We start from the raw sequence: 56,830 nt of genomic DNA, 5'->3' as shown, positions 1-56,830 counted from the left end.
GAACGTTTCATCCGCGATGGCGCTCAAAACCGCCAATCTGGCCGGTCCGCTCGTGATGCTGCTCGGCATGCTGATGTTTGCATTGAACGATGCGATGGGAAAATGGCTGGTCTTAAGCTACGGTCTTGGCCAGGTCATCCTGATCCGCAGTCTGGCGGCGCTTCTCATTCTCGTGCCCATGGTCTGGAAGGCGGGTCTAGGCAATCTTCTGACGGTAGAGCGGCCGGGCATGCAGTTTGCCCGGGTGTTCTTTTCCACCGCAGAGGTTTTTTGCTTCTACTACGCAGTGATGTATCTGCCGCTGGCCGACGTGATGACTTACTGGCTGGCCGCCCCGATCTATGTCGCGGCCGCGTCGCCATTCCTGCTTGGCGAGACGGTCGGCTGGCGGCGCTGGACGGCGATCACGGTCGGTTTCGTCGGCGTCATCATCACTCTGGAACCTTCGAGCGCCATGTTCACCATGCCGGCGGTCATCTCGATCATCGGCAGCGGTGCCTTCGCCTTCATGTTGATTTCCGGTCGTTTCCTGCGCGGCACACCGGACAGCGCGCTGGTCTTCTTCCAGGTGGCCGGCGCCGGTCTTGCCGGTCTGGTCGCCGCCCCGTTCGACTGGTCGCCGATTGCCTCAAGCCGGGACCTTGTGCTGCTTGGACTGCTCGGTATCGTCGCCATGGCCGCCCATATGTTGGTCAACCGGGCGCTCAAGATGTCCGATGCAGCGACCGTTGCGCCACTGCAATATACCTTGCTGCTCTGGGCAGTGATCTTTGGTTGGATGTTCTTCGGCGATCTTCCGCGTTTCGGGATGTTGATCGGCGCCGCGTTGATCGTTGCGTCGGGTCTTTTCATCTTCATTCGCGAACAGGCGCTCAAGAAGCGCGAGAAGGTGCTCCCATCCATTCCGGAATGAAAAAGCCTGCGGGGCGAACCGCAGGCTTTCGATTTTTACGAAGTGCTCGGCTTACTTTCCGCGGATTGTCTTAAGTTCCGCGAGAATGCCATCGACAACGTCGGCGCCGATTGTTGCCTTGTGCTTTTCATAAACGATCATGGACTTTTCGCGGATGCGCTGCTGCTCTTCCGGAGAAAGCGTGTTGACCGCAACGCCCGCCGCCTTGATCTTTTCCAGCGATTTCTTGTTGAGATCCTGGATGACCTTTCGCTCTTCGTCGCGACCCACGACAGCGCAATCGCGCAGGGCTTTCTGTTCGTCCGGCGTATAGGTGTTGAAGATCGCCTTGGAGAAGAGGAACAGGAACGGCGTGTAGGCGTGGTTCGTCTCGGTCACGTATTTCTGGACTTCGAAGAACTTCGAGGTGTCGATCGTCACATAGGGATTTTCCTGTGCGTCGATTGCCTTCGTTTCGAGTGCCGAGAACACCTCGCCGAATGCCATTGGCGTAGCGTTGGCGCCAAGGTTCTGGAAGGTGTCGAGGAAGACGTTGTTCTGCATGACGCGAACCTTCATGCCGGACAGGTCTTCCCACTTGTTGACCGGACGAACGGAGTTCGAGAGGTTGCGGAAGCCATTTTCCCAGTAGGCCAGGTTGACGAGGCCAGCGGCATCGAGCTTCTGGTTCATCATCTCGCCGAACTTGCCGTCGAGCACCTTGTAGGCTTCTTCAGGATTGGCAAACAGGAACGGCAGATCGAACACGCCAAGGGCCGGGATGATGCCGACGAGCGGCGAGGACGATGTGACGACAGCTTCCTGAACGCCCGAGCGCAGGGCCTGGGTTGCCTGAAGATCGCCGCCGAGCGCTCCGCCCCAGAACGCGGTCAGCTTGAGCTTGCCGCCCGATTTTTCGTCCAGGCAGGCCTGCATGGCCTTGATGCCGTTGCCGACCGGGTGATCAGCATTGATGCCGTTCGAGACGCGAATATTGCGCGAATTGAATTCGGCGAAAGCAGGTGCCGCGGCGGAAAGACCGAAGGCAATCGCGGTTGTCGCAAGAAGCAGTTTTCTCATTTTGTCCTCCCATTGGACGGTTGAAGGTGGGTTGGGTTTTACATCGGTCAGCGCAGCCAGCGCGCTGGCGCGATGACGATTTCGGGGAAAAGCACCAGAATAAGGAGCACGATGGTCTGAGCGAGCAGGAATGGCCAAACCCCGGCCGTCACTTTTCCAAGCGGAATGCGGGCAACACCGCTGACGACGTTCAAGACGACGCCGACCGGCGGTGTGATGAGCCCGATACAATTATTCATAATGAACAGGACGCCGAAATAGACCGGATCAATCCCGGCCTGCTTGACGATCGGCATCAGCACCGGCGTCAGGATCAGGATGGTCGGCGTCAGATCGAGGGCGGTGCCGACGATCAGGACCAGGATCATGATGGCGAGCATCAAAATCTTCGGCCGATCGATGAGCGGCTCGATATACGCCGTGATTTCGGCGGGGATGTTTGCAGCGGTGATGAGCCATGCCGATACGAGCGCCGCGCAGACCAGGAACATGATGACGGACGTCGTTTTGGCAGCCTGCAGGATGACGCGCGGCAGTTCACGGGGCTTGAGCTCGCGGTAGATCACCATGCCGACAAACAGAGCATAAGCAGCGGCGATGACCGCTGCTTCGGTCGGCGTTACCACGCCGGCCTTGATGCCGCCGAGGATGATGACGGGCATGCCGAGCGCCCAGGCGGCGCGGCCGGTCGCCCGCAAACGTTCGCTCATCGGCGCTTTGGGAAGCGCCTGCACATTGTCCCTGCGAACCACGATCAGCCAGGTGACGATCAGTGAAAGCCCCATCAGGATTCCCGGTACGATCCCGGCCATGAAGAGCTGGGTGATCGAAACGTTTGCCGCGACGCCGAAGACGATGAAGGCCATGGATGGCGGGATCACCGGCGCGATAATACCACCTGCGGCGATCAGGCCGCCGGAGCGGGGAACGTTGTAGCCGGCTTTGGCCATCATCGGAATGAGAATGGCGGCAAGCGCTGCGGTATCGGCAGCGGCGGAACCGGAAATACTTGCCATGATGAGTGCCGCGACGATCGCCACGATGCCGAGCCCGCCGCGGATATGCCCGACGCAGGCGATCGCAAAATCGATGATACGGCGCGACAAACCGCCGGAATTCATCAGTTCACCGGCGAGAATGAAAAACGGAATGGCCAGCAGCGTGAACGTATCGGCGCCGGCGATCATGTTCTGGGCGATGATCTGGGTATTGAACATACCCATATACCACATGAGGACAACGCCGCAGAACATCAGCGAGAAAGCGACGGGGACACCGATCGCCATGGCGCCGAGAAGCGAGCCTACGAAGACGAAAAGGGTCATTAGGTACGCTCCGCCATCTGCTCGAGTGTCAGATTTTCGCCGGCGAAGGCCGAGATTTCATCGTCGGTTACGCGGCCCGTCAACAGACGCACGAGGCGTTCGAGGGCAATGATCGTGCAGCCTGCGCCGGTAAAGAAGCCGATGCCATAGACCCATGCCATGGAAAGGCCGGTGACGGGGGCCATCATGCTGGCATTGATCGGGAGCTGGTTCCATGTGCCCCAGAAGAAGATGGCCGAGCACAGGATGATGATGAGATTGCTGAGGATCATGCAGATGATCCGGCCCGCGCGGCCGAAAAGGGCCACCAGGGTTTCGACACCGAGGTGACCATATTCCCTGAAGGTGACGACTGCCCCGATAAATGTCAGCCAGACGAAGAAATAGCGCGACATTTCATCCGAAATATTCAGCCCGGAATTAAACGCATAGCGAAGCACCACGTTGACGAACACCATCAGCGCCATCCCCGACAGCAGGATGATCAGCAGAAATTCCAGGAATTTGTAAAAAAGATCGATTGCCTTTTGCATCGCTTCTTCCCCTTTCGCTCAGACGAGGCCTCTGCTTGCGAGGTTCTTCATCAGCGCCGCCAGCCCGAATGTCCATTCAGGGCAATTGTTGCTATGCTCAACCCAGTTAACCAGGTGCCCGAGTTTCGGCGTCGATATCTCCACCCGATCACCGATCTCATGGGTAAATCCGAGGCCTGCGCCGCGCCGGTCTTTGACCGGCGCAAACATCGTCCCGAGGAAGAAGAGAACGCCATCCGGATATTGATGATTGCGGTTGAGCAATTGCGACACGAGATTTTCCGGTGTCCGGCTGATCGCTTTCATCGCGCTGACGCCGGTCATCACAAACCCGTCGGGGCCTTCGACAGAGAGCGATATCTCCGCCGACTTGACGTCGTCGATAGTAAAGCTGTCATCAAACAGGCGGATGAAGGGGCCGATTGCGCATGAGGCATTGTTGTCCTTCGCCTTGCTGAGGAGCAGCGCGGAGCGTCCTTCGAAGTCGCGAAGGTTGACGTCGTTGCCAAGCGTTGCGCCGATGATCTTGCCCTTGGACGTGACCGCGAGCACCACTTCCGGCTCCGGATTATTCCAATCGGACTTGGGATGAATGCCGATCAGCGCACCGCATCCGACAGAGGACATGGGCTGCGCCTTCGTGAAGATCTCCGCATCGGGGCCAATTCCGACTTCAAGGTACTGAGACCACAGGCCCATGTCCTGCAGGAGAGACTTCACCTCGGCAGCCTTTTCGGAACCTGCGGCAAGGCCGCGCAGATTGTCGCCCAATACCGGAGCAAGCCTGCCGCGAATGTCTTGAGCGCGCTGAGGGTCGCCTTTGGCCTGTTCCTCTATGACGCGTTCCAGCATGCTGTCTGCGAACGTAACGCCTGCCGCTTTGATCGCCTGCAGGTCCGCTGGAGCCAGCAGTTCGCCTGCCGTCCCATCCAGGAAGGAGGTGAGCGGGCCAAGGTCGGCAAAACGGCTGGTATCGCGCAGCGTAACTGCAAGGTCAGCGATCTCGAGAAGGCCCGATAGGGTCGGCGCCAAGACGGAAAGATCCAACAGACGTCCGGATGCCAAGAGGACCGGGCAAGGCCCCCCCAATTTCTGTGACCAGACGCGCCCGATCAGCAGTGCCGAAGAGGCGTCCTGCGGCAAGATTGTTTCCGGAGCAAGCGTCCGCTTAGCCTCCATCGGGGATCCTCCTCAAACTCATGAACCCAAGCCTCCACCTGGTGGACCTATTGTCAGGATGTCTGACAACAAATGTTTGTCGCTTTTAGTGTGACTCTGCCACCCTGTCCAGCGGGGTGCTATCGATGTGTAAAAAATCTAGATCGATCTAACCTCTTGGTACGGGCTATCTAGAGCATTTCGAGTTTGAGGCCAAGTCGTGAAGCTGCGCCATAGAGGTGCCGGCGCATTGCCTCTTTTGCCTCCGCTGGGTCACGTGTCGCGATCGCATCGCGAATTGCGACGTGCTCGGCAATCGTCACCTCGACGATTTCTTCCAAAACGGCTGCAGCGCGTGCCGCGTTGATCGCCAGATGGGTCCGCTCAGCAATGAAGGTGATGAATTGAAGGAAATATTCATTGCGGGTAGCGGACGCGACAAAGCGGTGAAATGCGAGATCGGCAACGATGCCCTGGTCCGTCCATTTCTCCGCGCCATTCATCTGAGCCAGCGCTTCGTCGAGCTTGGCAAGATCCGGCAGAGTATGATGAACAGCCGCAAGGGCAGCGGCCTCGACTTCCAAGGCCAATCGCAGTTGAAACAGACTGCGAAAGCTGTCGCGATCTGCCAGATCGTCCTGCTCGATCCGCAGTGACTGGCGACGGTCGATCTCCGTTGCAAATGCCCCGACGCCTTGCCTCGTTTCGACCAGGCCCTCGTTTCGGAGCTGTGCGATGGCTTCGCGTATCACCGACCGACTAACGCCGAACGTCTTTGCCAGCAAATGCTCGGTCGGCAGCTTATGTCCCGGCGCTATGCGGCCCTCGCTGATCTCCCGCCCGATCTGTGCCGCGATGCGGGCCGGCAAATGTTCATTGCGTCTGATCTGACTGAAGTCTGCCACTGCCACTATAATCGCCCTCTTTCCGAACTGTCGTCTACGACTCGGCTTGGAAATTCAACTGTGATCCCGGATTCATCAAGAGATCGGGATCGATGGCGCGCTTGATAGCTGTCAGAAGCCTTCTGTGGGTTTCCGGGAGCCGCGCGTCGAAATCGCCTCGTTTGAGGCGGCCGATCCCGTGTTCTGCACTGATACTGCCGTGGTAGCGATCGACCACGGCGTTGAGGACGTTCTTCGATCGGTAGATGCGCGTCGCTCGCTCGTCCGGTGAAAGGCCTTCAGGCGGCAGGACGTTCAGATGGACATTGCCGTCGCCGACATGTCCGTAGGAAACGCAGAGGCAATCGGACAATTCCTGTTCGATCGCCTTTTCGGCGTCGTGGACAAAGGAGGCGAGCTGCGAGAGCGGAACGGAGATATCGCTGCGCATATGAGCGCCCCGTTTGGCCTGCCCCTCGTTCATGCCCTCACGGATCAGCCAGAGGTTTCGGGCCTGGCTCTGCGACGCTGCGATCGTACCGTCCAGCACCATCCCGTCCGACATGACGCCCTCCAAGAAACGCTGCATCAAGTCGTCCACGTCAACGAGGCCGGAGCCGGAGATTTCCATCAATACATAGGCCGGATACTCCTCACTGATGGGAATCGGCAAATCGGGCATGGCTTCCCGAGCCAGGGTGAAGGCCAGCGGCGGCATGAACTCGAACGCCGACATCAGGTCGCAGCATTCGCGCCTTGCGCGCCGATACAAGCCGATTGCGTCTTCTAGCGAGGCAAGGCCGAGCAGGGCGGTGGCCACCTGATCCGGATAGGGCGTCAGCTTGACCGATACGGCCGTGATGATCCCGAGCGTCCCCTCCGCGCCGATAAAAAGCTGCTTGAGATCTATTCCGCGGTTGTCTTTGCGCAGAGTGGACAGTCCGTCAAAAACGGTGCCGTCGGGCAGAACGACTTCAAGCCCGAGAACGAGTTCGCGGGTCATCCCATATCGTAAAACATTGATGCCGCCGGCGTTGGTGGAGACATTGCCTCCGATCCGGCAACTTCCCTGAGCGCCGAGCGCCAGCGGGAAGAACATGCCCTTTTCGGAAATGGCCTCCTTCACGTCCCAGAGAATGCAACCCGCCTCGACAGTTGCGGAAAAATCCTCTGCATCGATCTTGCGGATACGGTTCATGCGTTCAAGGGTGAGGACGACCTGATGATCGGGAGCATCGGGGAGGGCACCCAGGACGAGCCCGGTATTTCCGCCCTGCGGAACGATCGCCAGCCCAAGCTGGCGGCAGGCCCTGACGGCAGCCGCTACGTCTTCGGTAGAGCGGGGCCGCAAGACAGCGACCGCCCCGCTCGTCACGTCCCCGTGCCAGTCGCGACAGTAGCGGATCATTGCATCCATGTCAGTCAGAACAAGATCGTCCCCCAACAGGGATTGCAGTGCCAGGCGGTGCTCTGCCACCAGCTCGATTTCCGCAACTGTCATTCTGTCCTCCTTGGGTCGCCCGTCCCATTTTCCGCCCAACCGGCAATTATCCGGGCAGCGTCGCAACTCTCTTGTTTTCAAATGAAGCATATAAGGTTATCAGACAACCGTACAAGATATTTTTAGAGCTGTCGGCCGCTCTCTGCGGCTGCGGCGGAAATGGGAGGTTTCGTTGCATATCCTGATTATCGGTGCGGCCGGCATGGTAGGACGCAAACTGACGGCGCGCCTGGTCGCTGAAGGCGGCATCAAGGGCCAGCCCCTGGAAAAGCTGACATTGGTCGATGTGATCAAGCCGGAAACACCGCAGGAATTTGCGGGTGTGGTTGTGGCGCGCGAGGCTGACTTGTCGACGCAAGGCGAGGCTGAGCAACTGATCCAATCACGGCCGGATGTGATCTTCCATCTTGCGGCGATCGTCTCGGCAGAAGCCGAACTCGATTTCGACAAGGGCTACCGCGTCAATCTTGATGGCACGCGTTATCTCTTTGATGCAATCCGCATCGCACACGATCAAGATGGCTACCGGCCGCGCGTGGTCTTCACCTCATCGATCGCCGTCGTCGGAGCGCCACTGCCTTATCCCATTCCTGATGATTTTCATCTGACGCCATTGACCAGCTACGGTACCCAGAAGGCCATTTCAGAACTGCTCCTGTCCGATTATACGCGACGCGGGTTCTTCGATGGCATCGGCATCCGCCTCCCGACCGTGTGCATTCGACCGGGAAAACCAAACAAGGCCGCCTCCGGTTTCTTCTCAAATATCTTGCGCGAGCCGTTGATCGGCCAGGAGGCCGTTCTGCCGGTTTCGGAAGATGTCCGCCATTGGCACACCTCCCCGCGATCGGCAGTGGGATATTTGATCCATGCAGCCAACCTCGATCTCGAGACGGTCGGTCCGCGTCGCAATCTTTCGATGCCGGGTGTCAGCGCCACCGTCGGCGAACAGATCGAAGCATTGCGCCGGGTTGCGGGAGATAGAGCAGTGCGGCTCATCCGCCGCGTCCCCGACGAGATGATCATGAAGATGGTCTCAGGCTGGGCTCCGGGCTTTGAGGCGAAGCGTGCCAGGGAACTCGGCTTTACGGCGGAAAAGAACTTTGACGAGATCATCAGGGTCCATATTGAAGACGAGCTTGGAGGTTCCCTATGACGGAAGCTGTCGAGAGGCCGGCAGGCGGCACAAGGATCGCCTTCCTGGGTACCGGCTTGATGGGCGCGCCAATGGCGCGCCGGCTTGCCCGGGCGGGGTACCGTCTCACTGTATGGAACCGTGATCCGGTCAAGGCCAAGGCGCTGGAGCCGGAAGGCGCGCAGATCGCAGCCTCACCGGCAGAAGCCGTAGAGGGAGCAGACATCGTGTTCACCATGCTCACCGACGGGAACGTCGTCGGTGAGGTCCTGTTCGGTTCAGGATGCGCGCAGGTAATGCACAAGGGTGCGGTCGTCGTCGACACGAGTTCGATTGCGCCGCCTGTCGCAAAGGACCATGCCGCACGGCTTGCAGCCTTCGGTATCCATCATATCGATGCACCTGTCTCGGGCGGGGTCGTCGGAGCCGAGGCCGGGACATTGGCGATCATGGCTGGCGGTGAGTCGGAGATCGTTTCGGCTTTGCGGGACGTTTTTGCGGTGCTTGGGCGGGTCACGCATGTCGGGCCAAGCGGAGCCGGTCAGATCTGCAAACTCGCCAACCAGCAGATCGTGGCCGTGACCATCGGCGCGGTGGCTGAAGCCATGATCCTGGTGGAGGCGGGCGGCGCTTCCCGCGAGGCTTTCCGCGACGCCATCCGCGGCGGCTTTGCCGAGAGCAGGATCCTAGAACTCCATGGCGGACGGATGGTGCGCCGCGATTTCGAGCCGGGAGGATCTTCCCGCAATCAACTGAAGGACCTCAACGCCGTGATCGCCATGGCGCAGTCCCTGTCGTTGACGCTGCCGCTGACGGAAAAGGTTCGTGAGGAATTTACGCAGTTCGTTGCCGAAGGCGGCGCCGAACGGGACCACAGCGCACTTCTCCTTCATCTCGAAAAGCTCAATGCAGGAGATAAGGCTCGATAAGCCGGTGTCGGCTTTTGCCTCCGTTGAACTCAACAATCCGCTCGCCGGACGCTGCTGAATCACTGTTCAACCAAGTTCAAGGGTGGTGATCCCAAAGACACCGGCCATCCGGACCGCAGGGACTGGGCCGCGATACATACGGGCCGTGGAAAAACCACGTGTGAAACCAAGGCTCGCGAGTTCGGCGGCGAAACCGGCCTGTGACGCTGGGAGATCGATATGCACGGTCTGCCCGTGTGTTTCGACGGCACAGGCCTCGAGGAGCGACTTTGCGTCGACCTCTGTTTCGGCAAACAGCGGCCCGATTTTATAGCCATCATGGCATTGGCGGCAAACTGCATAACCACGGAGGCCGCCCCCACCGAGAACGGCTTTGGCAAGGCGCGGCGGTTGCAGCCATTCGGTCAGGAATGCAGGACGTTCAGAAGGAAAGAAGCGACGGTCGTAGTCGCGGACCGCCGGCTGAAGGTCAGCGCTGATCGAAACCACGTCTTTGGACAGTCTCCCTTCAATCCTGCCGCTCCATCGGAATGTTTCATAGACTGCTTCGAAACCCATTCCGTGGTAATTCGCCTGTTGCTCCGGCACTCCGTCGAGGCCGATGGTGCGGCCGTGCAGATGCGCCATGCCGGCGTCCCAGACCCGACGTCCGTAACCTTTGCCCCGGAAATTCTTTTGAGCGATATAGAGGCCTATAAATCCGAAGTCCGTACCGTATCGGACTGCGGAAATACCGGCGACCATGTTGCCATCGACAAAACAGCCGATAAAGCCCTGCGGATCGGCGGCATAGAAAGCCGGAGCGTCGGCAAGCCCCGGATTCCAGCCCTCCGCACGCGCCCAGTCGATGAGCATCTCTGTCTCTGGCAGAGTAAGCGAGCGGATGACTGGATCATTGGTCATAAGGCGGCGAGTTTGCCCGGAGCGAAGGCTTCAAGCAAGCCTTTATAGGGTTTGGCAATCGGTGAGGCGTAGGCGCCGCGTTTGGCGGTGGAAAGGCCAAGCGATACCAAGGCCTCCGCCTGTTTGACGGCCGCTGCGACACCGTCCACCACCGGGACGGCAAATTCCGCTCCAAGCTTCGCCGCCAGATCAGCCATGCCGGCGCAGCCGAGCACGATTGCTTCCGCCTTGTCCTCGCGCAGCGCCGACGCGATCTCGTTTCGCAGCCGGTCTCGGGCATTCGAATTTGGGTCTTCTAGCGACAGGACCGGGATGTCGGCTGCCCGCACCTTGCAGCGGCCCGCCATGCCGTAGCGATGAACCAGATGCTCGAGCGGCAGGCGGGAGCGCTCCATCGTGGTGACGATCGTGAAGCGCTGGGCGATGAAGGCGGTGGTGGCAAGAGCCGCTTCGCAGATGCCGATCACCGGTATGTTCGCAAGCGCGCGTGCGGCGTCGAGACCTGTGTCGTCGAAACACGCGATGATCGCCGCCTGGGCTCCTGACCTTTCACCCTTTGCTATTTCCATCAGCAGGCCGGGTACGGCGAAGGCTTCGTCATAATAGCCTTCGATCGATACGGGTCCCATCGACGATGTGACGGCGTCGACCTTGGTGCCGGCATTGGCTGCGCGCATTGCCGCGTCGGCAATCGTCGCCGTCATGCTGGCCGTGGTGTTGGGATTGACGACGAGAATACGCATGAATTTCAAGACCGCTGGCGACGCCGGTTGAGGTGAACGATCAGGCCGAGAGTGCCGGCAATGACCAGGAAGGAGAAGACGGTGGTAACGGTGCCAAGCGCATAGAGCACGGGAGTGGTGACATTCGTGGTCATCCCGTAGATCTCGAGCGGCAGGGTGTTGAAGGTACCCGCCGTCATCAGGGTGCGTGCGAATTCGTCATAGGAAAGGGTGAAGCCGAACAGACCGACGCCGATGAGGCTCGGCGCGATCATCGGCAGCAGGACGTGACGGAACGTCTGCCATGACGTGGCGCCGAGATCGCGCGCAGCTTCCTCGTAGGCCGGGGAAAACCGGTTGAAGACGGCAAACATGATCAGCACGCCGAAAGGCAAAGTCCAGGTGAGATGCGCGCCGAAGGCCGAGGAGAACCATGAGGGTTGCAGGCCGATCTGTTGGAAGAGCACGCCGATGCCTAGCGATATGATGATGGATGGGACGACGAGGCTTGCTACGGCGAGATAGAAAAGGGCAGTCGCGCCGATGAAACCGCGCCGGAAAGCGAGGCCGGCCAGCAGCGACACGACGACGGTGACGATCATGACCATGAGTCCCAACAGCAGCGAACGCCGGAAAGAGCCTCCGAAGTCGCCGACGGCCTGGGTCTCGAAGAGATTGGTAAACCAGTGCACCGAAACGCCGTTGAGCGGGAACGTGAGCCCGCCGTTAGGGCCTTGAAAAGACAGGATCAGGATCGCCGAGAGCGGCCCGTAAAGGAACAGGACGAAGACCGCGAAGAAGATCGCGAGGATGTAGAATTCACGGCCGCGTTTATCACTGTGCATCTTAGAGTTCCTTGCGGATGTCGACGATGCGCAGGATTGTCGCAACCATCAGGAGGACAATGACGAGCAACACGACGGCGTTCGCCGCCGCAGCCGGGTATTGAAGCAGGGACATCTGGTTTTTCATCATGAGGGCGACGGAAGCGCTCTGCCCCCCCGACATGACCTGCACGGTCGAAAAATCTGCCATCACCAGCGTCACCACGAAAATCGTTCCGATCGCCATGCCGGGTTTGGCGAGTGGAAGGATGACGTTGGTGAGCGTCTGCCAGCTCGACGCGCCGGCGTCGCGGGCGGCTTCCACCAGCGATTTGTCGATACGCATCAGCGTGTTGAAGATCGGCGTCACCATGAACAGCGTGTAGAGATGCACCATCGCGAGCACGACGGCGAAATCCGAATAGAGCAGCCACTCGACAGGTTCCGACACAATGTCTGCACTGATCAGGGTTGAGTTGACCAGGCCGTTTCGGCCGAGCACCGGAATCCATGAGATCATGCGGATGATGTTCGACGTCAGGAAGGGTACAGTGCAGACAAGGAAGAGCACCATCTGCATAGCGGTGGTGCGAATGTGGAAAGCGAGAAAGTAGGCAACCCAGAAGCCGATGAAGAGGGTTATGACCCATACGAGAAAAGCGAATTTTAATGTGTTGAGATAGGTCTTCCACGTGACCCAGGAACCGAGGGTCTCCGCGTAGTTGAAGGTAACGAAATCGGGATACATCTGGGCGAAGTCGTAGTCCCAGAAACTGACGATACCGATCATCAGGATCGGCACAGCCAGAAAACTGCCGAGGATCAGCGTCAGCGGTGCCGCCTGCAGATAGGAGATCAGTGATGGCGGCAGGCGGAAGCTTCGTGGCTTCACGCCCTCGGCCTTGGCCGATTCGGAGGTTGTGATCGTCGCCATGGTCCGGGTTTCTCCTGTGGGCTTGCCCCTCATCTGCCCTGTCGGGCGCCTTCTCCCCGTTGAGACGGGGAGAAGGAACTTATGGCACCGTCGGTGCGCCGTCAGGCCGCGATGAATTCGTTCCAGCGGCGGACCATGTAGCGGTCTTCGTCCATGACCGAGTTCCAGCAGGCGACTTTGCCCATGCGCTCCTCGAACGAACCGCCGTCACGCACGGCACCGGCCTTTTCCATGACCTTGCCGTCCGGAGCGACGATATCGCCCTTGGCGGGCTTGCCCTCAACCCAGAAACCCCACTCGTCCGCAGACATGTGCTGCTTGGCAGTTTCCATGGCGGCGGAATAGTAGCCCTGACGGTTGAGATAGGCTCCGACCCAGCCCGACGTGTACCAGTTGATGTATTCGTAGGCGGCGTCGAGCTTGGCGCCGGAGAGATGGGCGGCAAGACCAAGCCCGCCACCCCAGGAACGATAACCTTCCTTGAGCGGTTGGTATTTGCAGGCGATGCCTTTGGAACGAACCGCGGCGACGGCCGGCGACCACATCGACTGGATAACGACCTCGCCGGAAGCCATCAGGTTGACGCTTTCGTCGAAGCTCTTCCAGAAGGCGCGGAACTGGCCGGCTTGCTTGGCCTTGATCAGGAAGTCGATCGTCTTGTCAATCTCCGCCTTGGTCATGTTGCCTTTGTCGGCATATTTGATGTTGCCCATGGCTTCCATGATCATCGCGGCGTCCATGATGCCGATCGATGGAATGTTGAGGATCGAAGTCTTGCCCTTGAACTTCGGGTCCATGATATCTGCCCAGGTCGAAATTTCGCGGCCGACGAGGTCCGGGCGGATGCCGAGTGTGTCGGCATTGTAGATGGTCGGCATCATGGTGAACCACTGGGTTTCACCCTTGGCGAAGGTCTTGGTGCCAGGTTTTTCGACGAAACCGACGGTATGGGGCGCGGTGCCTTGGGCGATGACGCTGTCCGGCTTCAGCTTGCCGGTTTTGAAGAGCGGTACGACCTTGTCGTAATATTTAAGCTTCTTGACATCCATCGGCTGGATGACGCCTGCCGGGTAGACCTTTTTCAGGATCCAGTATTCGATATCAGCGATATCGTAGGAGTTCGGCTGGGTGACGGCGCGCTGAGCGGCAGCGTCTGAGTCGGTGGCCGTCATCTCCAGCGTGATGCCGAGGTCGGCCTTGCACTTTTCGGCGATCGCGTTGAGGTTCGAAACACCGGTACCGAACTGGCGAAGGGTGATTGGGTTCTGCGCCCAGATGGTCGGGAAGCCGGTGATGGCGCCGGAGCCGGCAGCAAGACCGGCTGCGGCGGATGCCGTTTTTAGAAGCGATCTGCGCGAGATGCCCGTTGTTTTCTTGTTCTCAGTCATTGCCTGTTCTCCTCTGGTTGAAATTTATTGTTGAGGTTAGTGTTTGAGGTGACCGAGGACGATTGCGTCCTCACGATTCCAAGACAGCGGGATGGCTTCCCCGACTTTGACCGGATTGGCGAAAAAGGCGGCGTCGCTGACGATCGCGGTGAAGTCCTCCACACCGGCACCGCTGACGGAAAGTTTTACCGAAGAGCCGCGATACTCGATATTCGAGATCGAGCCCGTGAACCCCAGGCCCTTTTCCGACGGTTCCGCGATGCGGACACGATCTGTGCGAATGGCGATGTCTGCGGTTTCTCTCGACATACTGTTCTCGCCGGTGGCCAGGAATTCTCCACCGGTCTCCGGCACTGAAAGCGCCACTGTGTCTTCCGCGCTTTTCGTCACCCGGCCCGAGATGACGTTGTGATCGCCCATGAAGCGAGCCACGAAAGCGGTCGCCGGCCGCTCGAAGACCGTGCGCGGATGTGCGGCTTGCTCGATTCGGCCGTCATTCATGACGACGATGAGATCGGCGAGCGCCATCGCCTCCTCCTGGCTGTGCGTCACATGAACAAAGGTGATGCCGAGCGAAGTCTGGAGCTTCTTCAGTTCGGCGCGCATGCGGATCTTCAGGAACGGGTCGAGTGCCGAGAGCGGCTCGTCAAGCAGCAGGGCTTCCGGATCGGTGATCAATGCGCGGGCAAGCGCCACACGCTGCTGCTGGCCGCCGGAAAGCTGCGCCGGCCGGCGTGTCGCATAGGCTTCGAGCTGCATCAGCCGCAGCATATCCATTGCCTTGGCGCGCCGTTCGTCTTTTCCGACGCCTTTCATCTTCAGGCTGAAGGCAACATTGTCGATGAGATCGAGATGGGGAAAGAGCGCGTAAGACTGAAACATCATCGCCGTGCCCCGCTTGGCAGGAGGGAGATCGGTGACCACGCTGTTTCCGAGGCGAATGTCGCCGGATGAGATGCCTTCATGTCCTGCGATCATGCGAAGCGTCGAAGTCTTGCCGCAGCCGGAGGGACCCAGCAGGCAGCAATAGGTTCCTGCCGGGATCTTCAGGCTGATCGATTCGACGGCAGTTGTTGTGCCATAGATCTTCGAGACAGATATGATGTCGATTTCGGCAGCTTTGCTCATCCGGCGCTCCTTGCATCGGTCCTTGCAATGCATCCGCCGTGCCAAATGACTAACTCGCTTGAATCATTAGGTTTAGCTTCGAGAGCGGGGCCGGTCCGGAAAGGGATGCGTAAAAATCAGGCGATTGTTTTCGATCCTTGGCCAAATCGTATGCAATCTTGGGCACGCTTTGAGAACAACAGTGCTGGCAATTTGTACCCGCTCGCGCTACAAGGCTCAGGCAGTGGGTTGTGTCATGAACATCAGCGAAAACATCACCTTTCCGGAAGCCTCCCAGGAAGACCGTTCGCTCGCGATCCGCGAGGCGCTCCGCAACGCCATTATCGACCGACGCCTCGCGCCGGGAACCAAGCTGTCGGAGAGCGAAGTGGGTGCGCTCTTTTCCGTTAGCCGCACGGTGGCCCGCGCCGCGCTGCAGATGCTTGGATTTGAAGGTCTGGTCCGGATCGAGCGCAATCGAGGCGCGTTTGTCTCCAATCCTTCTCCGGACGAGGCGCGACAGATCTTTGCCTCACGTCGCCTGATCGAGCCCGGTATCATCGCAGCCGCGGTCGAACGCATCACGGCCGCCGACATAAAACAGTTTCGCCGGCAGCTTGAAGAGGAGCAGCGACATATCAACGAGCGCGGCCCTTCTGCCAGACGGGCGGAGATCAAGGCGTCGGGAGACTTCCATCTGATGCTCGCCTCCGTTGCAGGCAATGTCATCCTGCAGAAATTCATGGACGAACTGGTGGGCCGCTCCTCGCTGGTGATCGCACTCTACGGTCGCTCCGGCATATCGAGCTGCGGTCATAGCGAACATCTGGCCATACTCGATGCCTTGGAAAAAGGCGACGGAGCCCAGGCCTCCCGGTTGATGCTGCACCACATCGACCATATCGAAGCCGATCTTGATCTGCAGCTCAAGCAGGGCTTCGCGTTGAAGGACGCCTTGGCGCTGACCTGATGGGCTTGTTACTCCGGATGATGCGTGACTGGGGGCTGTTACCAACCGTTACACAATCGCACCAATTTTCACAGAGCTAGCATTCAGGTGTTACTTGAGAAGGGTCAATTCCTCCGTGGAAAGAACGGAGACGAGACCAGTGTTTCTCAGCAGCTATGCGAACGACCATCAGGTTGCCAAGGCCACACCCTTCAAGGCGGCGGGAAACCTGCACGAGCTTTTCTCGAGCCAGCCCAAGGAGCATCTGGAGACAAGTCAGGCCGTATTTTTCGAGGGAGACGACGCAAAACACGTCTTCGAAGTTGCCGAAGGCACGTTGAGACTATTTCGTATCCTTTCCGACGGACGGCGGGTTATTACCGGTTTCCTCTATGCCGGCGACATCGTCGGCGTTTCGCTCAAGAGCAAATATCTCTACGGCGCCGAGGCGATTGGACCAGCATCTGTGCGGCGGCTCTCTCGCAAGGTTTTTGAAGAGGCCGTTGCCGATTCCGACGCGTTGCGCCCCGAGGTTTTCTCGCGCGTCAGCGACGAGATGGCGGCGGTACAGGATCAACTGGTGCTGCTGTCCAGCAAGACGGCCGAAGAGCGGCTCTGCACTTTCCTGCTGAGACATCTGCGGCGTTCGTTGGCGGAGGGTAGTCGAGATGCGCTTATCGAACTGCCGATGACGCGCCAGGACATGGCCGACTATCTCGGCCTCACGATCGAGACGGTTTCGCGGACAATTACCAAGCTCATCGGCAAAGGCGTGTTGACGGTCGCGAACCCAGCTGTGCGCCACTCCATCAGGATCGAAAAGCCGGCAAAGCTGGCTCAGCTTTCCGGAGACGACGAAGCGAACCCGCTGGTGTTCCAGGACCTGGCTTGCCATCGAGACCGTTTGCATCACTGATTGTGGGTTGCGTCATGGGAAGTGATGAGGGCAAGCAGACCGGGATTGAAGGGCTTCTCAACACGGTAACGCACGTCCTCAATGGCGCGAACATCATCATCCAAGACAAAGACGGAAGGATCATTCGGTGGACGAGCGGTTGCGAGCGCCTCTATGGCTGGACGTCAACCGAAGCCGTCGGTCAGGTTGCTCAGGACATGCTTGCGACGCGGTTCCCGTTGCCGCAGGATGAGATCCGCCGCCGTATCGGTCTCCATCACACCTGGGAAGGCGAACTCGTCCAACGTCGCAAGGACGGCCAGACGATCGTCGTCGCAACGCGATGGGTTGCGGTCAATTCGTCCGATCACGCTCCCGCCATCATCATCCAGACTATCAACGACATTACTGAAATGACCAAGGCGCAGAACGATCTGGCGGCGCGTGAGGCGCATCTAAGATCGATCTTGGAAACGGTGCCCGAAGCAATGCTGGTCATTGACGAGACGGGTATCGTCACCTCTTTCAGCGCCGCCGCTGAACGTCTTTTTGGCTATTTTGCAAAGGAGGTCGTCGGACGGTCCGTCAACGTGCTGATGCCTGCCTCCGAGGGCAGGGCGCATGATGGTCATCTTGCTCGGTATCTCAAAACCGGAGAGCGCCGCATCATCGGTTACGGAAGGGTCGTCATGGGGCAACGCAAGGACGGCTCGGTCTTCCCCATGGAGCTTTCGGTGGGCGAAGCCGTCGTTGACGGAAAGCGCATCTTTACAGGTTTCATTCGCGACCTGACCAGCCGACACAGGATAGAAGCCGAGCTGCGACAGGCGCAGAAGATGGAGGCGATCGGACAGCTTACCGGCGGCCTGGCCCACGACTTCAACAACCTTCTTGCCGTCGTCAGCGGCAATCTGGAAATGCTGGAAGGCAAGATTTCGGACGAGAGGCTGCGCCGTTTGCTTCTTGAGGCGCAGGAGGCAACGCAGGACGGAGCCAGGCTCACCGGGCAGCTCCTGGCGTTTGGCCGCCGCCAGCCCCTCAACCCGCAACTGGCAGAGATTGGAAGCCTCATTACCGGGTTTTCCAATCTCCTGCTTCGGGCGATCGGGGAGACCATAGAATTACGGGTGGTTGCTCACGGGGCTTCCCACCACGCACTGGTCGATGGGCCACAACTCCAAAATGCATTGCTCAATCTTGCATTGAACGCTCGCGACGCCATGCCTCGCGGAGGCCGCCTGACGATAGAAATTTCGCACGCGACGCGAGGCGGCGGCCGTCCATCAGCGGATCTGGCCGAACAGCAGCGGGATTATGTGCTGGTTTCCGTCAGCGATACCGGCACGGGCATGACCGCAGATGTGAGGGAGAAGGCTTTCGAGCCGTTCTTCACGACCAAGGGTGTTGGCTCGGGCACCGGGCTTGGGCTTTCGATGGTCTATGGTTTCGCCAAGCAATCCGGCGGCGATATCGAAATCGACAGCGAGCCTGGCCAGGGTACCTGCGTAAAGATATTCCTGCCGGCTGCGACGCATCAGTGGTCGATTGCGGCTCCCCACAAAATGTTGACCCTTGCAATGCAAAGTGCGGAAAAGGCACCTTCCGTGCCGGTGTGAGCCCCAAGTCGCTGACATTCGACGTGCCATTCGTGATTTAACCCCCTCTCCGAAATGCGTTCCGGCGCCTGTGTGATAGGCCGCTGCCCGCCGTCGCCAGTGCGCTGCGGGAAGAGTTTTTCAGGTCAACGCGCAGGCACGATGCAACCTGTTGCCTCCAGAACAGTTAACTGTGGAACATTATGGAGGATGAGATGAAAAAGGCATTGATCATCGCATGCGTCGGGTTGGCTCTGGGTTCATGCACTGCCACCGAACGAGGTGCTGGCGTTGGCGCTGCAACCGGCGCAGTTATTGGCGGCGTGGCGACCGGCAATGTGCGCGGAGCAGCAGTTGGTGCGGCGGTAGGGGGAGTGTCCGGGGCATTGATCGGCAGCGTGGCTGATCAACCGGGCCGCTGCTACTATCGCGACCGCTACGGGAACCGATATATCGACCGGTGCTAAGCACCTTTTATCGAGAGCTGGTTAGGCGCCGAGACCTGGGTTGCGGCGCCTAACCATCCTTTGGTCGTCGCTTTCGGCACTATGCGAGGATGGTAGGTCTCAGGTCCGGTCCCGCGAGTCTTCTTCCAGGATCCGCCAGGCTGCACCATCAAGGTCTTCATATTGCCCGCTTTTAAGCGACCACAGGAAGGCGAATAGTCCGAGCCCTCCGAGAAAAAGCGCAATTGGAATGAGGAAGATGAGCATGTTCATGCGAGTCGAGCCTCTCCGGTTTGTCTTGCGTCGTGCCCTGTTGCCGTGGCGATATGACGGTTCGGATGCCCGGTACGGTTTAGTCGCAACGCGTTGGCGATGACGATGATCGAGGATGTCGACATGGCAATTGCTGCTATCAAGGGCGTGGCATAGCCGGCAAGCGCGATCGGCACCGCGATGATATTGTAACCGATGGCGAGCGCGAAATTCTGCCGGATCAACCTTCCCGCTTGCCGGGAGACGTCGATCGCCAGCGGCACGGCTTCCAGGCTTTCGTGCATGAAGACGAAGTCGGCGGCCTGGCGGCCGATGTCCGCCGCGGTGGCCGGAGCGATCGAAACATGCGCGGCAGCCAAGGCCGGAGCATCGTTGATGCCATCGCCGACCATCAGGACTTTGTGACCTTGTTCGGCGAGGGAGACGCAGAATTCCGCCTTTGCTTTGGGAGCCAGTTCTGCGGCCCATCGAGTAATGCCGAGCCGGCTGGCGAGGCTGCTGACCGAACCTTGACGGTCGCCCGAAAGGATCCCGCTTGAGAGCCCTTGTGCCGCAAGCTCGTCGATCGCCGCCCGCGAGTCCGGACGCAACTCATCCTCGAACAGGAAGCGGGCCAATTCTTTTCCATCGCAGGAAAGGATCACCTCGAGCGTCGAAGAAGCCGCCGATGTGTCAACTCCGCTATCGCCGCAGGCGAAGCGTCGGTTGCCGAGGCGGTACAGCCCTTGGGGCGAGCGGGCCTCCAGACCCTGGCCGGGAATTTCGACGACGTCATAGAAAACTGGCACCGGCCCTGACGCAATGCCGGTAAGGGCTTTGGAAAGAGGGTGGCGGGAATGGGCAGCAAGCCCGGCGGCAACGGCCAGATGAGCTGCCGTTGCCGACCCGAGGTTTACAAGCTTGGGTTTGCCGAGAGTAAGGGTGCCGGTCTTGTCGAATGCCACCGTATCGACCTCGGCGAGCCGCTCCATAGCCGAACCGTCTTTGACCATAATGCCGTTTTTGAACAACCGGCCGGCGGCTACGACCTGAACCACGGGGACCGCCAGACCAAGCGCGCATGGGCAGGTGATGATGAGCACCGCGATGGCGATCAGCATCGCCTGCTTCCAGTCCCCTCCGAAAAAGCCCCAGCCGAGAAATGCCAGAAGTGCCAGAAGATGGACTGCCGGCGAATAGACCTGCGCGGCGCGATCTGCGATCCGCCGGTAGCGAGCCCGACCGCCCTCTGCCGCTTCCATCAATGCGATGATCTCGGAGAGGAATGATTGCCGTGCGGAGGCAGTCGCCACTAGCACAAGCGAGCCGGTGAGGCTGAGCATCCCCGCTTGGAGCGCGTCGCCGGCCCTGACCGCACGGGGAGCGCTTTCGCCATTGACGATCGAGACGTCCATGTCGCTCGCGCCGCTTTCGACGACTCCATCGACCGGTACCCGTTCGCCCATCGCAATAGCGACGCGCTCGCCGGGCGCGATATCCTCGACGGCGCGATATTCGCGGCTGCCGTCTTTCCCGATGATCATTGCGCCCCGGGGCGAAAGCCTGGCAAGCCCGCTGATGGCGGAGCGGGCCCGATCGCGCATGATGTGATCGAGGGTGCGCCCGATTAGCAGGAAGAACAACAGCGAGACCGTGGCATCGAACCAGGCGTGTTGCCCGTGATGGATCGTTTCCCAAACCGAGACCGCGTAGGACAGGGTGATGGCCAGCGCGATCGGCACGTCCATATTGGTGCGGCCGCGGCGAAGCGCCCGCCAGGCCGACTGATAGAAGAATCGGCCGCCGTAGATCAGCGCCGGGGCGGCGATCATCGCCGATATCCAGTGAAACAGGTCGCGGGTCGAGGCGTCGGCACCGGACCATACCGAGACTGAAAGCAGCATGATATTGGCCGCGGCGAAGCCCGAGAGAGCGACTGCGCGGATCAACTCGCGCTGCAGCGCTTCGCCGCTGTCTTCGCCATCGGAGAAGAGGTGGGTATCATAACCGGTGGCGTCGGCAATCGCCTTTACGAGCGACGAAGGGTCGGTGGGTTCATTCCCAACCATTTCCTTCCAGATGATCGAGACGCGTTTTGTGGAAAGGTTGACGCGGGCCCGCTCCACCGCCGGCAAGGCCTTGAGGCTGGTTTCGATTGCCGTGATGCATGTACCGCAATGGACCTGGGGTACGCTGAGCTCGGTCTGGCGCAACCCGGGCCCGACGATACGGCTCGAAAGAGCCAATTCTTCCGATGAGGGCAGCTGGCCTGTGATGGAACCTTCGGTACCCGGCGCGCAGCAGCTCATTGCCCCCCTCCCAAGACCGAAATGCGTTCCGCTTCATGCAGGATCCGTTTGCCGTTCCTGGTGGCGCTCGCGTCGACGATCCACTGGCCGGGCAGGAGCGGGTGGCTGGTGGTGAAGATACCCTTTGCCACCGGCGTGAGACGGAGTTCGAAATCCTGATGCTCGCCAACCGGCCGCTTGAACTTGAGCGTGAGTTCGTCGGCCAGGATCGGACCGTCGGCGGGATGGGAAACCTCGTAGCGGATAGTGCTGCCGTTGATGAGAAGCCTTCCGGTGACGCCGCTCGCCGTCAAAATGCGAGCCTCGGCGGCCTTTCCGTTGAACTCCTGGCTTGCAATATAGGTATTTTGCGCGACCAGGCCGCTCCAACTGCGCGTGGCATTGTAGGCCATATAGAAGTTGACCGAGATGATGGTGCCGAAGAAGAGCACCATGACACCCAGCATGTGCCATCCGGTGAAGACGAAGGTTTTTGCTCGGGAAACGTTCATTTCTTGGCTCCAGGAGTGTTGAAGACTGCGGCGTAGCTGTCTTGCTCGTGGCTGGACCGATCTTCAGCGATGAAGCGGAAGTCGTTGGTTTGCGCGGATATGGCTTCTTTGGGGAGGGTAACGAAGACCTTCAACGCGAGTGTCTTGTCAGGCTCGACCTGGACAGCAAAGAGGCGGCCGGGAACATCGGTGATCCCGGTAATCTTCATGGTCGCTTCCGGTAGCCCCTCCATGGAAACCATGATGGTGCGCGGTTCAGGGATCATGTTGAGAAGGCGGATCGTGTATCCGTTGCGGATCGAGCCGTCCGACTCCAGAACGAATTGCGGGTTGCGGTCATGCAGGACGTTGACCTCCAGTCGGTCGCGCGAAAGCAGAGCGAAGACCAGACCGAGGCCCACGGCCGACCAGACGCCAAAGTAGAGCAGGGTGCGCGGACGGAAGATAACTCTCCAGTTGAAGTGGCGTATATTGTCGATGAAGGTACCGTCGGCGTTGCGGACGCGTGACGGGTCGATCGACGTCGTGCCGCCATTTGTCGCCAGAGTCATGTTGCTTTCATATTCTTCGAGCGTGGCATAGGCGATGAGACCGCGCGGCTTACCGATCTTGTCCATGACGCTGTCGCATGCGTCGATACAGAGTGCGCAGGTGATACAGGCAAGCTGCTGGCCGTCCCGGATGTCGATCCCCATGGGACAGACGGCGACGCAGGCATTGCAGTCGACGCAATCGCCCACGGCTTGTCCAGCCGCGGCGGCTTTTTTGGCGTGCCGGCTGCGAGGTTCACCCCGCCAATCATTGTAGGTGACCACGAGCGAGCTTTCATCCAGCATCGCCCCTTGGATGCGCGGCCATGGGCACATGTAGATGCAGACCTGCTCGCGCATCAGGCCGCCAAGCACATAGGTTGTGGCCGTCAGGATGGCGACGGTCGAGTAGGCAATAGCGGCAGCCTGGCCGGTTACGAACTCGAAGGCGAGCGACGGAGCGTCGGCAAAATAGAATATCCAGGCGCCGCCGGTTGCCACCGCGATCGCAATCCAGGTGGTGTGTTTCGCCACGCGTTTCCAAAGCTTGTCGAAGCTCCAGGGTGCTGCGTCCAATTTCATACGTGCATTGCGATCGCCCTCGATGAAACCTTCGACAGCCAGGAAGAGATCGACCCAGACCGTCTGCGGACAGGCATAACCGCACCAGGCCCTGCCGACAGCCGAAGTCAGCAGGAAAAGCCCGAAGCCCGCCATCACTAAAAGTCCGGCAACGAAGAAAAATTCCTGCGGCCAAATCTCGATGAAGAAGAAATAGAAGCGCCTGTTGGCCAGATCGATGAGAACAGCCTGGTCGGGGGCAAAGGGACCACGATCCCAGCGGACCCAGGGCGTCAGATAATAGATGCCGAGGGTGATCAGCATGACAATCCATTTGAAGCGCCGAAACCGTCCCTCGGCCTTCTTCGGAAAGATCTTCTTGCGCTTCTCGTACAACGGCTGGCGCGGTGCGCCCGGCGGATGCACGGGTTGCGCATCGATCCGTTCAACCGTCTGATCATTCGAGCCGAGAGCGGGGGAAGTATAGAGGTTCATGGGACTGGTCCTTTGTCCCATCTTGTTTGGCATTGGCGAGCGCCGACTACATTGACTTACGTCAAGAGTACGGGATCGGTTGGTGCGACAAAACGGCCGCCCGCTGTCTAAGCGGGCGGCCGCATGTCGTGGGGGAAGGGTACATCACCGTGTGGCGGCGATGGCTTGCCTTACTCGCCGCCGCCCAGCGAATGGACGTAGACGGCGAGCTGCTTGACCGTGGCGTCCCCGAGACGGGTCGCCCATGCGGGCATCACGCCATGCCGAGGCGACTGGATCTGTTTGGCGATCTCGGCTTCGTCCCGCACCTTGAGCCAGATAGCATCGCCGAGATTGGGGGCACCCATGTCGCGATTGCCTTCGGCCTTTTCGCCGTGGCAGGAGATACAGTTGTCGGCAAAGAGCTGCTTGCCCGCGTCGACAAGCGACGGGTCACGCGGCGTGCCGGTCAGGCTGACCACATAAGAGGATACCTGACGGACCTCTTCCGGCTTCAACATGTCCGCAAATGCCGGCATTTCCGAAACGCGGGTCTCCGGATCAACGCTGTCCCGGATACCGTGAGCGATCGACTGATAGATGGCGTTGACATCGCCGCCCCAGAGCCATTCGTCGTCGTTGAGGTTCGGATAACCTTGGCCGCCCGAAGCACCGGTGCCATGGCAGGGTGTGCAGTTGACGCGGAACGCGGCGGCTCCGCCGGCAGTCGCGAACTGGCTGAGCTGCTGGTCGGCGAGGATCTCGTCGAGCGATGCGCTCGAGATCTTTTCGACGATGCCACCCGTGGCAATCCTTGCGCTTTCGACATCTGCGGCCAGATCGGCGCGGCTGGAATATCCGAGGGCCCCTCTTGTCGCATCGCTGACCATTGGCCAGGCGGGATAGAGGATGGTGTAGCCAAGCGCCCAGACGATGGTGGCGTAGAAGGTCCACACCCACCAGCGCGGCATTGGGTTGTTCAGCTCGCGGATGCCGTCCCATTCATGGCCGGTGGTTTCGACGCCGCTGATTTCATCGATATGCTTGTCCGCCATCTTTTAATCCTCCTTCAGAGGGATTTGCGCGGCTTCTTTGGCCTGGGCGTCTGCGCCCGGACGCAGGGTGAATAAAACGACGCCAAGGAAGAACAGGGCCATGCCCAGGAGTCCCCAGCTGTCGGCGAATTGACGGAGCGCGGTGTAGGCTTCCATGTTCCCTCTCCTCAGCGATAGCCGGCGGCGTCGTCATAGGTCGAGAAGTCGACCAGCGTGCCGAGCATCTGCAGATAGGCGACGAGCGCGTCCATCTCGGTCAGGTTCTGGGCGTCGCCGTCGAAATCACCGATCTTGGCCTTCGGGTAGCGTTGAAGAAGACCCGAAATGTCGGAGTTCGGATCGGCCTGTGCCGCAAGGTCCGCCTTTGCGCTGGCAACCATTTCGTCGGAATATGGTACCCCGACCGCACGGTTGGCCTTGAGCTCCATGCTGACGTCGGTGACCTTGAGCGGCGTCTCCTTCAGGAAGGCATAGCTCGGCATGACCGATTCCGGCACCACGTCGCGCGGCTCGACCAGGTGCTGGACATGCCATTCGTTGGAATAGCGGTCTCCCACGCGGGCGAGGTCGGGGCCTGTTCGCTTCGAACCCCATTGGAAGGAGTGGTCATACATGGATTCCGCTGCCAGGCTGTAGTGACCGTAGCGTTCCACCTCATCCCGGAAGGGCCGGATCATCTGGCTGTGGCAGACATAGCAGCCTTCGCGGATATAGATGCTGCGGCCGGCGAGCTCGAGCGGCGAATAAGGCCGCATGCCTTCCACTTTCTCGATGGTGTTTTCGAGATAGAAGAGCGGCGCGATTTCGACAATGCCGCCGATGGAAACGACGACCAGCGAACCGACCAGCAGCAGCGTGGCGTTGCGTTCAATGAATTGATGTTTTTCTAGAAGACCCATGGGTCGGTTCCTTTATTCAGCCGGCTGCAGGGCGGGTGCGGCGCCTGGCACCGTCTCCTGCCGTTCGTAGCCGAGGATTGTCATCGTGACGTTGAATGCCATGAGGAGCGCTCCGGTGAGGAACATGGCGCCGCCGACTGCACGAAGGACGTAGTAGGGGAACATCGCTGCCACCGACTCTGCGAAGGAATAGACGAGGAAACCCTGGTCGTCGTATTCGCGCCACATCAGGCCCTGCTGCACACCTGCAACCCACATGACGGCGGCGTAGACGACGATGCCGAGCGTGGCGAGCCAGAAGTGCCAGTTGACCAGCTGCAGGCTATAAAGCCGCCGGCGGTTCCAGAGCTTCGGCGTGAGGTAATAGATAGCGCCGAAGGTGATCATGCCGTTCCAGCCAAGGGCGCCCGAATGGACGTGGCCGATGGTCCAGTCGGTATAGTGGCTGAGCGAGTTGACAGCCTTCACCGACATCATCGGGCCTTCGAATGTCGCCATTCCGTAGAACGCGATCGCCATGACCATCATGCGGACGATGGGGTCGGTGCGGATCTTGTCCCAAGCGCCGGACAACGTCATCAGGCCATTGATCATGCCGCCCCAGGAGGGCATCCACAGCATGACGGAGAAGACCATCCCGAGCGTCTGAGCCCAGTCGGGAAGCGCCGTATAGTGGAGGTGGTGCGGACCGGCCCAGATATACATGAAGATCAAGGCCCAGAAGTGGATGATCGACAACCGGTAGGAATAGACCGGGCGGTTAACCTGTTTGGGCACGAAGTAATACATCATGCCGAGGAAGCCCGACGTCAGGAAGAAGCCGACGGCATTGTGGCCGTACCACCACTGGGTCAGTGCGTCCTGAACGCCCGCGAAAGCGGAGTAGCTCTTGACGCCGAGGAAGGAAACCGGGATCGCAAGGTTGTTCACCACATGCAGCATCGCGATCGTCACGATGAAGGAGAGGTAGAACCAGTTTGCCACATAGATATGGGGCTCTTTGCGCTTCAGGATGGTACCCAGGAAGACCAGGAGATAAGCGACCCAGACGACCGTGAGCCACAGGTCGACATACCATTCCGGTTCGGCATATTCCCGGCTTTGGCTGATGCCCAGCAGATAGCCGGTTGCCGCCATGACGATGAAGAGCTGATAACCCCAGAAGACGAACCAGGCTAGGTTGCCGCCGAAAAGCCGAGCGCGACAGGTGCGCTGTACCACATAGAAGGAAGTGGCGATCAGCGCGTTGCCGCCGAATGCGAAGATGACGGCTGAGGTATGGAGCGGGCGGACGCGGCCGAAGTTGAACCAAGGCTCGATGTTCAGATCGGGAAAGGCGAGCTGCAGTGCAACGACGACACCGACGAGGAAGCCCACGACGCCCCAGAAGACGGTCGCGATGGTACCGTATTTGATGACTTCATCGAAATACTCGGACTGGACCGAGCTCTTCGAGGTTTGCCCCGCTGGCGCGAAGGAGATCTTGCGGAGCATGACGACCGTGCTGACGAGCAGCACGAAAAACAGAACCCACATATGGGCGGCGAACAGGCTGTCATAGGCGAAGGCGGCTCCAAGCAGAGCTAGAAAGGTGCCGACGGCCAGAAGAATCGTTTCGGAGACGTAATTCATGGTCTTGAGCCTCGCAACGCGAATCCGCGGTGCTGGTTGAGAGATTGCTGACCATCATCTGCTGACACACAGCTTGAAGAGACGCTTTGATTTGCGTCAACATCCTGCTCGAACGCAGGTGTGAGGCGATTTCGCAGACCTGGCCTGCCGCCGAGGATGGAATGGAGATGAAGTTCTGCCTGAGGTAGGTAAAAGCGGCGTCTAGCGCGGATATCTTTGTCGCACTGGTCTATTAAAGCGCTGGAGCATCATATTATGATGCGGCATATCTTATAATATATCTTGGGAAGCCTTACCCTCGGCGCATCATGGCGCGATATCGCAATTGGCTTCCCCGGAGATGGGTGCGCATCCTCTCCCGCGCAGCAGAATCGTTTCCGTCGGCGATGGCTTGGGCGATGGCGGCATGTTCGCTTTGGATCTGCGACAGATATTCCCGAGACATTTCCGCATCATCTTCCTGGAGAAGAGAGCGCGGGATCATCTGCCGGCCAATCGATTCCAGGAGGTCGCGAAAGCGGGGGTTGTTGGTCGAATCGGCAATTGCCATATGGAAGGCCCGGTCACTGTCGACGGTCGATGAACCGGCTGCGATCTGTCGGTTCATCATATCCAGACACTCGAAAATATGCTCTTGCTGTGCCGGAGAGGATCGGCTCGCAGCGAGACCCGCAGCCTCGATTTCGATTGCAGCCCGCACTTCAAGCATCTCGATGATGGACGAGACCCGGTGAATGTCGACGCCGTGAAACGCCTTTTGCGGTCCGGTGTGAGGGGCAAGAACAAAAACGCCGACACCATGGCGCACTTCCACGAGTCCGTCGGCGCGAAGAGACGCAATTGCCTCCCGGATGACAGTTCTGCTGACCTTGTACTGGTCTGTCAGGCCGCTTTCACTCGCAAGCTTGTCTCCCGGTTTCAGCTCACCCACAGTGATCGCGTTTCGCAGCTGCTCTCCAATGGCTTCGACCAGATTGCGTCCCTTGCGCTCGCGGAGTTGCAAAGCGGTGTTGTCGGTTCGTTTCAAGGTAGATTGCTCCCGAGCATGCCATGTCTTCCTGTTGAGACAGTCGGATGGACCAGACCCCTTTTGTCAAGCGCCGAGAAAGAAATCCGTTGACGACACTCGATGCTCTTATAGTATAACATAGAGCATGAGATATGATAACATGAGAGATGACGGCATCGCAGCCGATCTCACGGGGAGGGGCGGATGCTCAAGAAACTTCTTTTAACTGGCGCAGCCGGCGGCGTTGGGCGGGCAATACGGCCGATGCTGGGAGAGCTTGCCGAACACGTGGTCATCTCCGATATCAGCGAGATAAGCGATGTCGGCGGGAGAGAGACCTTCGTCCGCTGCGACCTTGCCGATGCGGCGCAGGTGGCGGAAATGCTGGATGGCGTTGATGGTATTATCCACCTGGGCGGCGTCTCGGTCGAACGCAAATTCGACCTGATACTGCAGGGAAACATCCTCGGCCTCTATAATCTCTACGAGGCGGCCCGCCGCAATGGTAAGCCCCGTATCGTATTTGCAAGCTCGAACCATGTCATCGGCTATTACCGGCGTGACGAGCGGCTGGACAGCACGGTCGTCCCCAGGCCGGATTCTCTCTACGGCGCCTCGAAGGTCTTCGGAGAGGCCATCGCCAGCCTCTATTTCGACAAGTTCGGCCAGGAGACGCTGTCGGTGCGTATCGGGTCTTGCTTTGAAAAGCCGATGAATACCCGAATGCTAGCAACCTGGCTCAGCCACAGGGATTTCGTCTCGCTTTGCGGCCGTGCTTTCGACACGCCCCGGCTCGGTCATACGGTGGTTTACGGTGCGTCGGCCAATGACGAGCAATGGTGGGACAACCGCAATGCGGCTTTCCTTGGCTGGAAGCCGCAGGACAGTTCGGCAAAGTGGCGAGTGGAAGTAGAAGCGGCGGCCGGCAAGGAAGATCCGGCAAATCCCGCGGTCATTTATCAAGGGGGCCCGTTTACGTCCGCGGGTCATCCAGACGATGAATGACGGCGATCCGCGGGCTACCGTTTGACGTGCGATCCGCGGGTGAAAGAAGCTCCCCAACCGGGTAGGAGACGGCGGCAATCGTGGTTCACCTGCCGTTTCCTCCGATACCCCAGACTTGCAGCCCGCGCGGCTAGATCTTCACGACCGCCCCTTGCTTGGCGGAGCGAAGTGCCGCGTCGGCCAGTTGCAGTGCAATCAGCCCGTCTTCGGCCGAGGGAGAAGGTGCCGTTCCGTTTTCCAGACTGTCGATAAACGCGGAGATTTCCGCTGCGTAAGCGGCGGTGTAACGGGTCATGAAGAAGTCGTGGAGCGGCGGGCGCGTGTAGCCGTCCTTATTGGCGACCTCGATCGACACCGGCCGCTGATTTTCCGCGGATACCGAACCCAAAGAGCCATGGACCTCAATGCGTTGGTCGTAACCATAGCTGGCGCGACGGGAATTGGAGATAACGCATTGGCGCCCGCTCGCCGTCGTCAGGATGAGGCTAGCGCTATCGTAGTCGCCCAGTTCGCCGATTTTCGGATCGACCAGAACCGCGCCGGCAGCCATGACGGAGACAATCTCTTCGCCGAGCAGAAAACGTGCCATATCAAAATCGTGGATGGTCATGTCGCGGAAGATGCCGCCTGAAACCTTGATATATTCCGCCGGCGGCGGACCCGGGTCGCGGCTGGTGATTGTCACCATTTCGACTTTGCCGATCCGGCCTTCATCGATTGCCTGACGTACCGCGCGGAAATGCGGATCGAACCGGCGATTGAAACCGAGCATCACCTTCGCGCCGCTCTTGCGGACGGTCTCAAGGCAGGCTCTGGCGCGGTCGACATCGAGGTCGATCGGCTTTTCGCAGAAGATCGCTTTGCCGGCCTTTGCAAAGCGTTCGATAAGATCTGCATGAGTGTTGGTCGGCGTGCAGATGATGACCGCGTCGATGTCTCGATCCGCCTCGATGTCTTCAATGCTGCTGACCCTGCAGCCGGCACTGTCGGCGATTGCCTGGGCGGCTTCAGTCACCGCATCGACCACCGCCACCAGCCTGGCGCGCTTGTCCTCGGCGATTGCCCGGGCATGCACCTTCCCGATGCGTCCTGCGCCCAAAAGCGCCAGCTTGGTGACCATGGTCGTCCTCCCACAAAATCGGTCGCGTCTGTGGCCCTCTACGATCTCTGTTCCGCTGATGCTGGGAAAAGCGAATTCGTGGTCGCGAGGATCCATTCTCGATTTGGAATATATTTTCTATTCTGCTAGATGTTGATCCACCTTATGTCAAGCGCGCGATTGGAGGCACAGAAGTATGAGTGAAGGGGCCGGTCCGACCACCATCAAGGCCTTCGAGGAGCGGCTGCTGGAAGTAGCGGAACGCCTTCCGAAGCGGCTGCGGCAGTGCGCCGAATATGTGGCGGCGAACAAGGACCGGATTGCTGTCTCGACGGTGGCTGAGATGGCGGAGGGTGCCGGGGTACAACCGTCTGCATTCATGCGGTTCTGCCAGATCATGGGTTTTTCCGGCTTTTCGGAAATGCAGAAGCTCTTTCGCGAGTCTTTCGTCGGCGGCTGGCCGGATTACACGACGCGCCTTCAGCACCTGCGCGAAAAAGCGGAGGGAAGCCCCTCGGCGCTGCTGGCGGAGTTCGTCGAGGCGGGACGCATGTCGCTCGAAAATCTCTTCAAGACGATCGAGCCGCAGAGCCTCGAGCAGGCGGTACAGGTGCTGGCCGACGCGCAGATGATTCACATCATCGGATTGCGACGCTCATTTCCGGTGGCCAGCTATATGGCCTATGCCTTCGAGAAGATGGACGTACCGGCCATGCTCCACAGCGCCGTCGGAAGGCTCGATAACCGCAATGCCATCCGTCCCGGTGATGTGCTGCTTGCCATCACCTTTTCTCCCTACTCGGCGGAAACGATTGAACTCGTGGAAGCGGCGCAGGCACGGGGTGTTCCAGTTGTCGCTTTGACGGATACGATCGTCAGCCCGCTCCGCAAATATGAAGCCATCACCCTGTCGGTTTCCGAGGTGGACTTTGGCGCCTTCCGCTCGCTTTCCGCTACCCTCTGTCTTGCCATTGCTTTGTCCGTGGCGGTGGGCACGCGGCGTTCTTCCTGAATATTCGTGTTGAAATTCTACAAAATAGAATTTATAGTCCATATAGACGACGGAGGAATGATGCGCCGGTAGATGCGCCATTCGAAATGGCTGGCGGAGTGCAACAGCTTCGCAGCCGGCAGGGAGGAAAATTTGACGTCACTCGATCTCATCACGATCGGCAGGTCATCCGTCGACCTCTACGGCGCTCAAGTCGGGGGGCGTCTGGAAGACATGGGCTCTTTCAATAAGTATATCGGCGGCTCACCCACCAACATAGCCGCGGGCGCGGCGCGACTTGGCCTGAAAAGCGCACTGATTACCCGCGTCGGCGCCGAGCATATGGGCCGGTTCATTCGCGAGCAGTTGATACGCGAAGGTGTCGACGTAAGGGGCGTGAGGACCGATCCGGAGCGCCTGACTGCGCTGGTCCTGCTCGGCATTCGCGACCAGAATCAGTTCCCCCTGATCTTCTATCGCGAGAACTGCGCCGATATGGCTCTTTGCGAGGATGATATCGATCCGGCATTGATCGCCGATGCCCGCTGCGTCTGCGTGACGGGCACGCATCTGTCCCATCCGCGTACGGAAGCCGCTGTGCTGAAGGCGCTGACCCTCGCACGGAAAAACGGTGCCCGCACGGCGCTCGATATTGATTATCGTCCCAATCTCTGGGGCCTTGCGGGTCATGAGGCGGGAGAAAGCCGGTTTATCGAGTCCGAGAAAGTGACCGCAAAACTGCAGTCCACATTGCGCCTGTTCGATCTGATCGTCGGCACCGAAGAGGAATTCCACATCGCGGGCGGCTCCACGGATACGCTCGAGGCGTTGAAGGCCGTGCGTAAGGTTTCAAATGCCGCTTTGGTGTGCAAGCGCGGTCCGATGGGCGCTGTGGTGTTCGAGGGGGACGTGCCCGACAGCCTGGAGCGGGGCCAGACCGGGGAAGGCTTCCCGATCGAAGTGTTTAACGTGCTCGGCGCCGGTGACGGATTTATGGCTGGTTTGTTGAAAGGGTGGCTGACGGACGAGGATTGGCCGACAGCCCTGAAATATGCCAATGCCTGCGGCGCCTTTGCCGTGTCGCGGCATGGCTGCACTCCGGCCTATCCCAGTTGGGAAGAACTGCAATATTTCTTCAAGACCGGAATTCGCGAAAAGGCTCTGCGCAAGGATGCGGCGCTCGAACAGGTGCATTGGTCGACGAACCGCAAGGGCGACTGGTCGACCATGCGGGTCTTCGCCTTCGATCATCGCATGCAGCTCGAGGCAATGGCCGAGGAGGCGGGCGCGCCGGCCGTAAGGATTGGTGCTTTCAAGCTGCTTTGCCTGGATGCCGCAAAGAGGGTCGCCGGCAACGACACCGGTTATGGCCTTCTTTGCGACGGCCGGCTTGGCCGCGATGCACTTTATGCCGCCGCTGGAACAGGCCTCTGGATCGGTCGCCCCGCAGAATGGCCCGGCTCCCGCCCGCTGACGCTCGAGCCGGAACTCGGCCTGGATTGCGGCGGGCTTGGGGAATGGCCCCTCGATCAGGTGGTCAAGGTTCTCTGTTTCTATCATCCGGACGATACAGCGGAGCTGCGGGCCGAACAGGAGGTGACTGTGAAGCGCCTGTTCGAGGCGGCACGCCGCAACCGCCTGGAAATGCTCCTGGAGGTCATTCCTTCCAAGGTCGGATCGTCGAATGACGAGACGGTCGGGAAGATCATCGATCGTTTTTACGAGATCGGCGTCTATCCCGACTGGTGGAAGCTGGAGCCGATGAAGAGCGAAGCGGCCTGGGCCAATGCCTGCGCGGCTGTGCAGCGAAACGATCCTTATACGCGCGGGATCGTGGTTTTGGGGCTCGATGCTCCGCAGGCGGAGTTGCAGGACAGTTTCCGCCTTGCTGCCCGCTTCGACCTCGTCAAGGGTTTTGCCGTAGGCAGGACGATTTTCGGGGAGGCGGCGCGCAATTGGCTGGCGGGCCGTATTTCGGACGATGAAGCCGTGGAGGATATGGCAGGGCGCTATCGCAGCCTGTGCCAAATCTGGGATGAGGCACGCGCCAGAACGGGAGAAGCGGCGTGAAGACAGTACGTTTGACGGCGGCACAGGCGCTGGTGCGCTATCTGGCCAACCAGCTGAATGAGGATGGCGAGACCTATATCGCAGGAGTATGGGCGATCTTCGGCCACGGCAATGTTGCCGGCATTGGTGAAGCGCTCTATGGCATTCGCGAGGAACTGCCGACCTATCGCGGCCAGAATGAGCAATCCATGGCTCATGCCGCGATTGCCTATGCCAAGCAGCTGCGCCGCCGCCGCGCCATGGCGGTGACATCCTCCATTGGCCCCGGCGCGACGAACATGGTGACGGCAGCCGCCCTTGCCCATGTCAACCGCCTGCCGGTGCTGCTGATCCCGGGCGATATCTTTGCCAACCGCGGACCGGATCCGGTCTTGCAGCAGATCGAGGATTTCGGCGACGGCACGGTATCCGCCAACGATTGCTTCAAACCCGTCAGCCGCTATTTCGATCGCATCATGCGGCCGGAACAGCTTCTGACTGCACTGCCGCGCGCCATGCGCACCATGATGGATCCCGCCGATTGCGGTCCGGTGACGCTTGCCTTCTGCCAGGATGTGCAGGCCGAGGCCTTTGATTATCCGGTAGCTTTCTTCGAAAAAAAGGTCTGGCGCATCCGCCGCCCGGAACCCGATCGGAATGAATTCGAAACGGCAGTGGCAGCCCTGAAGGCAGCCAAGAACCCGGTGATCGTGGCCGGCGGCGGCGTGCATTTCGCCGGCGCGACCGAAACGCTGACGGCATTCGTGGAAAAGCACCGGATCCCTGTGGTGGAAACGCAGGCAGGCAAGTCGGCACTTGCCTGGGATCATGATCTGAATTTCGGACCAGTTGGCGTAACAGGGGCGGAAAGCGCCAACTCGGTTTCAGAGAATGCCGATCTGGTGATCGGAGTCGGGACGCGCTTTCAAGATTTTACCACCGGATCCTGGGCGCTGTTCAAAAACCCCAACCGCAAGATCCTTGCGTTGAACGTTCAGGCCTATGACAGCTCCAAGCACGATGCGATCCCCCTTGTGGCGGATGCGAAGATTGGGCTCGAAAAACTTTCGGCTGCTCTTGGCGATCACCGTTATGCTGCTCCGGATGCCTCACTGAAGGCGGGCTGGTTCGCCAAGGCTGACGTGGCAACGGCGGCTCCGAAAGACGCCAACACGCTGCCGACGGACATGCAGGTGATCGGCGCCGTACAGCGGGCCTCGCGCGACAACACGGTGGTGATGTGCGCGGCCGGCACCATGCCGGGTGGGTTGCATCAGTTGTGGAAGGCCAAGCTGCCGCTCTCCTACCATATGGAATACGGGTTCTCCTGCATGGGTTACGAGATCGCGGGGGGCCTCGGCATCAAGATGGCGGAGCCGGATCGCGATGTAATCGTGATGGTCGGCGACGGCTCCTACATGATGATGAATTCGGAGCTCGCGACAGCTGTTGCCATGGGTGCGAAGATCACCGTCGTGATCACCGATAACCGCGGTTACGGCTGTATCAACCGGCTTCAAATCAGTGCCGGTGGTGCAGAGTTCAACAATCTCTATGCCCACACCAATGTAAATCCGATTGCCATTGATTTTGCCGCGCATGCGGCGGCAATGGGTGCTGATGCCCGCAAGGTTTCATCGACCGCCGATCTGGAAGCGGCCCTCAATGCCGCCCGCGATGCCACCGTTCCAACTGTGATCGTCATCGATACCGATCCTTATCCGGCGCTCGATGCCGGTGGTTATTGGTGGGATGTGGCCGTCCCGGAAGTCTCGCCACGGGAAGAAGTCAAAAAGGCTCGGGTAGCCTACGAAGCCGCGCTCAAGGAAAGAAGCTAGTCATGATCCTCTATGGAACCAATCCAATTGCCTGGTCGAACGACGACGACCGTTCCCTCGGCGCTCATATCAGCCTGGAGCAATGCCTGGACGAGACGGCCAGGATCGGCTTCGACGGGATCGAAAAAGGCCACAAATTTCCGCAGCAGCCGGAAGCGTTGAAGGCGGTTCTAGAACCGCGCGGGTTGCGGTTCGTTTCGGGATGGCACTCGCTGAATTTGCTGACGAACTCCATCGAGGAGGAAAAGGCTGCGATGCAGCCGCCGCTCGACCTTCTGAAGGCGATGGGCTCAAGCGTCATCATTGTCTGCGAGACCTCCAATGCCATTCACGGTAATGACAGCATGGCGCTGGTGGATCGCCCGAAACTCGCCGATGCCGACTGGGCAAAATTCGGCGCCGGCGTCGAGGCATTGGCGGAATTTGCCGCCGGGCAGGGGATCGCGCTTGTCTACCACCATCATATGGGTACCATCGTCGAGAGCGAGGATGAGATCGACAAGCTGATGGCAAATACCGGGCCGCACGCCAAACTGCTGCTCGATACGGGCCATTGCCTGTTCGGTGGCGGGAATCCGGAAGCGGTCGCTAGAAAATACATGAACCGCGTCGGTCATATCCACGCGAAGAACGTGCGGCCCGAAATCGCCCGGCAGGTGCGCGAGGAGAAGCTGTCGTTCCTTGAGGGCGTACGCCGTGGCGTATTCACGGTACCCGGAGACAAGGAGGGAGGTGTGGATTTCCAGCCTGTCCTGAAGATTGCCGCGGAACATGGCTATCAGGGATGGCTCGTGATCGAAGCCGAGCAGGATCCGGATGTCAGAAATCCCTTTGAATACCAGAGCCTCGGCTTGTCTTCGCTGAAAGCCATGGCGAGAGCGGCAGGCCTCGACAAAGCGGAGGCTGTGGCATGAGCAATCTGCTGCGCAAACCGAAAGGTCGGGGCGGCAAGGTGCATGACGTCACGCCGAAGGACGCCGGTTGGGGATATGTCGGCTTCGGGCTCTATAAGCTCAAGGCGGGCGAAACGGTTGGCGAGGAAACCGGAGAGACCGAAGTCATTCTTGTCCTGGTTCAGGGCAAGGCCCGCGTCAGCGGGGGAGGCAAGGACTTCGGCAAGCTTGGCGATCGCATGAACGTTTTCGAGCGCAAGCCGCCTCACTGCGTTTATATTCCCGCAGGCGCCAAATGGAATGCGACCGCAAGCACCGATTGCGAACTTGCCGTCTGCACGGCACCCGCCAAACCGGGGCGCCAGGCTGCACAGATCGGGCCGCAGGGCCTGTCGCTCAATACGCGCGGTAAGGATGCCAACACGCGCTATATCTATCCGATCGCGATGGAAGAGCGGGATGTTGCCGACAGCTTGTTGGTCACGGAAGTCTTCACGCCATCGGGAAACTGGTCCTCCTATCCGCCGCACCGACATGACGAAGATAATTTTCCAGACATGACTTATCTGGAGGAGACCTATTATCACCGGTTGAACCCGGCGCAGGGGTTTGGCTTCCAGCGGGTTTTCACCGAGGATGGCTCACTTGACGAGACCATGGCGGTTGAAGATGGGGACCTGGTCCTGGTGCCGAAGGGCCATCATCCCTGCGGTGCGCCCTACGGGTACGACATGTATTACCTGAACGTCATGGCGGGCCCGATCCGTAAATGGCGCTTCAAGAACCATCCTGATCACGATTGGATTTTTAGGCGCGACAACCCCTGACGCTTTCGTCCTGTCGGTTCATCAGCATGAGGAGAAATAGGATGGCTGGCTTGGGCGTCGGGCTGATTGGCACCGGCTATATGGGCAAATGCCACGCGCTTGCCTGGAATTCCGTGGCGAGCGTTTTCGGGGACATAGACCGCCCACGCCTTGTGGCGCTTGCCGAGGTGGATGCCGAACTTGCCGCACGCAAGGCGCGCGATCTCGGATTTGCCCACGCCACAAGCAATTGGCGCGATCTTCTGGCCGATCCGGATGTGGATGTGATCTCCGTCACGACGCCGAATGCCTTTCACGCCGAAATGGCCATAGCTGCGCTCGAGGCCGGCAAACACGTCTGGTGCGAAAAACCCATGGCGCCTCTGCTGGGCGATGCCGAGCGCATGCAGGCGGCGGCCGGACGGTCAGGCAAGATCACTGCCATGGGCTACAACTACATCCAGAATCCGATGATCCGACAAATCAAGGGGCTGATCGAGCAAGGCGCCATCGGTGCCGTCAATCATGTGCGCGTTGAAATGGACGAGGATTTCATGGCCGACCCGCAGGCGCTCTTCTACTGGAAGAGCGAGGCGGCGTCCGGTTATGGCGCGCTGGACGATTTCGCGGTGCATCCTTTGTCACTGCTTTTTACGCTCTTCGGCCATGTCGACGCAGTCGTCACCGACATGGTCAAACCTTATGCCGAAAGGCCGACGGCGGATGGCGCAAACCGTCCGGTGGAAAATCACGATCTGGCGAGCGTCCTTTTCCGCTTGGAAGGGGGCATATCGGGGGTGCTGATGGCGAACCGGTCTGCCTGGGGTCGCAAGGGCCGTATCTCGTTGCAAATCTTCGGGTCGCAAGGTTCCATCCTGTTTGACCAGGAGCGGATGAACGAATTCGAACTGTACCAGAATTCCGGCGACAGGACGCAGCAAGGCTTCCGAAAGATCCTGGCTGCACCGGATCATCATCCCTATGATCGCTTTATCCCGGCCCCAGGTCATGGCCTCGGTTTTAATGATCTGAAGATCATCGAGTGCCACGAATTGATCTCGGCCATCAACGGCAAGCCGGCGCATCTCATCAGCTTCGGGGATGGTCTTCAAATCGAGCGCTCCGTCCACGCCATGGCCCGTTCATTTGCGGAGCGACGTTGGGTGACGGTGGAAACCTGACGGCTCGCTGGCCATTTATTCTGCTCAGTGGTTCTCCTCTAAAAAAAGAAAAGGCGGCCGAAGCCGCCCAGATGTGCCTGACGGAGGACGCTCAAGCCTTGGCCCGCTTCTTCTGGCGATAAACGTCAGCAACGACTGCGGCGACAATGATCATGCCCTTGACGATTTCCTGGTAATAGGCGTCGACCCGCAGGAAGGTGAAGCCCGACGTCATCACGCCGAGGATTACGGTTCCGATCACCGTCCCGGTGATACGGCCTGCACCTCCTGAAAGAGAGGTGCCGCCGATAACGGCTGCGGCGATGGCATCGAGTTCGTACATGACGCCCATGCCGGCCTGGGCGGTCTGAGCCCGGGCTGCGGTGACTACCCCGGCAAGGCCTGCCAGCATGCCCGCGATTGCATAGACCTTGATGAGATGGGCTTCGACATTGATGCCCGAGACGCGCGCAGCCTGTGTATTGGCGCCGATCGCGTAGGTGAACTTCCCATAGCGGGTATAGCGCAGTGCCACGTGGAAGATGAGGGCGACGGCCAGGAATACGACCACCGGCCAGATGCCCGTGCCGATGAAGGTGAAGCTGTCGCTGAGACCTGAGACGGGTTGCCCCTTGGTGTACCACTTTGACAGACCGCGGGCCGTTACCATCATTCCGAGGGTAGCGATGAACGGCGGGATCTTCGTCTTGGCGATGAGTTGTCCATTGATGTATCCGGCAAGCATGCCAGCTAAGATCCCGACCCCGATCGGGACGAAAAATGGCATGTCGGTCAGGCTTGGATAGAGGGCTCGGGGCCAGGTGGAGGCTTGGGCAAAACTTGCCGACAGCATGGCTGTCAGGCCGACCACCGATCCGGATGAAAGGTCGATCCCGCCGGTGATGATGACCTGCGTGACGCCGACAGAGATGATGCCGATCACGGAGACCTGCAAGATCATGATCGTCAGGCGCTGCTGGTTGAACAGGAAACTCTGGCCGATCAGAAGCCAGCCGAGTATTTCGTAAATGAGTGCAATGCCGATCAGCACCAGAAAGATATTGGCCTCCGGTGGCATGCGTCGGTTCCGGCGGCGTGCCGGCGTTGCCTTGAGACTGCCTTTGGCCGCAGCGTCAGTCGTCATTTTATCCTCCCTCAGGTCTTGGGCACGTCAACGCGACGCAAGATCCATGACCTTGACTTGTGTTGCTTCTGCTCGATCGAGGAAGCCCGTGACCCGGCCTTCATGCATGACCATTATGCGGTCGCTCATCCCCAGAACCTCCGGCATTTCCGACGAGATCATGATGACCGCGACGCCTTTTCGGGCCATTTCGCAAACGAGCCGGTGAATTTCGGCCTTGGCTCCGACATCGATTCCGCGCGTGGGTTCATCCAGAATAAGGATCCGCGGATCGGTCAGCATCCAGCGCCCGATCAGCACCTTTTGCTGGTTGCCGCCGGACAGGTTCTCGACGCGCTCGGCAAGGCTTGGCGTCTTGATCCTCAACTTGCGGCACATGTCCTCGCAGACGCCGCTCAGTTCCGCCTCCTGAACAAAGCCTTTGCTCACGAACTTGTCCTGGAGGACGGCAATCTGCATGTTTTCAAGCACGTCGAGGATCAACAGACAGCCTGTGTCCTTGCGGTCCTCGGTCAGGAAAGCCATTCGGTGGCGGATGGCCGTGGTGGGACTATCGATGACAACCGCCTGGCCATCAATTTCGATTGTGCCGGAGGTCGCGGACGTCACGCCGAACAGTGTCTCTGCCACGTTTGACCGACCCGAGCCGACCAGGCCTGCGACCCCGAGAATTTCACCGGCGCGCACGTCGAATGAAACGTCGTGGAACACGCCCTTCAGGTTGAGGTTCTTTACCGACAAGACGGTATCGCCGATCGGCACATCCTCCTTGGGAAACATTTGAGTAATTTCGCGGCCGACCATCATCCGGATGATGTCGTCGCGGGTGACCTCGGTCGAAGCATGCGTGCCGATATATCTGCCGTCACGGAATACCGAGAACTCGTCTGCGATCTCGAAGAGCTCGTTCATCTTGTGGGTGATGTAAACGATCCCGATCCCCTGGGTGCGCAGATCGCGGATGATCTGGAAGAGATGGTCCACTTCGCGCTCGGTAAGGGCCGAGGTCGGTTCGTCCATGATAAGGACATCCGATTCGTAGGAGACGGCTTTGGCGATTTCCACCATTTGCCGATTGGCGACGGAAAGATCGCCGACCCTGGCCTCAGGGTCTATCTGGATGTTCAGCCGGCCGAAGAGTTCTTCGGTGCGCCGGTACATTTCGCCATGATCGATAAGCCCGAAGCGGTTGAGCGGTTCACGGCGGATCCAGATGTTTTCGGCCACCGTCATATAGGCCATCAGATTCAATTCCTGATGGATCATGGCGATGCCGTTTTCCAAGGCGTCGAGAGGCGATCGCAGCCGTATTTCGGCGCCTCTCAGCCTTACGGTGCCCTTGTCGGGCTGATAGATGCCGGCCAGAACCTTCATCAACGTGGACTTGCCCGCACCGTTCTCGCCCATCAGTGCGTGCACAGTGCCGCGCTTTAGCCGGAACGACACGTCATCAAGGGCGACGACGCCAGGAAATTCCTTGCGCACATCCTCTGCCGTCAGCAGGAATTCCGCATTGGGAATCGCGCCGCTCTTGCGCACGGCAGCCATGGTCGAGGGGCTTACGACCATCCTCATCTCCTGTGAAGCGAGAAAATGGGGATGCGGCAGACTTCCGCCGCATCCAGAAAACGCCGCTTAGTTCTTGGCGACGAAGTCCTTCACGTTAGCAGGCGTAACCAGCTGGAAGGGGATGTAGACCTTCTTGTCGACCTTCTCGCCCTTGACGAGCTTCAAGGCGGCATCGAGGGCGCCTTTGCCCTGTCCGGCGGCATCTTGGAAGACTGTGACATCAAGGTCGCCGGCCTGCATGGCGGCAAGCGCATCCTGCGTGGCGTCCACTCCAGCGACGACCACTTTCTTCATGTCCTTGCCTGCGGCTTTCAAAGCCTGGATGGCGCCGATCGCCATTTCGTCGTTGTTGGAAATGACTGCATCGAATTCCAGGCCGCTGGAAAGCCAGTTGGTCATCAAGTCCGCCCCCTGGGTGCGCTGCCAATTGGCGGTTTGCTCCTCGACGATCTTGATGCCCTTGCATTCGTCGGTCGCGACAACGTCATGGACGTCCTTCGTCCGCATGCGGGCTGCCTGGTTGGACAGTTCTCCCATCATGATCACGGCAGTGCCCTTTCCGCCCAGGAGCCTGCAGACCTCCTTGGTTTCCAGCGTGCCGGACTCCACTTCGTTGGAGGCAACGAAAGCCTGCTTTTCCGGCAGGCTGTCGACGTTCACAGGCTCTCGATTGACGTAGATGAGCGGTATCTTGGCTTCCGCCGCCAGTTTCGACATCGCGGTCGTTGCGTCGGTATCGACCGGGTTGACGATAATCGCGTCAACGCCGGCGGCGATGAAATTCTGGATCTGACTCTGCTGCTTGGCGACATCGTTCTGGGCGTCTTCCACCTGCAGCGTCACGCCTTTCAGCGTCTTTGCATAATCCTGCATCCCGTTGCGCAGCACCGTCAGGAAATTGTCGTCGAACAGCGCCATCGATACGCCGACCGTCTCGGCATGTGCAGCGGTACTTAACAGCAAAGACAGCGTCGCACCGAAAATGAGCTTCTTCATGTGGTCTCCTCCTCTATTGGTTTCCGGCGTCACCCGATCTTACCGGAACTGGCCTCCCGACCGAGTAATCTCATCCCCGCTCCCGACGTGGATGCGCCGCGGAATGATTCAGCCACGGCTCGGATGTTACGGATAATTTATTCCATTTTTTGAACGAGCCGTCAACGGCGCTCATCGCAGAAATTCTCAATAGCAGCGAAAATCGCTTAATTTCTGGAGAAAATGCGGATGAGGAGCAAGGTCAGTGGCAGAATTTTTGTTCTAAAGAGGCCGCCGACCATGCTCCACGGTATCGGCGGTATTTGGTGAGAACACTGCTTGATAAGGACAGCCGCCGCAGGGATTTCCCGCGTCTTGAAGTCCGGTCGTTGCGGCAATCGGGTCACTCCCTTGCTCAAATTCCGAGTGGGGCTTAAAGCAGATATTCGAGTGCTTTCGGGAATGATGCAGATGACGACCAGCAGTTACTTTTCAGCCGTAGGCGGCTTGCCGCCGCAGACGCAAACTCTGTCCAGCAAGGCCGTTTTCACCACCGCCTATGCGGTGATCCCCAAGACGGTCATGAGCGATATTGTCACAAGCCTGCTGCCGCACTGGAACGGCACCCGGGCCTGGATCCTGTCGCGTCCCTTGAGCGGTTTTGCCGAGACCTTTGCACAATATATCGTGGAAGTGCAGCCGGGGGGCGGCAGCGAGCGGCCGGAGCCGGATCAGCGCGCGCAGGCTGGTATCTTCGTCGTGGCGGGCGAGATGACGATCGAGCTCGATGGTGCATCACATAACTTGAGATCGGGGTCTTTCGCCTATCTGCCGGCCGGTAGACACTGGACCTTGAAGAACAACAGCGCGGCTTCGGTCCGTTTCCATTGGATTCGCAAGGCATTCAAAGTGGTGGAGGGGCTCGAGCCGCCGCCGCCGGTTTTTACCCACGAAGCCGAATGCGTCTTGGATCCGATGCCGGATACGGATGGCAAATGGGCGACAACCCGTTTCATCGATCCATCCGATATCCGCTATGACATGCATATCAATATCGTCACGTTCGAGCCGGGCGCCATCATTCCTTTCATGGAAACCCATATCATGGAGCATGGGCTCTATGTGTTGGAAGGCAAGGCGGTCTACCGACTGAATCAGGACTGGGTCGAGGTGGAAGCGGGTGACTACATGTGGCTTCGCTCCTTCTGCCCGCAGGCATGTTACGCCGGGGGGCCGGGTCGCTTCCGCTATCTGCTCTACAAGGATGTGAACCGGCATCCCGAGCTTTGAAGGGTCTGGGTCGTCTTTCGCCAATTGAGCGATTTTTGATGCAGCCGTTCGGCTGCTTTGTATTCCCGCCCTCCCCGTAGTCCTTTCGAGACAATTCGAACCCCACGCCTCGCTGCGTTGCCCGCTGGGTAGCGCCTGTGAGAATGGGGAGGCTCGCCTTCAAATCAGAAAGGGGACGACGCGTGGCATCGATTCCTACGTTGCCATTGACACCGCCCGCGTCTTCGTTATTCTGTTATAAAAGTCGATATAACATAATAGTGGAACATACAAACGGGAGACTGTGATGAAACTGAAACTTGCATTCCTTCTGGCGACGGCCCTCGTCGCCGTACCCAGCTTGTCCTTGGCGCAGCAAAAAGGTGGTGTCATCAATGTGGCGACGATCGGCGAGCCGCCGACGCTTGATCCGATGGCCTCGACGGCCGACCTTGTTGGGATCGTGACGCAACACATCTTCGAGACCCTCTATACCTTCGACAAGGGCTGGAAAGTTACGCCGCTTCTGGCCGAAAGCCTTCCGGAGATCAGCGCCGACGGCAAGACCTACACGATCAAGCTGCGCACCGGCATCAAGTTCCACGATGGAAGCGACATGACCTCGGAAGATGTGATCGCTTCACTCGGCCGTTGGACCAAGACTGCCTCGCGCGGCAAGCAGGCCGCCGGCTTCATAGAAACCCTGGCAGCGACCGGCCCGGATGCCGTCACCATCAAGCTGAAGCAACCTTATGCGCCGCTTGTTTCGCTGCTTGCCTTCAACAACTCTGCGGCGATTATCATCTCGGCCGAGAAGCAGGGGGAGCCGATGACGGAGTTTGTCGGCACCGGTCCTTATATGCTGAAGGAGCGCAAGGCAGATCAGTATATCCAGCTTACCCGTTTCGACGGCTACAAGCCTCGCTCTGGCGCGAGCGATGGTTATGGCGGCGCCCGCCACCAATATCTCGACGAGATCCGTTTTGTGCCGGTGCCCGATCCGAACACGCGCGTCGAGGCTGCCGTCTCGGGCCAATACGATTATGTCGATTCCATTCCTGTGGAATCCTTCGACAAGATCAAATCCTCTTCCGCGTCTGCGCCTGTTTTGCTCAAGCCGTTCGGCTATCCGGTGTTTGTCTTCAACACCAAGGAAGGCCTGGCCTCGAAGCTGGAACTGCGCAAGGCGGTCACTCAAGCTCTCAGCATGGAGGACATGCTGGCGGCGGCCTTTGGCAGCAAGGATTTTTATGCCCTGGATGGTGCCTTTTATCCCGCCAACTATGGGTGGCATAGCGAAACGGGAGTCGAGGGCAACTATAATGTTGCCAATCCGGAAGCCGCCGCGAAGGCTCTGAAGGCTGCGGGCTATAACGGCGAGCCGCTTCGCATCCTGACGAGCCGCCAGTATGAATTCCACTACAAGATGGCGCAGGTTGCCGCCGAATATCTGAAGCTGGCCGGCTTCAAGGTCGATATGCAGGTCGTGGACTGGGCGACATTGACCCAGAGGCGCACCGACCCCAAGCTATGGGACATCTATATTACCCACAGCCCTTTCCTGCCGGAACCGGCCCTGATCGGCGCGCTTTCGACCAGTTCGCCCGGCTGGTGGGACACGCCCGCCCGCAAGGCTGCAGTCGATGCTTTCACCTCCGAGGCAGACGAAGCAAAACGCGTGAAGCTTTGGGCAAATGTCCAGAAGACGATCTACGATGAACTCCCGCTTATCAAAATCGGCGACTTCAATGCGGTAGCGGCGAAGTCGAAGAAGCTTGAAGGCGTCGAACCGGCTCCCTGGCCGTATTTCTGGAACGCGTCCATCACGAAGTAGGCACGAGGAGGGTGGATGCCAGGCTGAGGCCGGCGTCCACCACTCGTCTTGTCCTGCTGCGGACACGGGAACCTTTACCATGATACGTTACATCCTACAGCGCCTGGCCGGCATGATCGTCGTGATGTTCCTGGTCGTAACGATCGTCTTCGTGATCGTGCGTGTTACGCCGGGCGACCCTGCAGCCGTGATGCTCGGCCCGGACGCGACCCCGCAGGACATCGCGGAATTGAGGACAAGGCTCGGCCTCGATCAGTCCATCGTCGTTCAATATGTCTTTTATGTCGGGCAACTTCTGAAAGGTGATCTCGGCCAGTCCATATTCCTCAACATGCCGGTTGGCGCCGCGCTCATGGATCGCGCCGAACCGACTTTCTTCCTGACGATCTTCTCGCTGGCGATCGCGAGCGTCATCGCTCTGCCCGTCGGCATCTATGCCGCCTATCGGCGCGGCTCTTTCGTGGATCAGGCGGCCACTACCGTGGCGATGCTGGCCGCCAGCATTCCGAGCTTCTGGCTGGGGCTCATCCTCATGCAGTTCTTTGCCGTCAGGCTGAATATCTTTCCGGTCTCCGGATATGGCGGTCCGGGCGCGGGTTTCCTGGAGAGGATGTACCATCTGACGTTACCGGCCCTGGCGCTGGGCGTGGTTTCCTCGGCGCTGATCCTGCGGTTCACCCGCGCTTCCATGCTCGACGTCTTCAGTGACGACTATGTCCGTACTGCCCGTGCCAAAGGCCTGTCGGAGCGGCGTGTGGTGCTGAAGCACGCGCTGAAAAACGCGCTCATTCCGATCCTGACCGTCATCGGATTGACGGCGGCCGTGCTGATTTCCGGCGCGGTAGTGACGGAAACCGTGTTCGGGCTGCCGGGTGTCGGCAACCTTGTCGTATCCGCCGTGCTTCGCCGCGACTACCCCGTCATCCAGGGGGCATTGCTCGTCATCGCCGGCCTTTATGTCCTCATCAATTTTACAATCGATATGCTCTATCTTCTGATCGATCCGAGGGTGCGCTACTGATGGCCGATGTCGCAACCACCAATTCGGCGCCGGCCCTCGGCGAAAAGTCACGGTTTCTTCGCCGCTTGCTGAAGCGCAGGACGGTCGCCATCGGCCTTGTTGTGCTGACGGTCTTCGTTCTGCTTGCGGTTCTTGCGCCCTGGGTTGCGCCCTTTTCGCCCTCCAAGCTTTCGATCGTCAACCGCCTGAAGCCGCCGGGCGAGCTCTACTGGTTCGGCACCGACGAGTTCGGTCGCGATATCTTTTCGCGCACCATTCATGCGGGGCGGCTATCGCTCTTGGTTGGATTTGCCGTCGTCGTGCTTTCCGCGGCGATCGGGGTGACGCTCGGTCTGCTTGCCGGTTTCTTCCAGAAACTCGACACGCCGATCGCGCGGCTGATCGACGCGATGATGGCCTTTCCGGACATCTTGCTGGCGATTGCACTCGTGGCAGCCCTTGGCCCATCGCTGGTGACGGTCATTCTCGCGCTTGCCATCGTCTACGCCCCGCGTCTCGCCCGCGTCGTCCGCGCCTCGACATTGGTCATACGCGAACTGCCCTATGTGGAAGCAGCCAAGGCGCTCGGGATTTCGACCTTCCACATCATGACACGGCATGTGCTGCGCAATCTGGTGTCGCCGATCCTGGTTCAGGGAACCTTCCTGTTCGCCAGCGCCATGCTTGCCGAGGCGGGCCTTTCCTTCCTCGGCCTCGGCGTCAGTCCCGAAATCCCCACCTGGGGAACGATGATTTCCGCCGGTCGCCAATATATCGGCCAAGCCGACTGGATGACCTATTTCCCGGGCCTCGCCATCATCCTGTGCGTGCTGTCGCTGCAGATGGTGGGCGATGGCCTCAGAGACATGCTCGATCCCAGACTTCGAAAGGACCTTTAAATGACCGGTGAAAAAGCGGAAAAACCGCTCCTCCTCACCAATGTAAAGCCGATGGCCTTCGGCGATGCGATGCCTGCCGACGCGACGGATATTCTTGTCGGCAAGGATGGCAAGATTTCCGCGATCGGCCCCTCGCTCGCCGCACCTGCGGATGCGATCCGCATAGATGGCAAATGCGCCTGGATTTCGCCGGGCTGGGTGGATCTGCACGTGCATATCTGGCACGGCGGCACCGACATTTCGATCCGGCCGTCCGAATGTGGCGCGGAGCGCGGCGTGACGACGCTGGTCGATGCGGGATCGGCCGGCGAAGCCAATTTCCATGGTTTTCGCGAATATATCATCGAGCCGTCGAGGGAGCGCATCAAAGCCTTCCTGAACCTCGGTTCGATCGGTCTCGTGGCCTGCAACCGCGTGCCGGAACTGCGCGACATCAAGGACATCGACCTCGACCGCATTCTTGAATGTTATGCGGAAAACAGCGAGCATATCGTCGGCATCAAGGTACGCGCCAGCCATGTCATTACCGGCTCCTGGGGTGTCACGCCGGTCAAGCTTGGCAAGAAGATCGCGAAGATCCTCAAGGTTCCGATGATGGTGCATGTCGGTGAACCGCCGGCGCTGTATGACGAAGTGCTGGAAATCCTGGGCCCGGGCGACGTCGTCACCCACTGCTTCAACGGCAAGGCCGGTTCGAGCATTATGGAGGACGAGGATCTTTTCAATCTCGCCGAACGCTGCGCTTCCGAAGGGATCCGGCTGGACATCGGCCATGGCGGCGCGTCCTTCTCCTTCAAGGTCGCGGAAGCGGCGATCCAGCGCGGATTGCTGCCCTTTTCGATTTCGACGGACCTGCATGGTCATTCGATGAATTTCCCGGTCTGGGATCTGGCGACCACCATGTCGAAGCTCCTGTCGGTCGGCATGCCTTTCGACAAGGTTGTCGAAGCCGTGACCCATGCGCCGGCGTCGGTCATCAGGCTTTCGATGGACAACCGGCTCTCGGTCGGCGAGCGGGCCGATTTCACTATTTTTGATCTCGTGGATGCCGATCTGGAAGCGACCGATTCCAACGGCGATGTCTCGCGTCTCCAGAAGCTGTTTGAGCCGCGCTACGCCGTCATCGGTGCGGAAGCCATCGCCGCCAGCCGTTACATCCCGCGGGCTCGCAAGCTCGTTCGCCACAGCCACGGCTACTCGTGGCGGTGAGCGATCAATACAAAATTGCATGACAGGAGTTCGCGTGAACACGTCCCCAGCAAAGGCCGCCTCCGCGGCGCAATCGCCGTATGAGCGCCTGGCTCAACTCGGCATCCAGCTTCCGCCGTCGCCGCCGCCGATCGCCAATTTCGTGACGCATGTGCAGGAAGGCAATCTGCTCTATCTATCCGGCCAGGGACCTCGCGAAGCGAATGGCCATCTCTATTCCGGCAAGGTCGGTGCCGACGTGGATGTGGAGCTCGCCTATCAGCATGCCCGGTTGGTCGGCATCAACCTGCTTGCCGTCATGCATGAGGCGCTCGGCGATCTGTCGCGGGTGAAACGTGTGGTGAAATTGCTCGGCATGGTCAACGCCGTGCCGAATTTCGAAGATCACCCGAGCGTCATCAACGGCTGCTCAGACCTGCTCATCACCGTCTTCGGCGAAGCCGGTCAGCATGCCCGTTCCGCCGTCGGTTTTGGTTCGCTTCCTAATAACATCACCGTCGAGATCGAAGCGATCGTCGCATTGCGCGATTAGGAGCAGCGGTCAATGGTTTCGCCAGCCCATCAGTTTCTCGATCCGCTCAGCCGAGGCACGAACCTGCTCCGTGTAATGGTTCTCGTCGGAAAAGACCTTCTGCTCAGGCAGCACGATCGAAATGGTTGCGATGCACTGACCATCCCTGTCGCAGATCGGCGAGGCAATGCAGGCCACGGCATAATCGGATTCAGCGACCTGGATCGAAAGGCGCTCCCTGAATGCCTTGCCGGCCGAGTCGGCGAGCGTAAGGGCATCCACTTCGGCACGGCCGGTAGGCGAGGTGCGCGCGCATCGCTTGAAAAGCTCGATCCGTTCCGCCTCGGGCAAATGCCCGACGAGGAGGCGGCCGGAAGCGGTCCAGTTCAAGGGAACGCGCGTGCCGACGCGGGAGGCCACCTGGAAATGACTGGGGCCGTCGGCCATGGCAAGCACCAGCATATAGTCGCCGTCGCGGCCGCAGACCTGCACGGTTTCTCCCGCCTGGCGGCAGAGATCGTGCATTTCGTGTGTGGCGACGCTCATGAAATCAAGCGAGCGGGCGTAAGCCAGTCCGTAATGGTAAAGCCGAGCCCCGAGCCAGATCGTGCCATCGAGATTGCGTGCCAGCATGTTCTTTTCAACAAGATCGTCAATGATCACGTAGACGGTGGAAAGCGGCGCCTTGATCGCCTTGGCGATCGCGTAAGCCCCCGCCGGCGCCCCCGTTTCGTAGAGGTGGTCGATGACCTGCAGCGCCCGATCTATGCCGCTGACGCGCGAACGACGGCTGCCCTTGACGTCATTGGCTTCTTCGGTGGCGACCGCGTCTTCGGGGATAGCTGCGGATGAAGTCTTTGCGTCCAATTCACAGTCCTCTTCTCGATTTGAGAGGCTATTACATTACTATGGCATAACTGTCGATGACAAATCGCAGCCTGCCGCTACTTTGGAGAGACAGAATGTCCGATGATATCCGCGCCCAGATCGGTCTGCGTCCGGTGATCAATGTGTCCGGCACGATGACAAGCCTCGGTGCGTCGATCGTGGTGCCGCAGGCGATCGACGCGATGGCGGCGATCCTGCCGCAATTCGTGGAGATCAACGACCTGCAGCGGAAGGCAAGCGCGGTGATATCCCGATTGACGGGCGGGGAGGCGGGGTTCGTCACGGCTTCCTGCTCGTCGGGCATCAGCCTTGCGGTGGCAGGGTGCATCACAGGCAGCAATCTGCTCGCCATTGAGAGGCTTCCGGATGTCACGCCGGAAAAGAACGAAATCATCGTCCAGATGGGGCATGTGGTGAGCTATGGCGCGCCCGTGGACCAAGCGATCCGGCTGGCCGGCGGCCAGGTGGTGCTGGTCGGACAGGCGACCTCAACGCACCGTTTTCATATGGAAAACGCCATCAACGAAAAGACGGCCGCCGCTGTTTATGTCGTTTCCCACCACGTCGTCGACTACGGTTTGCTGCATTTGACCGAATTCGTCGAAATTGCCCATGCCAAAGGTGTGCCGGTCATTGTCGATGCGGCTTCCGAGTATGATCTCAAGCTGTTCCTCGCCCAAGGTGCCGATGTGGTTCTCTATTCGGGCCATAAATTCCTGGGAGGCCCGACCTCCGGCATCGTGGCCGGCGCGAAGGAGCATGTCCGCCATGCGTTCTTGCAGAATATGGGCATCGGCCGCGGCATGAAGGTCGGCAAGGAAAGCATCTACGGCGTGATGGCCGCGCTGGAGGCTTGGGAGACGCGAGATCATGCCGGAATCCGAGAGCGGGAGACCAGCTATCTCAACCTTTGGAAGGAAACTCTGAGTGGGCGTCCGGGGGTAATGGCTTTGATCGAACCGGATCCCACCAACAACCCGCTCGACCGCATGCGGGTGATTATTTCTCCGCCGGAGGCGCATATAACCGCTTGGGACCTCGCGGCTGCCCTCCGCAACGGCAGCCCGCCGATCATCGTGCGCGATCATGAGGTGGAGCATCATTATTTCTACCTCGACCCCTGCAATCTGCATCCCGGTCAGGAGGTCATCGTCGCGAGCCGTCTGAAGGAGGAGCTCGACAAGGCCAGAGCCTCCAACGAGGTCATAGCGACACCGATCGAGAACCTGAGCCGCCATCGTTTCGACGGGTTGCTCAACTGGCCCGACTAATCGCGCCGACGGAAGGAAAGAGGGAAACGACGATGAACGCTGCGGAAGCTATAATCATGGAAGCCGTCGAACCGGTTCTGTCCGTCGAGAATCTGACCACATCGTTTCTGGTCGACGGCGAATGGAAGTCGGTCGTACGCGATGTCTCGTTTTCCGTCGCGCCTGGTGAAACCGTAGCGATCGTCGGTGAGTCAGGCTCGGGAAAAAGCGTAACGTCGCTTTCGATCATGCGGCTTCTGCAGGCGGACACCAGCCGCATCGAGGGCAGGATCATGTTCGGTGGGCGTGACCTCCTTACGCTGCCTGAAAAGGACATGCGCAGGGTCCGCGGCAACGACATTTCGATGATCTTTCAGGAACCGATGACGAGCCTTAATCCGCTCTTTACGGTCGGAGACCAAATTTCCGAGGCGCTGTTGTGCCATAAGGCCTTGTCGGCGGCGGAGGCGAAGGCGGAGACAATTCGGCTCCTGGAAAAAGTCCGCATTCCCTCGGCGGCCTCCCGTTTCGACGAATATCCGCACCGGCTTTCCGGAGGCATGCGCCAGCGGGTCATGATCGCTATGGCCTTGGCGTCGAAGCCGAGATTGCTTATCGCCGACGAACCGACCACAGCGCTCGATGTAACGATCCAGGGCCAGATCCTCGACCTCATCAAGATACTTCAGGAAGAGGAGGGCACCTCCGTCCTGTTCATCACGCACGACATGGGCGTGGTGGCCGAGATCGCCGACCGTACCGTCGTCATGTATCGCGGCGAGCAGGTGGAAACGGGCAAGACGACCGATATCTTTCATCGTGGCCGGCACCCTTACACGCGTGCGCTTCTTTCCGCCGTGCCGGTGCTTGGGTCGATGCGCGACTTCGATCGGCCGCTGCGCTTTCCGGTCGTAAATATGGGAACGGGTGAATCGAATGTTCCGGCCGAGGTGCCCGATACGGTTGCGAAGGATAAGCCGATCCTCCAGGTAAAGAACCTCACCAAGCGCTTCGACATTCATTCCGGCCTGTTTGGCCGCCTGAGCGGTAGAGTCCATGCCGTTGAAAACGTGTCTTTTGACCTCTTTGCAGGTGAGACCCTGTCACTGGTGGGCGAATCCGGCTGCGGCAAGTCCACCACCGGCCGCGCCATCATGCGGCTGATCGAACCGGATTCGGGCTCGGTGATGGTCGAAGACCGCGATGTGCTCTCGCTCGACAAGCGCCAAATGCGCGAGATGCGCAAGTCCGTGCAGATGATCTTCCAAGACCCTTTCGCTTCCCTCAATCCGCGCATGACCGTCGGCCAGGCGATCGCGGAACCCTATCTCGAACACAAAATGGGCTCGGCACGGGATGCGAAACAGGTCGTCTCCGAGATGCTGCGCAAGGTCGGCCTGACACCCGACATGGCGAGCCGCTATCCCCATGAGTTCTCGGGTGGGCAGCGACAGCGCGTCTGTATCGCGCGGGCTCTGGCGCTGGAGCCGAAGGTTATCATCGCCGATGAGAGTGTCTCTGCCCTCGACGTCTCGATCAAGGCGCAGGTTATCAATTTGATGTTGGATCTCCAGGAGAGCCTTAATCTGGCCTTCCTGTTCATCTCCCACGACATGGCAGTGGTGGAGCGCGTCAGTCATCGGGTGGCGGTCATGTATCTCGGAGAAATCGTTGAGATCGGACCGCGCGAAACTGTGTTCGGCAACCCACAGCACGACTATACCAGGAAGCTGATAGCGGCCGTCCCCGTTCCGGACCCGGATCGCCGCAGTGAAAGACGGATGCCGGCGAGCGAGGAGCTGAAGAGCCCGATCAGGTCGCCTGACTTTGTCGCAGCGCCGCGCGCTTACCGGGAGGTCTCCCCAGGACATTTCGTAGCGGCTGCATGAGGCGCTCGTTCAAGCTCAAAACTCATGCTGCTAGGCGCCGTGTGAATGCGCGGCACTGATTGTCGACAGGAACTGCCTTGTTCTTTCCCGCTGTGGCGCGTTGAAAAGAGCCTGCGCATTGCCGGCTTCGACAATACGTCCCGCTTCCAGGAAGACGACGTCGCGGGCGATCCTGGAGGCGAGCCGGAGATCATGGGTGGCCATCACCATCGTCGTTCCCTCGCGGGCAAGTTTGGCCAGCACTTCGACGACTTCCGCGGCAAGCTCCGGGTCGAGCGCCGACGTCGGTTCGTCGCAGAGCAGGACACGGGGCGAGGGCGCCAGGGCACGTGCGATCGCGACGCGTTGCTGCTGCCCGCCGGAAAGTGTCGCGGGCCAAGCCTCGGCCTTGTGCGCCATTCCCACTTTCTCGAGGAGTTCCATGGCACGCGCCTGCGCCTTCTGGCGGGGCCATCTAAGAACTGTCGTCAATCCTTCCATGACGTTCTCGATTGCGGTGCGATGGGGGAACAGCTGGAAATTCTGGAAAACCATGCCGGTCTGGCCGCGGATCATCCGGATGTCGTACCAGCCGATTTTTTTATCCGGTGAAAATGAGAGTTCGGCCTCGCCCAGGCGGATCGTGCCGGCACTCGGGATCTCAAGCAGGTTGATGCAGCGCAGTAGCGTGCTCTTGCCGCCACCGGATGGCCCGACCAATGCGGTGACGCTGCCTTCGGGAATATTGATGCTGATATCACTGAGGATAACAGCAGCGCCGAAGCGTTTTTCGAGGTTCGAAAGCTTGATCATGCATTCGCCTCCAACATGCCGCCGTAACGAGCGAAACGCCGCTCGAGCCTTACCTGGAGGGCCGAGAGGAACGAACTCAATACAAGATAGATCATTGCGGCTTCGATGTAGAGGATGAGGGGCTCATAGGTGGTCGCGACGATCCTTTGTGCCGCCTGGAAGAGTTCCGGAACGGTGATGGCGGCGGCAAGGGACGTGTCTTTCACCAGCGAAATGAAAGTATTGGACAGCGGCGGGACGGCAACGCGCGCTGCCTGGGGAAGAATGGTGCGGGTCATCGCCTGGCGCCAGCTCATACCGATCGAATAGGCAGCTTCCCATTGACCTTTCGGGACTGAGGAGATCACCGCGCGAATAATCTCGGAACTGTATGCGCCGATATTGAGCGTGAAGCCGATCAAGGCTGCCGGGAAGGCATCGAGCAGAATACCAATGCTGGGCAATCCATAGAAGATGACGAAGAGCTGCACCAGGAGCGGTGTGCCGCGAATGACCCAGACATAGAAACGCGCAACCATCGCAAGCGGCGGCGGGGCAAACAGGCGTGCGATAGCAGTCATCAATCCGAGGACAAGACCGAGCAGGAAGGATAACAGGGTCAAGGGAATGGTGAACTTGACACCGGCCCAAAGCAGGGTCGGCAGCGAATCTGCCATCAATTGGAGCCAGTGTGGCACGGTGATCCTCGTAAAATGAGACGTCCGGCAATGCGCCGGACGTCGGGTCTTCAGTCCAAATCGGGCGTGAGCGAATTATTTGGAGACGTCTTGCCCAAAATATTTCTGGGCGATCTTCTGGTAGGTCCCATCAGCCTTGATATCGGCCAGCGCCTTGTTGATGGCCTCCAGCAATTCCGGTTCACCCTTGCGGATGATAATCCCTGAATATTCCGCGTTGTTCTGCTCGGCGGCGATTTTGACGGGCGCATCCGGCTTTTGTTTCTTGAAGTCGAGGAAGGACAGGCTGTCGTTGATCGTCGCATCGGCGCGGCGGGTCAGCACGAGCTGGATCGACTGGTCAAATCCTTCAGTTCCAACAAGCTCGGCACCCGATTGTTCTGCCAGTTTGCCGAAATTGCTGGTCAATGACTGGGCGGCTTTCTTGTCCTTGAGATCGGCAAAGCCTTTGATCTCGTCATTGTCCTGGCGAACGATCAGAACTGCTTTCGACGCGATATAGGGATCGGAAAAGTCGTATTTCTGCTTGCGCGCATCGGTGATCCCGACCTGGTTGATCACCGTATCGTACCGCTTGGCGTCAAGGCCGGCGATCAGGCCATCCCATTTGCCTTCGATGAATTCGGCTTTGACGCCGAGCTTGGCCGCCACCGCCTCGCCGATTTCAACGTCGAAGCCGACGAGCTTGCCGGTCGCATCGTGGAAGGTGAAAGGTGCATAGGTGCCTTCGGTGCCGATCTTCAAGGCGCCGGCCGACTTGACCGCGGCCAGATTTTCCCCGGCAGTTGCGGGGTGAAAGAGGGTAATCTGTAACAGCGCTGCAGCCGCAATAGCTTTTAACCAGCTCATATCAATAATCCTTTTCGAGCGGGAGGAATGGCACATCAATTACAGAAAACGGCCGCGTTTGAGGCCAAATAAAACTGCTAAGAAATCGGGCAAATGCGAATATTTTTCTCATTCGCTCAAAGATGCCCGTCTAGCCGACATGTGCGCTGGCGGTGCTTAAAGCCGCTCGATTTTAAAGGCCCGCACGACGATTTCCTTCTGGGCGAAGTCCTTCTCCAGCCGCTTGCGATATTGATCCCACCAGTCCTGCTCAAGTTCGGCAGCCATGATTTCCGCCGTCACGATCAGGTCCTTTTCGACGTCACCGGATTCCTGCCAGAGACCTTCGGCCGGAGCGCTTCGGTAAAATGTCATTCCCCCAAACTTGGCAGTCAACTGCTGTTTGACCGTGTCGAACTGGTGCAGCCTCATGCGATCGGCCGGAGCTGTCAACGGCAGGAGGATCTGCACGAGGTACATTTCAGGCTCTGGCCGCCGCCACAGGTTTGGAAATCAGCCCGCACCTTGTCGCCTGCTCGACCTCGCGAGATTTGAAGCTTGGCGCCGTCATCTCGTGAGGCCCCAGAAATAGCCAAGCAGCGCCGCAATGCCCACCGAGGCAAAGGGACGCTCGCGGATCCGTCTTTCCGCATCTTCTTTCAGAGATGACACACCCGCTTTTGCGAGACGTCCTGATGCGCTGCCGACCTCAAGAAGCGATTCCCGCATCCGGGATATCTCGGAGCGCAAGGCGTGAAGCTCTTCCAGCGTCCAGGTATCCGGATTGTTGCCGTCGCGTCTATCGATGGCGTCGAGCGCCTCGTCGACCCGTGGAGCCTCCGTCAGCAACAGATCATTTCTGCGTACGACCGACGCCTTGCTGCTTTGCCTTATGCCCTCTGCCGAAGAAGTCGAGGGGCCTCCTGTGGCGGCAGTACTGGTGACCGTCGACATGGGGTCGGAACCCGGAAAGGTATCCTCAAGCGCCTTGTCCAGTTCACCCTTGCTCTCGTTTGAGAGTTGCCGAGCTTGTTCCTTCTTCATAGATTCAACGGCTGGCGAAATTTTCGAATTATCTGGCATGGTGCGCTCCTTGGTTGCCAGATAAATTCGCCTCGTCGTCCCTTGTTCCGCCTTTCATTGCCGAGGATCGGAAATCTTTCTCCCGCCTGCTTCAGCGGCAGAGCGAAAGCAGGGGCGAATAACGGTGACAAGGGTAAAGGGCGGACCGTTACGCGTTTCCAGAGCAGACGCTGAACATCGTTGGCCGAACGCCGTATCCAGAGCCGAGTGACATGCGAGGGAGACCTGGCTTGTTTGCCGGGCCTCCCCTTGTCGATCAGGCTGCGACGGGTTCTGCCGGTGCCTTTGCACCTGTCATGAAAGCGACCGCATCCGACATCGTGTATTCTTTCGGATTGATCACGGTCAGCCGTTTGCCGAGGCGATGGATATGGATGCGGTCGGCGACTTCGAAGACATGCGGCATATTGTGGGAAATCAGCACGATCGGCAGGCCGCGCGACCGTACGTCGAGGATGAGTTCGAGGACCTTACGACTTTCCTTCACCCCAAGTGCAGCGGTTGGCTCGTCCATGATGACGACCTTGGAGCCAAAGGCTGCGGCCCGCGCGACGGCGACACCTTGCCGTTGACCGCCTGACAGCGTTTCCACCGCTTGATTGATGTTTTGGATCGTCATCAATCCCAGTTCGGAAAGCTTGTCGCGCGCCCGCTTTTCCATCGCCGGACGATCGAGCATGCGAAACCAGCTACCGAGAACGCCGGGTTTGCGGATTTCGCGGCCGAGGAACATGTTGTCGGCGATCGAAAGGGCCGGGGA

General features: G+C 59.4%; 53 protein-coding genes and 1 pseudogene (2 of these 54 cut by a window edge). 22 read left to right on the top strand and 32 right to left on the bottom strand.

Translation table 11 applies throughout. From position 1 onward, the window contains the following. Positions 1–913, top strand: partial view of a DMT family transporter gene (locus C5L12_RS06480; protein ID WP_245422783.1) — the 3' portion only. Its footprint begins 2 nt before the window's first position; only the last 913 of its 915 coding nucleotides appear in the window; the start codon is cut by the window's left edge — 1 of its three bases falls inside, at position 1; it ends in the stop codon at positions 911–913. A 51-nt stretch (positions 914–964) separates the two neighbouring features. On the opposite strand, the gene C5L12_RS06475 is transcribed toward C5L12_RS06480, so the two are convergent. The 6 genes from C5L12_RS06475 to C5L12_RS06450 form a co-directional block, all read right to left on the bottom strand. Then, positions 965–1,972, bottom strand: coding sequence for a TRAP transporter substrate-binding protein (locus tag C5L12_RS06475; protein WP_105371203.1), 1,008 nt, complete (start codon positions 1,970–1,972; stop codon positions 965–967). 47 nt (positions 1,973–2,019) lie between these two features. Further along, positions 2,020–3,297, bottom strand: coding sequence for a TRAP transporter large permease (locus tag C5L12_RS06470; RefSeq protein ID WP_105371202.1), 1,278 nt, complete (start codon positions 3,295–3,297; stop codon positions 2,020–2,022). Beyond that, positions 3,297–3,830, bottom strand: coding sequence for a TRAP transporter small permease (locus C5L12_RS06465; protein WP_105371201.1), 534 nt, complete (start codon positions 3,828–3,830; stop codon positions 3,297–3,299). The genes C5L12_RS06470 and C5L12_RS06465 overlap by 1 nt, the downstream gene beginning before the upstream one ends. 18 nt (positions 3,831–3,848) lie before the next feature. After that, a complete protein-coding gene (locus C5L12_RS06460) occupies positions 3,849–5,009 on the bottom strand; it encodes a fumarylacetoacetate hydrolase family protein (RefSeq protein ID WP_105371200.1) in 1,161 nt (386 codons plus the stop codon). Positions 5,010–5,179: 170 nt separating this feature from the next. Beyond that, positions 5,180–5,899: a FadR/GntR family transcriptional regulator gene (locus tag C5L12_RS06455; RefSeq protein ID WP_105371199.1), complete on the bottom strand. Its 720-nt coding sequence runs from the start codon at positions 5,897–5,899 to the stop codon at positions 5,180–5,182. Between the two features lie 28 nt (positions 5,900–5,927). Then, positions 5,928–7,373 carry an FAD-binding oxidoreductase gene (locus tag C5L12_RS06450; RefSeq protein WP_105371198.1) on the bottom strand — a complete coding sequence of 482 codons (1,446 nt, stop codon included), beginning with the start codon at positions 7,371–7,373 and terminating at the stop codon, positions 5,928–5,930. A 172-nt stretch (positions 7,374–7,545) separates the two neighbouring features. Here C5L12_RS06450 and denD point away from each other — a divergent pair, with 172 nt between their 5' ends. Both denD and C5L12_RS06440 read left to right on the top strand, forming a co-directional pair. Further along, entirely contained in the window at positions 7,546–8,529 is a 984-nt protein-coding gene (gene denD / locus C5L12_RS06445) for a D-erythronate dehydrogenase (RefSeq protein WP_105371197.1), read from the top strand. Then, entirely contained in the window at positions 8,526–9,437 is a 912-nt protein-coding gene (locus C5L12_RS06440; RefSeq protein ID WP_105371196.1) for an NAD(P)-dependent oxidoreductase, read from the top strand. The genes denD and C5L12_RS06440 overlap by 4 nt, the downstream gene beginning before the upstream one ends. 66 nt (positions 9,438–9,503) lie before the next feature. Here the strand turns inward: C5L12_RS06440 and C5L12_RS06435 are convergent, their stop codons facing one another. The 6 genes from C5L12_RS06435 to C5L12_RS06410 all read right to left on the bottom strand — a co-directional run bounded on the left by C5L12_RS06435 (position 9,504) and on the right by C5L12_RS06410 (position 15,336). After that, positions 9,504–10,292, bottom strand: a complete 789-nt coding sequence (locus C5L12_RS06435; RefSeq protein ID WP_245422782.1) for a GNAT family N-acetyltransferase — start codon at positions 10,290–10,292, stop codon at positions 9,504–9,506. A gap of 44 nt (positions 10,293–10,336) precedes the next feature. Next, the gene (locus tag C5L12_RS06430) at positions 10,337–11,083 is read right to left on the bottom strand and encodes an aspartate/glutamate racemase family protein (RefSeq protein WP_105371194.1); all 747 of its coding nucleotides are present in this window, start codon (positions 11,081–11,083) and stop codon (positions 10,337–10,339) included. A gap of 5 nt (positions 11,084–11,088) precedes the next feature. Further along, positions 11,089–11,907 (bottom strand): ABC transporter permease, encoded by an 819-nt coding sequence (locus tag C5L12_RS06425; RefSeq protein WP_105371193.1) that lies wholly within the window; start codon positions 11,905–11,907, stop codon positions 11,089–11,091. Between the two features lies 1 nt (position 11,908). Further along, a complete protein-coding gene (locus C5L12_RS06420; RefSeq protein WP_105371192.1) occupies positions 11,909–12,820 on the bottom strand; it encodes an ABC transporter permease in 912 nt (303 codons plus the stop codon). 101 nt (positions 12,821–12,921) lie between these two features. After that, positions 12,922–14,208 (bottom strand): ABC transporter substrate-binding protein, encoded by a 1,287-nt coding sequence (locus C5L12_RS06415; RefSeq protein WP_105371191.1) that lies wholly within the window; start codon positions 14,206–14,208, stop codon positions 12,922–12,924. Between the two features lie 36 nt (positions 14,209–14,244). Next, positions 14,245–15,336 carry an ABC transporter ATP-binding protein gene (locus C5L12_RS06410; RefSeq protein ID WP_105371190.1) on the bottom strand — a complete coding sequence of 364 codons (1,092 nt, stop codon included), beginning with the start codon at positions 15,334–15,336 and terminating at the stop codon, positions 14,245–14,247. Positions 15,337–15,571: 235 nt separating this feature from the next. Between C5L12_RS06410 and C5L12_RS06405 the strand changes: the two genes are divergently transcribed. The 4 genes and pseudogenes from C5L12_RS06405 to C5L12_RS06390 all read left to right on the top strand — a co-directional run bounded on the left by C5L12_RS06405 (position 15,572) and on the right by C5L12_RS06390 (position 19,221). Next, entirely contained in the window at positions 15,572–16,285 is a 714-nt protein-coding gene (locus C5L12_RS06405) for a GntR family transcriptional regulator (protein WP_105371189.1), read from the top strand. Between the two features lie 139 nt (positions 16,286–16,424). Beyond that, a complete protein-coding gene (locus C5L12_RS06400) occupies positions 16,425–17,180 on the top strand; it encodes a helix-turn-helix domain-containing protein (RefSeq protein WP_105371188.1) in 756 nt (251 codons plus the stop codon). A 14-nt stretch (positions 17,181–17,194) separates the two neighbouring features. Continuing rightward, positions 17,195–18,688: pseudogene (locus C5L12_RS06395) on the top strand (PAS domain S-box protein); the annotation flags it as partial. 281 nt (positions 18,689–18,969) lie between these two features. Then, positions 18,970–19,221: a glycine zipper domain-containing protein gene (locus C5L12_RS06390; RefSeq protein ID WP_105371186.1), complete on the top strand. Its 252-nt coding sequence runs from the start codon at positions 18,970–18,972 to the stop codon at positions 19,219–19,221. A gap of 99 nt (positions 19,222–19,320) precedes the next feature. On the opposite strand, the gene ccoS is transcribed toward C5L12_RS06390, so the two are convergent. From ccoS to C5L12_RS06345, 9 genes are all read right to left on the bottom strand, one after another. Beyond that, positions 19,321–19,473 carry a cbb3-type cytochrome oxidase assembly protein CcoS gene (gene ccoS / locus C5L12_RS06385; RefSeq protein ID WP_105371185.1) on the bottom strand — a complete coding sequence of 51 codons (153 nt, stop codon included), beginning with the start codon at positions 19,471–19,473 and terminating at the stop codon, positions 19,321–19,323. Continuing rightward, positions 19,470–21,761: a cation-translocating P-type ATPase gene (locus tag C5L12_RS06380; protein WP_105371184.1), complete on the bottom strand. Its 2,292-nt coding sequence runs from the start codon at positions 21,759–21,761 to the stop codon at positions 19,470–19,472. Before C5L12_RS06380 ends, ccoS begins: the two co-directional genes overlap by 4 nt. After that, a complete protein-coding gene (locus C5L12_RS06375) occupies positions 21,758–22,252 on the bottom strand; it encodes a FixH family protein (RefSeq protein WP_105371183.1) in 495 nt (164 codons plus the stop codon). The genes C5L12_RS06380 and C5L12_RS06375 overlap by 4 nt, the downstream gene beginning before the upstream one ends. Continuing rightward, a complete protein-coding gene (gene ccoG / locus C5L12_RS06370) occupies positions 22,249–23,838 on the bottom strand; it encodes a cytochrome c oxidase accessory protein CcoG (protein WP_105371182.1) in 1,590 nt (529 codons plus the stop codon). The genes C5L12_RS06375 and ccoG overlap by 4 nt, the downstream gene beginning before the upstream one ends. A gap of 170 nt (positions 23,839–24,008) precedes the next feature. Next, on the bottom strand, positions 24,009–24,872 hold the full coding sequence (ccoP, locus tag C5L12_RS06365; protein ID WP_105371181.1) for a cytochrome-c oxidase, cbb3-type subunit III: 864 nt from the start codon (positions 24,870–24,872) through the stop codon (positions 24,009–24,011). Between the two features lie 3 nt (positions 24,873–24,875). Then, positions 24,876–25,028 (bottom strand): cbb3-type cytochrome c oxidase subunit 3, encoded by a 153-nt coding sequence (locus C5L12_RS06360; protein WP_105371180.1) that lies wholly within the window; start codon positions 25,026–25,028, stop codon positions 24,876–24,878. Between the two features lie 11 nt (positions 25,029–25,039). Next, a complete protein-coding gene (gene ccoO / locus C5L12_RS06355; RefSeq protein WP_105371179.1) occupies positions 25,040–25,771 on the bottom strand; it encodes a cytochrome-c oxidase, cbb3-type subunit II in 732 nt (243 codons plus the stop codon). A 12-nt stretch (positions 25,772–25,783) separates the two neighbouring features. Continuing rightward, on the bottom strand, positions 25,784–27,403 hold the full coding sequence (gene ccoN, locus C5L12_RS06350; protein WP_105371178.1) for a cytochrome-c oxidase, cbb3-type subunit I: 1,620 nt from the start codon (positions 27,401–27,403) through the stop codon (positions 25,784–25,786). Positions 27,404–27,695: 292 nt separating this feature from the next. Continuing rightward, on the bottom strand, positions 27,696–28,430 hold the full coding sequence (locus C5L12_RS06345; protein WP_245422781.1) for a FadR/GntR family transcriptional regulator: 735 nt from the start codon (positions 28,428–28,430) through the stop codon (positions 27,696–27,698). A 186-nt stretch (positions 28,431–28,616) separates the two neighbouring features. Here C5L12_RS06345 and C5L12_RS06340 point away from each other — a divergent pair, with 186 nt between their 5' ends. Next, positions 28,617–29,417 (top strand): NAD-dependent epimerase/dehydratase family protein, encoded by an 801-nt coding sequence (locus C5L12_RS06340; protein ID WP_105371177.1) that lies wholly within the window; start codon positions 28,617–28,619, stop codon positions 29,415–29,417. A gap of 130 nt (positions 29,418–29,547) precedes the next feature. Here the strand turns inward: C5L12_RS06340 and iolG are convergent, their stop codons facing one another. Continuing rightward, a complete protein-coding gene (iolG, locus tag C5L12_RS06335; RefSeq protein WP_105371176.1) occupies positions 29,548–30,537 on the bottom strand; it encodes an inositol 2-dehydrogenase in 990 nt (329 codons plus the stop codon). 175 nt (positions 30,538–30,712) lie between these two features. Here iolG and C5L12_RS06330 point away from each other — a divergent pair, with 175 nt between their 5' ends. The 6 genes from C5L12_RS06330 (at position 30,713) to C5L12_RS06305 (ending at position 38,274) form a co-directional block, all read left to right on the top strand. After that, positions 30,713–31,528, top strand: coding sequence for a MurR/RpiR family transcriptional regulator (locus C5L12_RS06330; RefSeq protein WP_105371175.1), 816 nt, complete (start codon positions 30,713–30,715; stop codon positions 31,526–31,528). Positions 31,529–31,660: 132 nt separating this feature from the next. Beyond that, positions 31,661–33,577 carry a bifunctional 5-dehydro-2-deoxygluconokinase/5-dehydro-2-deoxyphosphogluconate aldolase gene (locus C5L12_RS06325; RefSeq protein WP_170109060.1) on the top strand — a complete coding sequence of 639 codons (1,917 nt, stop codon included), beginning with the start codon at positions 31,661–31,663 and terminating at the stop codon, positions 33,575–33,577. Further along, positions 33,574–35,394: a 3D-(3,5/4)-trihydroxycyclohexane-1,2-dione acylhydrolase (decyclizing) gene (iolD, locus tag C5L12_RS06320; protein ID WP_105371173.1), complete on the top strand. Its 1,821-nt coding sequence runs from the start codon at positions 33,574–33,576 to the stop codon at positions 35,392–35,394. Before C5L12_RS06325 ends, iolD begins: the two co-directional genes overlap by 4 nt. Before the next feature lie 2 nt (positions 35,395–35,396). Next, complete coding sequence (iolE, locus tag C5L12_RS06315) at positions 35,397–36,308, top strand: myo-inosose-2 dehydratase (RefSeq protein ID WP_105371172.1); 912 nt, start codon at positions 35,397–35,399, stop codon at positions 36,306–36,308. Beyond that, positions 36,305–37,114, top strand: a complete 810-nt coding sequence (gene iolB / locus C5L12_RS06310) for a 5-deoxy-glucuronate isomerase (RefSeq protein ID WP_105371171.1) — start codon at positions 36,305–36,307, stop codon at positions 37,112–37,114. Before iolE ends, iolB begins: the two co-directional genes overlap by 4 nt. Before the next feature lie 41 nt (positions 37,115–37,155). Next, positions 37,156–38,274: a Gfo/Idh/MocA family protein gene (locus C5L12_RS06305; RefSeq protein WP_105371170.1), complete on the top strand. Its 1,119-nt coding sequence runs from the start codon at positions 37,156–37,158 to the stop codon at positions 38,272–38,274. A gap of 91 nt (positions 38,275–38,365) precedes the next feature. On the opposite strand, the gene C5L12_RS06300 is transcribed toward C5L12_RS06305, so the two are convergent. The 3 genes from C5L12_RS06300 to C5L12_RS06290 all read right to left on the bottom strand — a co-directional run bounded on the left by C5L12_RS06300 (position 38,366) and on the right by C5L12_RS06290 (position 41,962). Then, positions 38,366–39,397 (bottom strand): ABC transporter permease, encoded by a 1,032-nt coding sequence (locus C5L12_RS06300; protein WP_105371169.1) that lies wholly within the window; start codon positions 39,395–39,397, stop codon positions 38,366–38,368. 27 nt (positions 39,398–39,424) lie between these two features. Then, positions 39,425–40,966, bottom strand: a complete 1,542-nt coding sequence (locus tag C5L12_RS06295; RefSeq protein ID WP_105371168.1) for a sugar ABC transporter ATP-binding protein — start codon at positions 40,964–40,966, stop codon at positions 39,425–39,427. Positions 40,967–41,032: 66 nt separating this feature from the next. Further along, a complete protein-coding gene (locus tag C5L12_RS06290) occupies positions 41,033–41,962 on the bottom strand; it encodes a sugar ABC transporter substrate-binding protein (RefSeq protein WP_105371167.1) in 930 nt (309 codons plus the stop codon). A 450-nt stretch (positions 41,963–42,412) separates the two neighbouring features. On the opposite strand from C5L12_RS06290, the gene C5L12_RS06285 reads away from it, so the two are divergent. The 6 genes from C5L12_RS06285 to C5L12_RS06260 all read left to right on the top strand — a co-directional run bounded on the left by C5L12_RS06285 (position 42,413) and on the right by C5L12_RS06260 (position 48,684). Next, entirely contained in the window at positions 42,413–43,231 is an 819-nt protein-coding gene (locus C5L12_RS06285; RefSeq protein ID WP_105371318.1) for a bifunctional allantoicase/(S)-ureidoglycine aminohydrolase, read from the top strand. A 286-nt stretch (positions 43,232–43,517) separates the two neighbouring features. Next, positions 43,518–45,044: an ABC transporter substrate-binding protein gene (locus tag C5L12_RS06280; protein WP_105371166.1), complete on the top strand. Its 1,527-nt coding sequence runs from the start codon at positions 43,518–43,520 to the stop codon at positions 45,042–45,044. A gap of 79 nt (positions 45,045–45,123) precedes the next feature. Further along, a complete protein-coding gene (locus C5L12_RS06275; RefSeq protein WP_170109059.1) occupies positions 45,124–46,065 on the top strand; it encodes an ABC transporter permease in 942 nt (313 codons plus the stop codon). Continuing rightward, the gene (locus tag C5L12_RS06270) at positions 46,065–46,943 is read left to right on the top strand and encodes an ABC transporter permease (protein ID WP_105371165.1); all 879 of its coding nucleotides are present in this window, start codon (positions 46,065–46,067) and stop codon (positions 46,941–46,943) included. The genes C5L12_RS06275 and C5L12_RS06270 overlap by 1 nt, the downstream gene beginning before the upstream one ends. Further along, complete coding sequence (locus C5L12_RS06265; protein ID WP_105371164.1) at positions 46,944–48,152, top strand: amidohydrolase/deacetylase family metallohydrolase; 1,209 nt, start codon at positions 46,944–46,946, stop codon at positions 48,150–48,152. A gap of 19 nt (positions 48,153–48,171) precedes the next feature. Further along, positions 48,172–48,684 (top strand): RidA family protein, encoded by a 513-nt coding sequence (locus C5L12_RS06260; protein WP_105371163.1) that lies wholly within the window; start codon positions 48,172–48,174, stop codon positions 48,682–48,684. 9 nt (positions 48,685–48,693) lie between these two features. Here C5L12_RS06260 and C5L12_RS06255 read toward each other — a convergent pair whose 3' ends face one another. After that, positions 48,694–49,530, bottom strand: coding sequence for an IclR family transcriptional regulator (locus C5L12_RS06255; RefSeq protein ID WP_105371162.1), 837 nt, complete (start codon positions 49,528–49,530; stop codon positions 48,694–48,696). A gap of 95 nt (positions 49,531–49,625) precedes the next feature. Here C5L12_RS06255 and C5L12_RS06250 point away from each other — a divergent pair, with 95 nt between their 5' ends. After that, on the top strand, positions 49,626–50,822 hold the full coding sequence (locus C5L12_RS06250; RefSeq protein WP_105371161.1) for an aminotransferase class V-fold PLP-dependent enzyme: 1,197 nt from the start codon (positions 49,626–49,628) through the stop codon (positions 50,820–50,822). Positions 50,823–50,854: 32 nt separating this feature from the next. Then, entirely contained in the window at positions 50,855–52,690 is a 1,836-nt protein-coding gene (locus C5L12_RS06245) for an ABC transporter ATP-binding protein (protein WP_105371160.1), read from the top strand. A gap of 30 nt (positions 52,691–52,720) precedes the next feature. On the opposite strand, the gene C5L12_RS06240 is transcribed toward C5L12_RS06245, so the two are convergent. The 6 genes from C5L12_RS06240 to C5L12_RS06215 form a co-directional block, all read right to left on the bottom strand. Next, positions 52,721–53,482, bottom strand: coding sequence for an amino acid ABC transporter ATP-binding protein (locus C5L12_RS06240; RefSeq protein WP_105371159.1), 762 nt, complete (start codon positions 53,480–53,482; stop codon positions 52,721–52,723). Next, positions 53,479–54,159, bottom strand: a complete 681-nt coding sequence (locus C5L12_RS06235) for an amino acid ABC transporter permease (RefSeq protein WP_105371158.1) — start codon at positions 54,157–54,159, stop codon at positions 53,479–53,481. The genes C5L12_RS06240 and C5L12_RS06235 overlap by 4 nt, the downstream gene beginning before the upstream one ends. 75 nt (positions 54,160–54,234) lie before the next feature. Then, a complete protein-coding gene (locus tag C5L12_RS06230; protein ID WP_105371157.1) occupies positions 54,235–55,008 on the bottom strand; it encodes an amino acid ABC transporter substrate-binding protein in 774 nt (257 codons plus the stop codon). 156 nt (positions 55,009–55,164) lie between these two features. Next, positions 55,165–55,467: a hypothetical protein gene (locus C5L12_RS06225; protein WP_105371156.1), complete on the bottom strand. Its 303-nt coding sequence runs from the start codon at positions 55,465–55,467 to the stop codon at positions 55,165–55,167. A gap of 87 nt (positions 55,468–55,554) precedes the next feature. Continuing rightward, a complete protein-coding gene (locus C5L12_RS06220) occupies positions 55,555–56,070 on the bottom strand; it encodes a hypothetical protein (protein WP_157948997.1) in 516 nt (171 codons plus the stop codon). Positions 56,071–56,326: 256 nt separating this feature from the next. Beyond that, positions 56,327–56,830, bottom strand: partial view of an ATP-binding cassette domain-containing protein gene (locus C5L12_RS06215; RefSeq protein ID WP_105371154.1) — the 3' portion only. Its footprint extends 276 nt past the window's final position; only the last 504 of its 780 coding nucleotides appear in the window; its start codon lies off the right edge, out of view; the stop codon is at positions 56,327–56,329.

The organism is Neorhizobium huautlense, from assembly GCF_002968575.1.
Taxonomy (GTDB): domain Bacteria; phylum Pseudomonadota; class Alphaproteobacteria; order Rhizobiales; family Rhizobiaceae; genus Neorhizobium; species Neorhizobium huautlense.
Note: the sequence above shows the minus strand (reverse complement) of the source record. Positions and strands in the feature narration are given on the sequence as shown.

Excerpts from the sequence above, each read along its gene's own strand:
- C5L12_RS06475 (WP_105371203.1), bottom strand. The coding sequence starts at position 1,972 with ATGAGAAAACTGCTTCTTGCGACAACCGCGATTGCCTTCGGTCTTTCC.
- C5L12_RS06470 (WP_105371202.1), bottom strand. The coding sequence starts at position 3,297 with ATGACCCTTTTCGTCTTCGTAGGCTCGCTTCTCGGCGCCATGGCGATC.
- C5L12_RS06465 (WP_105371201.1), bottom strand. The coding sequence starts at position 3,830 with ATGCAAAAGGCAATCGATCTTTTTTACAAATTCCTGGAATTTCTGCTG.
- C5L12_RS06460 (WP_105371200.1), bottom strand. The coding sequence starts at position 5,009 with ATGGAGGCTAAGCGGACGCTTGCTCCGGAAACAATCTTGCCGCAGGAC.
- C5L12_RS06450 (WP_105371198.1), bottom strand. The coding sequence starts at position 7,373 with ATGACAGTTGCGGAAATCGAGCTGGTGGCAGAGCACCGCCTGGCACTG.
- C5L12_RS06440 (WP_105371196.1), top strand. The coding sequence starts at position 8,526 with ATGACGGAAGCTGTCGAGAGGCCGGCAGGCGGCACAAGGATCGCCTTC.
- C5L12_RS06435 (WP_245422782.1), bottom strand. The coding sequence starts at position 10,292 with ATGCTCATCGACTGGGCGCGTGCGGAGGGCTGGAATCCGGGGCTTGCC.
- C5L12_RS06430 (WP_105371194.1), bottom strand. The coding sequence starts at position 11,083 with ATGCGTATTCTCGTCGTCAATCCCAACACCACGGCCAGCATGACGGCG.
- C5L12_RS06425 (WP_105371193.1), bottom strand. The coding sequence starts at position 11,907 with ATGCACAGTGATAAACGCGGCCGTGAATTCTACATCCTCGCGATCTTC.
- C5L12_RS06420 (WP_105371192.1), bottom strand. The coding sequence starts at position 12,820 with ATGGCGACGATCACAACCTCCGAATCGGCCAAGGCCGAGGGCGTGAAG.
- C5L12_RS06415 (WP_105371191.1), bottom strand. The coding sequence starts at position 14,208 with ATGACTGAGAACAAGAAAACAACGGGCATCTCGCGCAGATCGCTTCTA.
- C5L12_RS06410 (WP_105371190.1), bottom strand. The coding sequence starts at position 15,336 with ATGAGCAAAGCTGCCGAAATCGACATCATATCTGTCTCGAAGATCTAT.
- C5L12_RS06405 (WP_105371189.1), top strand. The coding sequence starts at position 15,572 with ATGAACATCAGCGAAAACATCACCTTTCCGGAAGCCTCCCAGGAAGAC.
- C5L12_RS06390 (WP_105371186.1), top strand. The coding sequence starts at position 18,970 with ATGAAAAAGGCATTGATCATCGCATGCGTCGGGTTGGCTCTGGGTTCA.
- ccoS (WP_105371185.1), bottom strand. The coding sequence starts at position 19,473 with ATGAACATGCTCATCTTCCTCATTCCAATTGCGCTTTTTCTCGGAGGG.
- C5L12_RS06380 (WP_105371184.1), bottom strand. The coding sequence starts at position 21,761 with ATGAGCTGCTGCGCGCCGGGTACCGAAGGTTCCATCACAGGCCAGCTG.
- C5L12_RS06375 (WP_105371183.1), bottom strand. The coding sequence starts at position 22,252 with ATGAACGTTTCCCGAGCAAAAACCTTCGTCTTCACCGGATGGCACATG.
- ccoG (WP_105371182.1), bottom strand. The coding sequence starts at position 23,838 with ATGAACCTCTATACTTCCCCCGCTCTCGGCTCGAATGATCAGACGGTT.
- ccoP (WP_105371181.1), bottom strand. The coding sequence starts at position 24,872 with ATGGCGGACAAGCATATCGATGAAATCAGCGGCGTCGAAACCACCGGC.
- C5L12_RS06360 (WP_105371180.1), bottom strand. The coding sequence starts at position 25,028 with ATGGAAGCCTACACCGCGCTCCGTCAATTCGCCGACAGCTGGGGACTC.
- ccoO (WP_105371179.1), bottom strand. The coding sequence starts at position 25,771 with ATGGGTCTTCTAGAAAAACATCAATTCATTGAACGCAACGCCACGCTG.
- ccoN (WP_105371178.1), bottom strand. The coding sequence starts at position 27,403 with ATGAATTACGTCTCCGAAACGATTCTTCTGGCCGTCGGCACCTTTCTA.
- C5L12_RS06340 (WP_105371177.1), top strand. The coding sequence starts at position 28,617 with ATGCTCAAGAAACTTCTTTTAACTGGCGCAGCCGGCGGCGTTGGGCGG.
- iolG (WP_105371176.1), bottom strand. The coding sequence starts at position 30,537 with ATGGTCACCAAGCTGGCGCTTTTGGGCGCAGGACGCATCGGGAAGGTG.
- C5L12_RS06330 (WP_105371175.1), top strand. The coding sequence starts at position 30,713 with ATGAGTGAAGGGGCCGGTCCGACCACCATCAAGGCCTTCGAGGAGCGG.
- iolE (WP_105371172.1), top strand. The coding sequence starts at position 35,397 with ATGATCCTCTATGGAACCAATCCAATTGCCTGGTCGAACGACGACGAC.
- iolB (WP_105371171.1), top strand. The coding sequence starts at position 36,305 with ATGAGCAATCTGCTGCGCAAACCGAAAGGTCGGGGCGGCAAGGTGCAT.
- C5L12_RS06305 (WP_105371170.1), top strand. The coding sequence starts at position 37,156 with ATGGCTGGCTTGGGCGTCGGGCTGATTGGCACCGGCTATATGGGCAAA.
- C5L12_RS06300 (WP_105371169.1), bottom strand. The coding sequence starts at position 39,397 with ATGACGACTGACGCTGCGGCCAAAGGCAGTCTCAAGGCAACGCCGGCA.
- C5L12_RS06295 (WP_105371168.1), bottom strand. The coding sequence starts at position 40,966 with ATGGTCGTAAGCCCCTCGACCATGGCTGCCGTGCGCAAGAGCGGCGCG.
- C5L12_RS06290 (WP_105371167.1), bottom strand. The coding sequence starts at position 41,962 with ATGAAGAAGCTCATTTTCGGTGCGACGCTGTCTTTGCTGTTAAGTACC.
- C5L12_RS06285 (WP_105371318.1), top strand. The coding sequence starts at position 42,413 with ATGACGACCAGCAGTTACTTTTCAGCCGTAGGCGGCTTGCCGCCGCAG.
- C5L12_RS06280 (WP_105371166.1), top strand. The coding sequence starts at position 43,518 with ATGAAACTGAAACTTGCATTCCTTCTGGCGACGGCCCTCGTCGCCGTA.
- C5L12_RS06275 (WP_170109059.1), top strand. The coding sequence starts at position 45,124 with ATGATACGTTACATCCTACAGCGCCTGGCCGGCATGATCGTCGTGATG.
- C5L12_RS06270 (WP_105371165.1), top strand. The coding sequence starts at position 46,065 with ATGGCCGATGTCGCAACCACCAATTCGGCGCCGGCCCTCGGCGAAAAG.
- C5L12_RS06265 (WP_105371164.1), top strand. The coding sequence starts at position 46,944 with ATGACCGGTGAAAAAGCGGAAAAACCGCTCCTCCTCACCAATGTAAAG.
- C5L12_RS06260 (WP_105371163.1), top strand. The coding sequence starts at position 48,172 with ATGACAGGAGTTCGCGTGAACACGTCCCCAGCAAAGGCCGCCTCCGCG.
- C5L12_RS06250 (WP_105371161.1), top strand. The coding sequence starts at position 49,626 with ATGTCCGATGATATCCGCGCCCAGATCGGTCTGCGTCCGGTGATCAAT.
- C5L12_RS06245 (WP_105371160.1), top strand. The coding sequence starts at position 50,855 with ATGAACGCTGCGGAAGCTATAATCATGGAAGCCGTCGAACCGGTTCTG.
- C5L12_RS06240 (WP_105371159.1), bottom strand. The coding sequence starts at position 53,482 with ATGATCAAGCTTTCGAACCTCGAAAAACGCTTCGGCGCTGCTGTTATC.
- C5L12_RS06230 (WP_105371157.1), bottom strand. The coding sequence starts at position 55,008 with ATGAGCTGGTTAAAAGCTATTGCGGCTGCAGCGCTGTTACAGATTACC.
- C5L12_RS06225 (WP_105371156.1), bottom strand. The coding sequence starts at position 55,467 with ATGTACCTCGTGCAGATCCTCCTGCCGTTGACAGCTCCGGCCGATCGC.
- C5L12_RS06220 (WP_157948997.1), bottom strand. The coding sequence starts at position 56,070 with ATGCCAGATAATTCGAAAATTTCGCCAGCCGTTGAATCTATGAAGAAG.